We start from the raw sequence: 57,671 nt of genomic DNA on the forward strand, positions 1-57,671 counted from the left end.
TTATCAACGAAGTTGATGGCATTTCTCGTGTTGTTTACGACATTTCAGGTAAGCCACCAGCGACTATCGAGTGGGAATAATTTTCCTCTAGACAGTTGAGTTTATAAGAACCAGCCTTCGGGCTGGTTTTTTTGTACTTCAAGTTTGTGAAGAGGTGGTTCAACTTTTTTGTGAGAGATATATACATGCGGTTAAATTAAATATATATTCATTTTAGTTGTTTAATTATCATAAATGGTATTGCTATGGAACAGGCTGACGTTACCTCTCTCATTCCCATCCTTATTACTCTTTTCCTCGCGCTGACCACAAGAAATGTCGTTGTTGGTTTATTCGCGGGTGTGGTGAGTGGTGTCGCTATGCTTGAAGGGACATTTGTCGAAAAAGGGCCACTAGACTCGTTTAGTGCATTGATGAAAAGCTATCTACTGCCGCAATTAACTGACAGCTACAATGCGGGCGTCATTTTGCTCTTGGTCTTTATTGGTGGCTTTGTTGCCTTGATGGAGAAATCTGGCGGTGGTGTGGCGTTTGCTAAAAAGGTTACTCAATGGGTTGCGAGTAAATGCCAAGCTCAACTGTCCGCATGGTTCGGTGGTGTGGTTATTTTCTTCTCAGACCTTGGTACACCACTGATTGTTGGCCCTGTTTTTCGCCCTTTATTTGATAAGTTAAAAGTATCACGCCAAAAATTAGCTTTTATTATCGACTCTACTTCCTCTCCCGTCGCAATCTTGATCCCTTTTATCGGATGGGGCGTTTACATCATGGGATTGATTCAAAAAGAGTTTACTGCCCTGAATGTCAGTATGAGTGATTGGGATGCTTTCATTGGTGCGATCCCGTATCAGTTTTACGCCTTTCTTGCGATCGCGATTGTGCCGATTGTCTCTTTCTTCAAATTAGATTTCGGACCGATGGCGAAGGCTGAACAACTAGCAGAGCAGGGCTCCGACTTTGGGAAAGTGCAGGAGTCCATGAATGTGTTTACGCATAAAAATGCAAAATCTAGTTTTGTATGGGCACCTTTGCTCGTTATGCTGGTGGTTCTATGTACCATCCTCGTGCCACACGGTTTTCCATTTCAAAAAGTGGCAGGATCAACGTTTAGGGCTGCACTTTCTTCTGCATATTTCTTCGCGGCCTTCACTTTAATTGCGCTGATGGCGTTTTATGGCGTAAGAAAGCTTTCGGATGGTATTCAGGTTTATCTGAAAGGGATGTCAAACATGATGTCAGTGGCGGTGATTCTGGTATTGGCTTGGGCGCTTAGCTCGGTTGGGAAAGAATTAGGTGCAGCTGCATACATTGCTGAACAAGCTCAAGCCGGTTTCCCTTACTGGTTATTGCCAGCGGTTGCGTTTTTACTGGCCGGTATTATCTCGTTCGCTACGGGATCATCTTGGGGGACGTTTGCCATCATGATGCCATTAGTGATCCCAACTGCCGTCGCGATTGATGCACCACTGTTGGTTTGTATTGGTGCGGTATTATCTGGTGGCTTGTTTGGCGATCACTGTTCTCCCATCTCTGAAACTACGATTTTGTCGTCGACAGGAGCGGGGTGTGAACAGTATGAGCACTTCCGTACACAATTGCCTTACGCATTACTCAATGGAATGATCGCATTAGGGTGTTTTCTTTTAGCTGGAATCAACGCCTCACCAGTGATTGTGCTTGCCGCAATTATTTCTCAGTGTGTGGTTTATTTTGTGCTGTCTAAACAAAAGTCAACCGCGAAGCTAGAGGTGGTTTCGGCAGAACAATAAAGAGAGAAACATCACAAAGCGGAGGCTCACAGGGTCTCCGCTTTTCTTTTGAGTCAAGGTAACATTTTTCTTGTGACAAAATGTGTGTGAGGACCTATTTATTCATTTTGTCTCGCAGAATCAACGTACTTGGCTCGGTGTTTCGTATATATGATCCACTATATGTCTAGTTATTCCTCGTATATTGTATTGTTGAAATCCGGAGACTAGACATGTTTGCACTCAAACATCTTCCTCTTGCATTGAGTTGTGTCTTAGCAGCACAAGTGAATGCGAGTATGAATATTCAGCCCGATCCGCAAAATCCGAATGGTTATGTTATTGCTCGTGGTGACGTTCAAGCCGTAGAGCAAAGCAAAACTTCTAATCCTATGTATGCCATTTGGTCACAAGCATTAGAGACACGCCCGAACTCAGTGGTTGAAGCGATTGTTCCAGGGGCGACAACCAACCCAGAAAACGTGAAGCGTGTAGAGCGTGTATTCCCCGAAAGTGAGTGGGACTTCCTGACTCAAATGGCGGCACCTGAATACACTTACACGCGTTTCCTACGTGCAATTGGTAAGTTCCCTGCGTTCTGTGGTGAGTACACAGACGGTCGTGATTCGGATGCAATTTGTAAAAAATCGATCGTGACAGCGTTTGCTCACTTTGCACAAGAAACCGGTGGCCATATTTCGATTGATAACGTATCGGATAATCCGCTAGGGTTGGAAGAGTGGCAGCAAGCTTTGGTTCATGTGCGAGAAATGGGATGGTCTGAAGGGCAAGAAGGTTACACAACAGGTTGTGGTCAAAATGACTGGCAAAATAAGCGTTGGCCATGTGAACCAGGACAAGGTTATTTTGGACGTGGTGCTAAACAGCTTTCTTACCATTTTAACTATGGCGCGTTCTCTGAAGTGATGTTTGATGGCGATGCATCTGTATTGCTGAAAAATCCAGGCTTGGTTGCGGATTCATGGCTGAACTTGGCATCGGCTATCTGGTTCTTCCTAACCCCACAAGCACCGAAACCTGCAATGCTACATGTGATTGACCGTACTTGGGTGCCTTCACAGCGTGAGCTTGATGCTGGCATTGGTTACGGCTTTGGTACCACCATCAACGTGATCAATGGTGGTATTGAGTGTGGAGAGCAAAACAAAGATAAAGGTCAACCTGTTAACCGTATTCGCTATTGGGAAGGACTTGCCGCTCATTATCAAATTCCAATTGAAGCCGATGAGACCAATACCTGTTGGCAGCAGACGCCTTACGGCAGCTTAAATCTGAATGGTGCGACAGACGTGTTGTACACCAACTGGGATGGGAACTGGAAATACTACTCAGATCGTCCGGGAGGCCACTCTTTTGAATGTGAACTTGTTGGTTTCCAAACGGCTTACTCTGCGCTAGTTGCGGGTGACTATGAGAAATGTGTAACTAACTTCTACCAATCTCATGCGGGTTGGCCAGAAGTTCGTGTAGTTGACAAGTTAGACCCAGTGGATCCGGTCGATCCGCCTGTAGGTGGTGTGGCAGCTTGGGATTCTGGCAAAGTATATAACACGGGTGATCAAGTTTCTTACCAAGGTGCTGTTTACGAAGCGAAATGGTGGTCACAAGGTAATGAGCCAACGAAAGGAGACCCTTGGAAGCTGGTTTCAGGCACTCCTACGGAGCCGCCTACAACGGAACCTGAACCACCGGTGACTGAGCCAGAGCCGCCCGTCACAGAACCTGAGCCGCCAGTAACCGAGCCAGAACCACCAGTTACAGGCAATTTTATTCAGTGGGAGCCGGGTGTAACGCAAGTCGCTAACGGCGATAAAGTGACGTACCAAAACAAATGTTTTGTCGCAAAAAATGGCCCTGGAGTATGGGAAAGCCCAACGCAAAGCAACTGGTTCTGGGACGAGATTTCTTGTCAGTGATTGAGTGAAAAACAACCTAACTATCTATAAAGACTCTGCTTTTTTGCAGGGTCTTTTTTTATATATGTAGTGGTTTATTTATGGAATCTAAGTTTTCAATAACAGCTTTTCTCTTTTGTTCTGGAGCCCATTAAAATTCGCGCGCATTTTTTATCAACATTTTTGAAAAAAGGTATTTGTACATGTCGACAAAACTGGCTAACCCAGCACCGCTAGGTCTAATGGGTTTCGGTATGACCACTATTCTGCTCAATATTCATAATGCAGGATTTTTCCCAATTGACTCTATGATCCTAGCGATGGGCATCTTTTACGGTGGCCTTAGCCAAGTAATCGTTGGCATCATGTGCTTTAAACGCGGTGATACATTCGGCACAACTGCGTTTACTTCTTACGGTCTATTTTGGCTAACATTGGTTGGTCTAATCGTAATGCCTCACATGGGTCTTCCTGCAAGCCCTGCAAGCTTTATGGGTTGGTACCTAGCGCTTTGGGGCATCTTCACTGGTTTCATGTTCATTGGTTCTCTATGTTACCCAACAGCGAAGCAAGTGGTATTTGGTTCTCTAACTATCCTGTTCTTCTTGCTTGCTGCTCGTGATTTCACTGGTAGCGAAGTGATCGGTGCTATCGCTGGCTTCGAGGGTATCTTCTGTGGCGCAAGTGCAATTTACTTCGCAATGGCGCAAGTGCTGAACAACGAATTTGGTCGTGAAGTGTTACCTGTCGGTAAAGCAAAAATCGCTCGTAAAGTTGAAGCGGTTATCGCCTAAGCTGTTACTCATAATGAAGAAAGGGGGATTAACCATTGGTTAATCCCCCTTTTTTATGTCCTCAATCGGACCACTGCTTTTTCTTATTTATGTGATAACGCTATGTTGATGGTTGCTCAACAGTTTCTGCGCTATTACTGTCTGCTGTTGGTGCTTTACCCGTTTTACGTCGGTACTTATCTTCCCAGTAATCTGCGCCTTTAATGCCCAGTGCAACAGGGTTAAATGTAAAATCGGTCACACCACGTTTTTGTTGCTCTTCGTAGTCGTTCAGTGCTTTGAGTGCAGGCTTCGACATAAAGAAGATGATCAAAATACCGATGATGTTTAGCCACGCCATCAGTCCTACACCTACATCACCCATCGCCCATGCTAAGTTGGCGGTTTTCACGGTTCCGTAGAACACGGATGAAATAATGATGACTTTCAGAATAAACATCAGTCCATTTACTTTGAACGTACGACGAATGTAAGCAATGTTCGTTTCTGCAATGTAGTAGTAAGCCAGAATGGTCGTAAACGCGAAGAAGAATAGAGCGATTGCGATGAATGGTTTACCCACGCCAGGTAGTGCGCTTTCGATCGCCATCTGTGTAAACACTGGGCCATTTGCACCAATATCCGCTGGTAGGTTTTGAACCAGGAATGTACCTTCAATCGCACCATTTACGTTGTACGCGCCAGTGATAAGAATCATGAACGCGGTTGCTGAACACACAAGTAGTGTATCGATGTAAATAGAGAAAGATTGAACAAGACCTTGCTGAGCAGGGTGATCAACACTCGCTGCTGCTGCTGCGTGAGGACCAGTACCTTGACCTGCTTCGTTGGAGTAGACCCCACGTTTTACACCCCAGCCGATTGCTGCACCAACGCCTGCCATTGGTGTGAACGCGTCACCAATGATCATGCCGAAAATGCGTGGAACCTCACCAATGTTTAGAAGGATGATGACAAACGCAGTAATGATGTAAGCTAACGCCATAAATGGCACAACGACTTGGGTAAAGTTCGCGATACGCTTTACGCCACCAAAAATGATGAAAGCCAAAATGACACAAACAACCGTACCAGTGAAAATTTTAGCAAAACTGAAGGTACCAATAGCGGTTTCAATCATGTCACCTGAGCCAAATGCGGCTTCTACTGCGTTACCGATACTGTTCGATTGAACGCCAGGAAGTAGAACACCACAAGCAAAGATGGTCGCGATAGCAAAGATCCAAGCGTACCATTTTTGTCCCATTGCTTTCTCAATATAGTAAGCAGGGCCACCACGGAACTCGCCTTCGTCTTCTTCTTTATAAATTTGTGCAAGTGTTGATTCTGCGTATGCGGTTGCAGCGCCAAAGAAGGCTACGACCCACATCCAGAATACGGCGCCTGGGCCACCGAAACCGATAGCAGCAGCAACACCAGCAATGTTACCTGTACCTACACGGCCAGACAGTGAAACGGCAAGTGCCTGAAATGATGATATCCCTTTTGTTGAACTCTTCCCAGAAAGTAATAAGCGCCACATCTCAAAGAAGTGACGAATTTGTACAAAACGCGTCATGATTGAATAGAACAAACCTGCGCCAAGGCACAAATAGATCAGTACCGGGCTCCAAATAATTCCATTCAGAAAATCAACTAATGACTGCATGAGTATTTTCCCTGTTAGTTGTGTTTGTGGTTGTTTTTCACACAATACATTACCCTTTATGTAATGCAATTGTTAACTTTTTTGGCTACAAATCCTTTGTAGCGTGATGATGAACACAGAATGGAGAGCAGTTGTTAAAATTTGGTTCTTATTGCTTATTTGCTCCTTTTAGGTAGAAGATTTGCCTGATGATTAATTATGCAGCACATTGTCATTTAAATGTGCTGCGATTTTGATGAGTTAAAAATGCCAGTGGTTATGCATTTTGTGGAGTAAGTGCCTGCCTATTTTTTGTTCAGTCATGTCCTCAGGCGTAACGACAAAGGTTAAGCTCCGCATTATCCATTACTTTTGTTTTTTCACCTTTCATTACACTTGCTAGCAATTGACCTGAACCACAAGCCATCGTCCAACCCAGAGTTCCGTGTCCGGTGTTAGTAAAAAGGTTATCGTATTTAGTCGCGCCGATAATTGGTGTGCCATCAGGCGTCATTGGCCTAAAGCCGCTCCAAAACTCAGCTTGGCTGAAGTCACCACAACGAGGAAAAAGATCACGGATGACCATTTCGATGGTGTTTTTGCGCTTTTGTGGAAGGGAAGCATCAAACCCTGCTAATTCTGCGGTGCCAGCTACGCGAATTCTGTCATCAAATCGAGTCATAGCGACTTTATAGGTTTCATCCATCACAGTAGATCGAGGTGAGAAGTGTTCATCTTCCATCGGTATGGTGAGTGAATAGCCTTTGACAGGGTAGACCGGAATATCAATATCGAGTTGCTTGAGTAGCGCTGTAGAGTAGCTGCCAGAGGCCACCACATATTGGTCTGCTTTAAATTGTCCTCGGTTCGTTTGGACACCTATGATCTTTTTGCCTACTGTAACCCAATTGCTTACTTCAGTATCGAACTCAAATCGGACACCGTGTGCCTTAGCAAGCTCCGTTAGTTGTTGGCAAAATTGATGGCAATCGCCCGTTTCGTCATCAGGTAGATGCAAGCCACCAACCAGTTTGTCTTTCACAAGTGCAAGCCCTGGCTCTTGTTCAATACATTGTTCGACGTCCATTAGCTTAAATCGGGTTCCGCTTTGTTCAAGGAGCTGCATGTCCTTTTCAATGGCTTGCAGCTGTTGATGTGTTCGGAATACTTGCAAGGTCCCAAACTGACGTCCTTGATACTCAATGGCGTGTTCTTGGCGTAACTGTTCTAAGCAAATACGGCTGTGGTTAGCGATCGAAAGCATGCGAGCCTTGTTAACTTGATAGCGAGGTAGGGTGCAGTTCGCGACCATTTTACTCGCCCAGCGGATCATGTCGGCATTCAGAGTGGGTTTGATTTTAAGTGGAGCATGCTCCTCCATTAACCACTTAATGGCTTTAACAGGAACACCAGGCGCAGCCCAAGGCGAAGAATAGCCATATGAGATCTGCCCGGCATTGGCGAAGCTCGTTTCCATGGCACTGCTTGGTTGGCGGTCAATGACGGTAACTTGATAGCCTGCTTGAGATAAATACCAAGCAGAGGTTAAGCCAATAACGCCGCTGCCTAATACGATGACTTCCATTGATGCACTCCACACATTTATCAGAGTGCTCAGTTTCTTTTCTTTACCTTTTGTTAACAATCGATATAAATTACACACAGCGTTTAGAAAAACTATAGGCTCAAGGATGAAAAGTAATCTGATAAGTGGCTTGTGTCTATTTAGCCAAGTCGCGGAGTACAACAGCTTTACTGGTGCTGCAAGACATTTACACCTCACCACTGGTGCCATAAGCCAACAAATTATTCATTTGGAAGCGTTATTAGGTTTTACTTTATTTGAACGCCACTCTCGCGGTATTCGTTTAACCGTAAAAGGCACTCAGTTACACCAAGCGACGCAGTTTCACTTTTCGGAACTGAGCAAATTGCTTGATGAGCTCAAAGTAGAAAAGCAAACCAATGAAATTCGTTTGAAGTTGACGCCTTCTTTTGCTTTCAAATGGTTAGTCCCAAAGCTCGAAAGCTTCCATCATGATAATCCGGATATCCAAGTACAAATCTTTGCGGAAGGTGCGCTGGTAAATAGTGAGATAAAAGACTATGACGTCGCAATTGACTATGGTCTTCATCCTTATAGAAATGCTAACGCGGAGCTGATTTTGGATGAGCATCTGCTACCGGTGATGAGTCCAAAATACCTTGAGGATCATGGCTGGCTAAAAACGTTGTTTGGTGAGCAAAAAAACTCAATGCCAGTGAAGCAATGGCAAGAGGCGACGCTACTACACGATGCGATGCCATGGGAAAACGCGACGCGTGACTATGAGTGGCTATATTGGGCGTCAGCGATGGGGTTGGATTTTAAAACCGATATCGGACACTTTTTTAATCGAACGGATATGGCGATGTCTGCAGCCGAAGCAGGCGTTGGGATTGCGATGGCACGAATGGCACTGATTGAGGATGAATTGACGACAGAGCGTTTGGTTTCTCCATTCAAACCGATTCCTGCCAATGCAGGGTATTACTTGATCATGAACACACGTACGAATGCGACAGAAACGTTTCGTCACTGGTTACTTGGACAGTTGAATTAGCGTTTTATCTCTGTGATTCATCCCTACGTTATTTGTTGAAAAATTGGGCAATATAAGTTTTAAGCAAGGTAAGTGCTTTGCTTGCCGCTATTTGAGTGATGAAAGACAGGGAAGAACATGAAAGACGAAACGCTATCCATCCATTTTGGTTACGAAACTGACCCTACCACTAAATCTGTCGCGACGCCGATTTATCAAACAGTCGCGTACGAGTTTGACAACGCGCAGCACGGCGCTGATCTGTTTAACTTGGAAGTGCCGGGGAATATCTACACTCGCATCATGAATCCGACTAACGATGTTCTGGAAAAACGCATGGCGGCGTTAGAAGGCGGCATTGCTGGATTGGTCGTGAGTGCGGGGAGTGCAGCGATTAACTATGCAATTCTGACCTTAGCGCAAGCGGGCGATAACATCGTTTCTACGCCGCAACTTTATGGCGGTACTTATACCTTGTTTGCGCACATGCTCCCAAATCAAGGTATTCAGGTGAAGTTTGCTAAAGATGACAAGCCAGAAAGTTTGGCCGAATTAATTGATGAAAATACCAAAGCGGTGTACTGCGAGAGCATTGGTAACCCTGCGGGTAATATCATCGATTTAGAACGTGTGGCGGAGCTTGCTCATGCACAAGGCGTACCTGTGATTGTGGATAACACCGTTGCGACGCCAGTGCTTTGCAAACCCATCGAATTTGGTGCGGATATCGTAGTTCACTCTCTCACTAAATACGTTGGTGGGCATGGCACCACATTAGGTGGCGTGATTGTGGATTCAGGTAAATTCCCTTGGGCGCAGCACAAAGACCGCTTTCCTGTTTTCAACCAACCAGAACCTTCTTACCACGGCGTGGTGTATACCGAAGCGTTTGGCGAAGCGGCATTTATCGGGCGTGCGCGTACCGTACCACTGCGTAATACCGGAGCCGCATTATCACCGATGAATGCATTTATGCTTATGCAAGGGCTAGAAACGTTACCGCTGCGCATGGAGCGCCATACCGAGAACACACTCAAAGTGGCTGAATTCTTGGAACAGAATGACAAAGTCAGTTGGGTAAGTTATGCCGGATTGCCAAGTTCTGAACACTTCCATCTCGCCGAAAAATACATGAAAGGTAAGCCTTCTGCGATTTTGTCGTTTGGTTTAAAAGATGGTTATGACGCTGGTGTGCGTTTTTATGATGCTTTGAAAATCTTTAAGCGTTTGGTGAACATTGGCGATGCAAAATCATTGGCTTGCCATCCTGCATCGACGACTCATCGTCAATTGAGCGAAGCAGAACAAAAACAAGCTGGTGTGTCTCCAGAGATGATTCGTTTATCGGTGGGTATTGAACATATTGACGATATTCTAGCCGATTTAGAACAGGCACTAAACGCGTAAAACGATTCTGTTTTTAGCTTTGGGTTACCCATAGGCCAGCCTTTAAAAAAGCTGGCCTATTTTTATTTTATTGTTTAAATATCAAGGGTTTTAGTGTTTTTGGGTTGTGGTATTCCAAAAGCTCATGGTGGGTGAAATTTATTCCCTTGTCGCATTTGGGGTTGTTCCTGATGATGTGTGCAAATCTTACACATTGGAAGGGACTCAAATGTCTTACGTATTTCACCGTCATTGCCATGCCACGTTGCCAATCATCGATAAAGGTGAAGGTGTTTATCTATTCGATAAACAAGGGAAACAGTATCTCGATGCTTGTGGCGGCGCTGCGGTATCAAACCTTGGCCACAGTCATCAAGCCGTTAAAAAAGCTATGTTGGAACAGCTCGAGCGAGTGCCGTTTGCTCATACTGGATTTTTTACTAGTGACAGCAGTGAGCGACTAGCGGAATTGATTTGTCAGCATATGCCTGAGCAGTTCAACCATGTGTATTTAGTCAGTGGCGGATCAGAAGCGGTGGAGTCGGCACTAAAAATGGCGCGGCAGTATTTTGTGGAATCAGGTAAGCCAGAGAAGAAGCAATTCATTGCGCGTCAGCAAAGTTATCACGGCAATACGTTGGGAGCTCTGGCGGTCGGTGGTAATGAATGGCGACGTGAACCGTTCAAACCTATCTTGCATCCGAGTCATCACATTGCCCCTTGCTATGCTTATCGTTGTCAGCAGAGTCATGAGTCGGAATTGGATTACTCATTGCGAGCGGCGAATGAACTAGAGGCAAAAATTCTTGAGTTGGGGGCTGAGAATGTCATGGCTTTTGTCGCTGAGCCCATTGTGGGAGCCACCGCTGGAGCTGTGCCTGCGACTCAAGGTTACTTCAAACGTATTCGCGAAATATGCGACCAATACGATGTGTTATTGATCTTGGATGAAGTCATGTGTGGCGTTGGACGCAGTGGTAGTTTTTTTGCATTTGAGCAAGAAGAGGCAGAACCCGATCTGGTGTGTATGGCTAAAGGGCTTGGTGCGGGTTATCAACCTATTGGCGCGGTGGTTGCGAATGATCGAGTCTACCAAGCTATTGCCGGTGGAAGCGGTTTTTTCCAACATGGCCATACCTTTATGGCGCACCCTGTGGCGTGCGCTGCTGCCGTGGCAACCATTCAAACCATCTTCCAAGATGATTTATTAACGGCGGTGAATCAGCAAAGTGCTTTGCTGCGTAATGAGCTTACTTCTGAATTGGCCCATTTACCGTACATTGGCGACATTCGTGGTAAAGGCTTATTTTTTGGCATTGAGCTGGTGGCGGATAAAGAAAGCAAGGCGCCTCTGAGTAAAGCCACATTGGCAGACAAACGCATCAAACAGCAAGCAATGGAAAATGGCTTAATGTGCTACCCAATGGGCGGAACGATTGATGGCGTTAATGGGCACCATATCTTGCTTGCACCGCCATTCATTATTCAGCCTCACCATATTGATGAGCTAGTTGGCAAACTCTCATTAACGCTAAAAGAGGTAGCGAAGGAATGGAATTAGAAAATCGATGTATACGAGAGCCTATCGCTATTATCGTGGCCCCAAACGGTGCAAGAAAAACTAAGCACGATCACGCCAGCTTACCCATGACAAAAGACGAACTGGTTGCAGAGGCTATCGCTTGTCAAACGGCAGGGGCTGCCATGATCCATTTACATGCTAGAGACGCCAACGGACGTCATTCATTAGACATCGACGACAACATGGCAATTTACTATGCCGTGAAAGAAGCGGTGGGACAAAACATGATGGTACAGCTCACCACAGAGGCGGTGGGCTTGTATTCTCCGCCACAACAGATGGCGTTAGTTAAAGCTGTGAAACCAGAAGCGGCTTCTTTCGCATTGAGGGAGTTAATCCCTGATCGAGCAAGTGAGAAAGAAGGGTATGCCTTTTTCCATTGGGTGGCAGAAAACAACATCGTGAGCCAAATTATTCTCTACGATGCAACCGACATTGAACGTTATTTCCAACTGCGTGATGCGGGCGTGTTACCTAAAACGTATCAGCATGCATTAGTGGTGTTAGGGCGTTATCACCAAGCTCAACAGTCTTCGCCATGGGATTTACGAGGTTTGAATTTGGCGCATTTTGTCGAGGAAGAAATTCGATGTGCCATTTGTGCTTTTGGCGCGCGAGAGCAAGACTGTTTAGCGAGTGCGATGTTACTTGGATTCGATGTGAGAGTGGGGTTTGAGAATAACCACGTCGATGTGGCAGGCGAATTAGCAATCAGTAACGCGGCTCAGGTGGAAGCTCTACGCGATGTGGCGCATCGCTTTGCGATTCCTTTACACAGTGCGCAAAGTTTGCGTTCAGCTTTGAAGTAAATCTGCTCGCGGAAAAGAAAAAAAGAAGAAAGGAAAGTAAAAAGGCTCCATCGGAGCCTTTTCGGTATTTGTCGTTAGTTCTCAGTTTGCGCTACAGGTTGACGAGCGGGATGTTTGATAAACACCGCGACAATAGCCGCTATCGCTAATGCAAAACAGTAGTAAGAATTGGCAACTACTTCAAGTGGCGAGAGGTTGAACACGGAACCTAGCAGCAGTACTTGAGCACCGTAAGGCAACACGCCTTGCACCACGCATGAGAAAATGTCTAACAAGCTTGCTGAGCGGCGAGGAGAGACATTATTCTCTTCCGCCAGTTGGCGAGCAACGCTGCCCGATACAATGATGGCTACGGTGTTGTTTGCCGTACAGCCATTGACCATTGAAACCAAACCTGCAATACCTAGCTCGCTTGCACGACTGTTCGCATGCTTAGAGTGGCTAGAGCCAAACGCGTGGATAAGGCTACTAACGAAATTTGTTAGAAAAGCAAGACCACCTTGGCGACGCATTAGTTCACTCAAACCACCAATCAGCATGGATAACAAGAAGATCTCTTGCATGTTACCAAAGCCTTTGTAAGCGTCTTGGGCTAGATTAGTCAGTCCGTAATTGTCAATCGATGCCAAGCTCACGCCGCCAGCCAAAAGAATGCCAATCGACAGAACCACAAACACATTTACACCAGATACCGCTAGGATCAAAATAGTGATGTACGGCAAGACTTTTAGCCACTCAATATCGCCAGTTGCAGGCAATTGAGTCGCGGTACTGTTGAAAGCGAACACTGCAATCGCGATCAACGCCGCAGGTAAAGCAATACGAATGTTCTCTTTAAACTTGTCTTTCATCTCACAACCTTGAGAGCGTGTCGCCGCGATGGTGGTGTCAGAGATGATAGAAAGGTTATCACCAAACATAGCGCCGCTCAGCACAACGCCTGCGGTTAACGGTAAGCTCATTCCTGCTGATTCAGCAATACCCAACGCTACGGGGGCAACGGCTGCGATGGTACCCATCGAAGTCCCCATTGCTGTTGCGATAAAAGCAGAAATCAGAAAAATGCCCGGTAAAATCATGCTGGTTGGAATAGCGGATAAACCAAGGTTCACTGTTGCATCAACACCGCCAGAGGCTTTTGCTACCGCAGCAAAGGCACCTGCAAGCAGATAGATCATACACATTGCGATGATGTCTGGGTGGCCAACACCACGCATGAAGTGTTCGATTGAGCGGTTAAGTTTCTCTTTACTTAAAAGAAACGCAATGATGATGGCTGGTAATACCGCGATGGGTGCAGGCAGCTGGTAGAAGGCAAATTCCACGCCTTGCAAAGATAAGTAAGTGCCTACGCCAATAAATAGCGCAAGGAATACAATTAATGGGATCAGTGCGACCGCAGACGGTGCAACTGTTTTAGTAGTTTGTTGGGAACCGGACATGTAAACGACAATGTTAATGATAAGAGAGAAGAGCAGACTAATATCACATTTCTACATTGTCAACGTCTAGACGTCTAAATGGCTGTTTAAATTTTACACGTAAAGAAAAAGATAAAAGCTCGTGTTGCGTATCTCACTGATACCACGAGCTTTAGTTATGCGCTAATGAAGAGACTGTTGTTATTGCATTGATTTGGCTTTTTTGCGTTTAACAATACCTAAAACCATCCACGTAAATAAGACAGCAGCAAATGCCCATACCAGATATTTGTATTCGGTGTACAGGTTGCTCAACACGCTTAAATGCTCAAATGCAAAGTGAGTTAACAAGCTGAATACCAATACCCAAACCGTCGCCGCGAGGGCGTTACCGAGCAAAAACTCTCTACGTGGCATTTTCGCGATACCGCATGCAAGAGGCATAAATTGCTTCATTCCTTCAATAAAGCGGCTGACGACCAAGCAAGTAGGGCCGTATTTCTGGATAGTCAATTGAAGCGTTTGCATCTTCGGGCCGGAAATGTAGCCTTTTTTATCCAACCAGCCTTCAAAGTAATAGCCGATTAGGTAACCACAGGTATTACCCAAAAAGCAGCTCAGCCACGATACCATCATTACCATACTTAGGTTCATGACTTGTTCTGACGAGAGCAAAGATGCCGTGATCATCAGTGATTGACCAGGCATCGGGATACCTATCCCTTCTAGAAATATACTGACAATCAGCGCAACGTAGCCGTATTGCTCAAGCAAAGGCTTCATTGACACGAGAAGTTCGTTAATATGTTCCAAAAGCTTTCCCCTAATAAAAGCGGAACGAAGTTGGAGTGATACTCCGAATGTCCTATTGGGTCAATTCTTGTTTCTCACCGTTGAGAAAAACTGACATGCCTCTGATAATTGCGCAGAATCAACCTGCAGCTGGCTTTACTCGCCGCCACGCTCTTTGGTAGCGGCGAACTAGGGAGATCCTTATGACTCTTTGGCTTTGGTGAATGCACCATACAAATCAAGGCGGCGATGACGTAAGTTGGTGACAGAGCCTTCGGTATTAAGCTGTTTCAACTTAGTCAAATCAACATCAGCGAAGATTATCATTTCGGTGTTGGCGCTTGCTTCTGTCAAGGTCGCATCGTGTGGAAAATAGATATCCGACGGTGAAAATACGGCAGATTGTGCGTACTGGATATCGACATTATCAACACGAGGTAAGTTGCCGACACTGCCCCCAATTGCAACGTAGCATTCGTTTTCGATGGCTCGTGATTGGGAACAGATTCGTACTCGTTGGTAGCCATTTTTTGTGTCTGTCCAGAAAGGAACGAACACAATTTGTGCGCCTTGCTCGGCGAGCATTCTTCCCAACTCTGGGAACTCGCTGTCATAACAAATCAGTATGCCGACTTTGCCTGCATCGGTTTCGAACACTTGAACATTGTCACCACCGTCGATCACCCAGTCTTTTTGCTCATGGGGCGTGATGTGGATCTTATATTGAGCGTTTATTTCACCATCTCGTTGCAGCAAGTAGGCCACATTATACAACTTGCCATCCTCGATGACGGGCATACTGCCTGCAATAATGTTGATGTTGTAGGTGACGGCCATCTGCGAGAAGCGGTTTTTGATCTCTTCTGTAAAGCTAGCCAAAAAGCGAATTGCTTCGACGGAATTTTGGTCGTTTTGCAATCCCATCAGCGGCGCGTTAAAGAATTCAGGGAATAGGGCGAAATCGGCTTTGTAGTTCGCAAGAGAAGAGATGAAGAACTCAGCCTGATCGAGCAAGTCCTCTAAGTCATTCATAGCACGCATTTGCCATTGCACAACACCAATCCGAATCAGCGTTTTTTCTACATCGTGTACGGATTGAATATCCTCTTCGTAGAAGAAGTTATCCCACTCCAGTAGAGTTGCGTAGCCTTTAGAAGCACTATCCTCTGGCAAGTAACCACGCATAATACGCTTTACATCGAAGTCATTTGCAAGCTGAAAAGACAAAATAGGATCGTGAAGCTCACGGCGTTTTATCTTGTCGATGTATTCAGCCACGCTCAGTTCGTCAGCATATTTGTGGTAATTCGGGATGCGACCACCGGCTAAAATTGCTTTGAAATTCTTACTCCGGCAAAGTTCTTTACGCGCATCATACAGACGGCGACCTAAACGCAGCCCACGGTAGTCCGGGTGAACAAATACATCGAGACCATACATGGCGTCACCGGTCACTTGGTTTTGGATGACGTTGTTCTCGGTGATGATGTCGGTGTACAGGTGAGGAAGTGAAAATCGGTTGTAGTCCACTTTGATTGTTAGCGCTGCGCCGACAATTTTTCCGTTATCCTCAATACAGATTTGTCCATCAGGAAACTGATGAATAAGATCCATGATGGTCAGGCGTGGCCATGAGCCACCAACATCAGGAAAAACAAGGTCCATTAATTCCGCGAGCTCTGGGTAATCGGTCGGCTCAATGGTGCGTAAAGAGAGTCTTGGCGTGTTGCTGTCCATATCCTACTATCCATTTATCCTTTTTAAATAGTATGGATGAGAATGCCATAAATTTGAGCAGACAGATACCGAAGTCTTTGAGTTGTTTTGGTTTACCTAAACGAGTTTAAAGAAACAACATTAACTTAGCTTGCTCTTCAGCCATTCGTGAAATGCCACTACTTTTTTAGCTGAAAGTCGATAATTTGGAATCATCACGTAATAACCATAACCGCTCTGTAAAGAGAGGTTGAGAACATGCTGAATGTCCCCTCTTAAAATCGAATTCTGCGCCATAAAATCAGGAAGCAAGGCGAGCCCTTTTCCCATTCTGACAGCTTCGCAAGCTAGGTAAAAATGTTCGACGCCTACAGGTTGATAGGTAACGGGAGATTCTACAGTGTAGACAGTTTTAAATTGCTCCCATAGCTGAGGGCGAGTGATTTGAGGTATAAACGGATAATTACTAACAGCGTGCACACTCTCAATTGCAGGAGCATTTGTGCAACCGACTAATAACAATGTTTCTTCGCACAGTAAGTGGCTGTATTCATAATGTGTGGATAATGGAAGGCAGCGAATATGTAAGTCACTTTCGTTGCTCGAATCTTTGACGTTCCCATCCCCGGTACAGACTCTTACTCGGATGTTAGGATGTTGCTGGTGGAAGTCATCAATATTAGGTATCAACCAAAGGCTGGCAAAAGAAGGGGTTACGTCCACGGTGAGTAATTCTTGCTTTGAATCTGACTGGATTAAGTTGGCAGTTGCATGCTGAATAAGCTCCAAAGCTTCTGTGACTTGCGGCAGATAACGCTTGCCTTCTTCGGTTAACTCAATACCACTCGCCCTTCTTTGTATTAAAGGTAAACCCACCAATTGCTCCAGCGATGCGATTTGTTTGCTTACTGCGCTTTGCGTAATACATAGGGCATCCGCTGCTTTAGAGAAACTGAGGTAATTAGAGACCGCGACAAACGTCCTTAATGCTCGAATAGAAGGGTATTCACTGCCTTTTAACATACTTCAGTTCCATTAAACTCTGCTTAGGCAAAGAGTAGAGTATTCACGGCTTGAAGCAAAGTAAGATGCAACGTATGTGTGATTAGCTTCCTTTCTTATAAAAACTAGCTAAGCGTTTTTTGACTGATTAATCTACAAGAGTATTTTAGATGTTTATTTAATTTCTTTGAAAAATCTACAAATTAACAAGAATCTTTTTCACATCATCGATTAACCTCAATTTAGTATTGTTTATATAAAGTAAACAGACAGATCGTTTTTTCTGTTTTTGTTCGGCGTTCTTTAGAGGATTGTCAGTATTCTATAAAATTAAATATATTTTTCATTAATTTAAAGTTGGCATTGCATTTGCTCTTTACTATTCGAACCTTCAATGGAACTTATATTAGGAGAACGAAATGAAAAGCAATGTTGTTACTTTGATTAGCCTTTTTTCTTTAGCAACGTTTAGTACTTTATCACATGCTGCGGACTCCAACGATCATGGTGTATATGTTGGCGCCAACTACGGTTACTTAAAAGTTGATGGACAAGATGACTTTGATGATGACAGCGATGTTATTCAAGGTTTAGTTGGTTACCGTTTTAATCCTTACTTAGCGTTGGAAGGTGGTTACATTGATTTCGGTAGCTATGGTAATAACCTAGCAAATGCCGAAACGGACGGCTATACAGCGGCTCTAAAAGTTACCGCTCCCATTGCTGATCGTGTCGACCTTTACGCAAAAGGCGGTCAAATGTGGTACTCGACGGATTACAACGTTGCGGGCTTCCAAGGCAACAAAGATGATGAAGGTGTATTCGCTGGTGCCGGTGTGGGTTTTAAAGTTACTGATAACTTCTTAGTTAACGCAGAATATATGTGGTACGACGTAGAACTCAATGCGGAGAATGTCGCGAACGGTGCAAACACGGAAACAGACTTTAACCAAGCATCACTAGGTGTAGAGTATCGCTTCTAATATAGTTAGCCGTGCTGGACTCAATAAAAGTGCGAAGCAAAATAGCTTCGCACTTTTATTATTTATCATTCAAATAATTTAAGACCGATGAAGCGTATATATAAAACGATGGCTAATTTATTTTATTGTTACTCCAGGGTATTTAATACGTTACTAGCATGACTGTCTAGCCTTTTTACTAACCTTGAAAAACAAAGCTTTATTGCTCTACAAGTAATATTAGATAGGTTAATTTCCGCATTGCCTGACATTACATTTATGTGGCCTATAATACCGCGTACGTGTTCGTTACGTTCATTTTTTAGCTCTGAAATTAGCTAATTGAACCCAAGTAGCAAGGCCTACGGTCGCATCTGTTGTATTATATGACCCAGACCTGAAATTCTTAGTAAAGTCAAAGTTGAAGAGACTATTTTACTTACCCAACCATCAGTCATCCGAGCGTTATATCTATTGTTGAAGTCAAGAAATACGTTGCGTTCTAGATAAGTTTAAGGCTTAGATTGTAGTGCCGATCACTCATTACTTGTAGCGTTATTGACATAACCCGGAACAGATTTTTTTTCTAGTCCATGAGCGTGGAAGTCGATACCAGAACCTCCTTCTAACCGATACTCAATGCCCCCGTGAATGAATGGCCAAAGAGGAGACATAGGAACTGGAGTTGCATCATGAGTGCATTATTTAATTTCCATACAAGTCAGAGTCTATATAACCAAATAAGTTACATTGGCTGTTCACGTAGTAGTCATCGTTTTCTTCATCATCAATTGAAAAAGCAAAGTACTTAAGAGGGTTCTCAGTGTCACAAGCAAGGTTAGCCATGTTATTTTTTACGTAATCCTCTATTTTATAACCATCAAAGCTTCCTTCCCAAATAATAGTACTTTCATCATTGCTGAGTTCTGCGACTAAAACAATAGTTACATAGCGATCAATGAGAGGAGTGCTTATGACGTCTTTATTTTCATAGACTGGAGAAAACTCAAAGCGACCAGTACTGTCTGTGAATGTTGATAAGTCTATTGATTTCCCTGACATGCTTAAACCAATACTAAGGCTAACCTTTAGGCTACTAAGTGGTTTTCCTTTCTTTGTTAACACACCATTGATTTGCGGTGTGTATTGATTAACGTGTTCGTCATTCAATTTACTTTCTTCAAAATTCATTACAATGCTCACTAATATGACTGTAATAATTCCAGCAACTTAATTTTTCACAACAATATTTTCATTTTGAAATTTAAAAATCTATATATGTTGTGTTTCTGTTCAATATCTAAGGTTAACTTTGTGATTAGAATTACATTATTTTTTGTAACTACTGTTTGTAGTCATTACATCTATAGAGTTGTAATGAAACAAGCGAGTAGGGACTAACAATGAATACATCAATCAATTCATCGAGGGAGATGAGTATAGACTTTAGACTTAGATCTAGTTATCTCTTAGAAAGGATAGGTAAGCAGAAGACTTTTAAGTTGCAGGGCTTTTAGTACCATGCTTTCTGCCTTTTTGATTAGTACTTATGAACTTCTTGTTTACTGATTAATACTCAACGAGTTTGTAAACCTACATGGGCCAAAGGTATGCGGTAATCCATGTAGTAAGATTTCAGAAAGCATGAATGTTTGAAAAAAGAGACTATTTTAGTTGATACAAAAAAGGCCACCCGAAGGTGGCCTTTTCCAAACGTTTGGTGGAGCTGGCGGGAGTTGAACCCGCGTCCGAAAACCGTTCATCATTGGTACTACATGCTTAGTCGATCTTTAATTTCGCCATCCACCTGCGAACCGACACGCTAATGAATGACTAGCCTGAATTAAAATTCGCCGTTCATCTCTCAGGCGGGAGAATCCGGGCTAGCGCGTTTGGGTTTGATCCCTCGTTATTCCCCGTCTTACGTGCGGAAGCTAGGGCGAGAGAGCTCTTAGCAGGTTATTAAGCTGCTAGTGCGTAGTTTTCGTCGTTTGCGACTATTTTTTTGCGGTTTGTTAACGAGGCCTACCGCACCTCGGCATGCACCTCAGACTTCTGAATTCCCGTCGAATCCTAAATCAGCCCCAGGTAATATTCGCATAGTAACAGAAAAGCATTGGCTGTCCAGTACTATGCGTTTAAGTGGTCAAGATTAACGCAGCGCGCTCTTCATTACGCGTGCTTTTTCTCTTGCCCAGTCTTTTTCTTTTAGATCCGTACGTTTATCGTGCAGCTTTTTACCTTTTGCTACGCCAATTTTTAGTTTCACCCAAGAGCGAGACCAGTACAGTGAGAGGGCCGTTAATGTCATACCTTCACGGTTTACACGTCCGAATAGGTTATCCAGCTCACGACGACTCATTAGTAGTTTACGCACACGTGTAGGGTTCGCCACAACGTGTGTCGATGCCTGATTTAAAGGAGTGATTGTCATGCCACTCACAAAGGCTTCACCGTCACGCATAAATACGTAACTTTCAGAAATATTGGCTTTACCTTGGCGAAGGGCTTTCACTTCCCAACCTTGGAGCTCCAAGCCAGCTTCGATTTCATCATCGATGAAATACTCGTGGCGAGCTTTTTTATTCAGCGCGATAGTATTGCTACCCGCTTTTTGTTTCGTTTTTTTCTTTGCCATAATAGCGTCATTATACGGGTTGGATATCGGATAGGAAATCCTTTTATTTGCGCAATCGTGGAATAAAAGTAAAATTGGCGAGTAGCTTTAAATCTGTACATGTATCGATAGGAGTATGTATGAAGCAAGTCAGCCGTTCTGCGCTTGTGTCTTTTAGCGCCGAACAGATGTTCAATCTGGTTAATGATGTTGCTAAATACCCTGAATTTCTGCCTGGTTGCTCGGGCTCTAGAATCATTGAGTCTTCGGGGAATGGTATGGTGGCTTCTGTCGATGTGGCGAAGGCTGGAATCAGCAAAACGTTTACGACTTCAAATGAGTTGATCCCCGGTCAGGCAATTATGATGAACTTGGTGGATGGCCCGTTTAAGACGTTGCGTGGTGGTTGGATTTTTACCGCGCTAGATGAACAAGCTTGCAAGGTTGAACTAAAGCTTGAGTTTGAATTCTCAAGTAAAATGATTGAGATGGCCTTCGGTAAGATTTTTAACGAGCTTACTAGTAATATGGTAAATGCATTTACTAAACGCGCAAAACAGGTCTACGAGTGTTATGAGTATTGAGTCAGATATGATTCACGTTGAGGTTGTCTATGCTCTTCCTCATGAACAGCGTGTATTTAACTTAGTGGTAAATAATCACGCAACGGTAGAAGAGATCATTCGACAATCCGGTGTATTGGAGTTGTACCCTGAAATTGATTTGTACAAGAACAAAGTGGGTGTGTTTAGTCGTAACGTGAAGTTAGATGCGACCGTTCGAGATCGAGATCGAATAGAGATTTATCGTCCGTTACTCGCCGATCCGAAAGAGATTCGCCGTAAACGGGCGGAGCAGGCTAAAGTCGAGGGGAGTGCAGACCCAGTCACCGGTGGCAAGCCTAGTTCTGTACGTAAAAATAAGCAGGATTAATATAAACCCAATAGCTCATGTGAGTTACTCAAAGTTTGACTAACGTGATTTCTATATAATAAAAAACCTCCCAAACGGGAGGTTTTTTTGCAAAAGTCAGTTTACTGAATTTGCTCGTAAAATGCGTCACTTTTTGGAAAGTCACCACTGATGTCTGCGAGTGTGCCTTGGTCATTAAAGTTTACAATCAGATCTTTCTGTACTGGTTCGCCATGGCCAGGAGTATGATGATAGATGTAATACCAAGTGTTTGGATAGCCGTTTTCAATAAGCATTGGCGACCCTAATACGAAGCGAACCTGTGCTTTAGTCATCCCAAACTTTAATTTATCAACCGCACTTTGTTCTACATAGTTGCCTTGGTTGATATCAATACGATAAACCAGTCTTTCCAATACCGAACATCCTGTCAGCAATGTCATTGCTAATGGTACGGCAACTAACCACTTCTTTAATTGCATAATAATTTCTTAGTAACCTTTAAAATACTGCGCTGATAATAAACAAGCTCGACGCAGATGTAAAAAGCTATGCGTCGTATGGTAGACAATCTGACAACGAATTTTGAGTTGAGTTGCATTTATTCACCGATATTAGGCGGTAAATGTCACCACATGACGTATTAGTTAGGTGACGAAGAGCAAATTTCAATCGGAAGTAGGGTGATGGACGCTTTCAGCGGTGAGCAAAGCCTAGTGACTCGTTAGTCGGTTTTGGCGAATTCGCGTAATGCATCACCTGAAAAACGATAATACTCTTTTTCATGAATTAGTGTTGCACCAATTGAGCGGTAAAACTGACCTGCGGTAGGGTTACTACTTTCAGCTGTCCAGTCCAACCTTTGGCATCCACACTTGATCGCCAAAGATGCCAGATACTTCATTAACTTGAGACCAACCCCTTTTCCTCGAACCTTCGAAGATACGAACAGATCTTTTAAGTACATCTGCCCTGAGAGTTTTGGGGCAGGGAACATGACGGTATAAGATGCAAAGCCTACGACGTCATCATTATCGTAAACCGCAATGATATTAACACCAGAATGTTCAGAGAAGACTTGGCTCTTTAGATAATGGACCAGATCGTGTTTTGATGAAGCTTTTTCTTTGAAGTAGTAATGTTCTAACTCAATAAAAATAGGGATGAGATCTAAGCAGTTGGTTTTGTGTATTGCTCTGATATCCATATCTCATCCCTTGTCGATTTATTAAGCGGCGATAAGCAGTTCTTTTGCGTTTGCCAACGTTGAGTCGGTTATTTGACTACCACCAAGTAAGCGAGCTAATTCTGCCACACGTTGTTGTTCATCTAATGCGTGCATTTGGGTTTCGGTTTGGCCTGCTTTGGTTTGCTTAGCAACAAACATTTGTTGATGGCCGCATCCGGCAACTTGAGGGAGGTGAGTGACACACAATACTTGAGTAGATTCGCCAAGCTTGCGTAGCATTTTGCCCACTACGGCAGCTGTTGGGCCACTAATACCTACGTCCACTTCATCGAAGATTAAACTTGGTGTATCTACTTTCTGAGCGGTGATCACTTGGATAGCTAGAGAGATACGTGATAGCTCACCGCCTGACGCAACTTTTGCTATAGGTTGCAATGGTTGTCCCGGGTTGGTCGATACTAAGAAGCACACGCTGTCCATGCCAAGCGGCGATGGGTGCGTGTTGTCATTGCTAACTTCGATACTGAATACTGCTTTCTCCATGCTCAATTCGTGCATGCTTTGTGTGATCAGTTTGTTCAGTTCTTTTGCGTAACGGCTGCGTGATTTGTGCAGTTTTTCTGCTTGTGTTAGAAAGCTTTGGTACTTGTGTTCTACTTCTTGAGCAAGTTCATCTAAACGTTCATCGGAGCAATCTAACGCTTCTACTTGGGCCAGAAGATCTTGATGATGCTGGTAGAGTTCTTCTGGCATTACGTGGTGTTTACGAGCTACAGACATCACTTTAGAAAAACGTTCTTCTACATAAGCCATACGAGCTGGATCAACATCGATGCCATCTAAGTAGCTGCGTAATTCATTCTTCGTTTCTTCAAGTTGAATCATCGCTTCTGACAGCATGTTAGGTAGCTCAGATAGCTTTTCATCTAATTCGGCTAATTGAATTAGGGAGTGATTGGCCGATTGCAAAATACCAAGCGCATTGACTTCTTCACCTTCGTAAATAAGTTCGATGGCTTGCTGACAGGTAGTGGCGAGTTCACCACTGTTGGATAGTCGTTTATGCTCTTGCTCGAGCTCTGCAAATTCTTCTTCACCTAGCGATAACTCATTCAGTTCTTTGATTTGGTATTCAAGCAACTGTTTTTGCGCCTGGTTTTGCTGGCTATTTTCTTTTAGCTGCTTGAGGTTATTATCCGCCTGACGCCAATGCTGGTAAGCACTTCGTGTGCTTTTTAGTAGGTTTAAATGCCCAGCATATTGGTCGAGCATGGCCATTTGGTGCTCACTTTTCATCAATTGATGATGAGCGTGCTGCCCATGGATATTGATAAGTAGCTGCCCTAGAGATTTGAGTTGTGATAGTGGAACAGGGCTGCCATTAATGAAGGCTCTTGAGCGGCCTTCTTTTGTGATAATACGACGCAAAATACACTCACTGCCATCTAGCAGATCGTTATCTTCTAACCAACGTGTTGCATGTAAGTTGTTGTCCAATAAAAAAGCGGCGCTAACTTCGGTTTTCTCTTCACCTTGTCGCACCATGCCGGCATCGGCTCGTCCGCCTAAGCAGAGCCCTAAAGCATCGATAGCAATGGATTTACCCGCGCCTGTTTCACCTGTAATGGTGGTCATGCCCTTAGAAAGCTCGAGTTGTAAAGACTTAACAATCGCAAAATTATTAACACTTAGATGAGCCAGCATTTTATTTACCTGTATAACTGAACAATACTGTATAAGAGAACAGTATATACTGTTTCTTTATACAGTAAAGTCAGGTAAGGAAAATTTTCTTTGTAGGCTGTTTTTTGTGATGAAGTGGGAAAAATGAGCCGATGTGATTACAACGACTCATTAAAATTGAACAGGTTACGGACGAGTTGGGTTAATCGTTAGTGGTTCTAGTGTGACGACTGCATTCACACCTGCACCTGGGTGATCTACGTATGAAGTATCTTGCATTAGAGTGTAGTAAACGTCGACGAAGTCATCATCATTCGTGAGTACACCATCGGGGATAGTGTCGATGATCTTGTTCGTGATTTGCGGAATAATCGCGTAAGCCTGAACTTCTGGATCTGGAATCGCTTTCAATACTTCTTCGGCAACTTGAACAAGGAGTTTTGCCAATTGTTTATAGTCTGTGCCGTCATCTTGCTCCATGAGCACAATGTCTGCCGCACCCCAGCGGTAACGAGACCAGTGAATAATGATCTGATTCGGATAGTAATCTTGGTTATCGTAGTCTAAGTATGGAAGCTCCACCAAATCGAGAGTAGGTTCATCACGACTTGGATTGACGCCCGTTACGATAGCGTAGATTTCTGCCTTGCCAGAGATCCAAGGTTCTTTGTCATCGGCTAGACGGATCTTTTTCAACTGCGTGGTTTGAATTGGAGCCGCTTCGCTATTTGACAATAGCGGTGTATTTTGGCGTTGTTCATCAGCAATATATGGTTGAACTAAAGCTGGTTGACCGAGTTTTTTCATCTCAGCTTGCATAGCTTGCAAGCCTGCTTTTAGCTCTGCAGAGCTATTGTTATCAACGACAAGCACAGGTACCTCAGGGAGCTGGTAAACATCGAGTTGATGGATGTTGCCATAAACATCAAATGCTTCGATGTATTGCCAATTCTCATCATCACCACTTGGTTCAAATGCAAATAATGGCTCGACCTCGCCACTTTGCCATGCTGTTATCATGGCTTCATTTGCCAAGCGAACTTCTAACAACTGATCTGAGTATTCAGAAATACCTTTCCAGCTACGAATTTGAGTGTCAGCTTGTACAAGCTGGCGGCTGAACTCTGAGTTAGGGTTTTGCTTAACAAATGCTGATACAGAAACGTTAGTCTGTTGCGGAGTAATATCTCTTCTCAGCATGGGTTCAATGGCAGCATAATTCTCACTCAATTGTTGAGCTAGGGCCCGTTTCGTCTTAGTGATATCTTCCGCTTTTGCGTTGGACACACTGTTGACTTGCGTTTCCTCTGATTGGCAGCCAATAAGTGCTAATGTACTGAGAACAGACAGAATGATGGTTTTCTTCATAATATGTCCTTTATTGATTGTATGAAATAGAGTTAATACTCTATTCATGGTGAGAATATCACCGGACATAGATCATTGAATTTGCTTTTCTATCTTTTGTGTAAAGTTTGCCCACAGGATCAAAATTTATAAGCTTCTCTTTAATGATGACAAATATCGTGTCGCCTCACTACTTTGTGTCTATTTCTTGTCTAAGAAAGCCAAAAGCCAGTAGCAATTGAGCTGCTGGCTTTTTTATTGAAGTTATTACCCTGAGTAACAAGTGTTAGAACAATTTACTAGACCAGCCAAGCTTATTCCGTAAGACGTGATAGTAGCTGTAGTCTTTTGGATGGATGAGCTTTAGTACATTTGGACTTTGATAGATGTGAATTTCGTCGCCAGGGGTAACTGGAAGTGAGACTTGTCCATCACAGCTAACTTCTTGTGTTCCACGGTTTTCTGGTGATATCACCAATTTAATTCGACGTTTTCCATCAACCACCAAAGGTCGACTCGACAATGTATGAGGGAACATTGGCACGAGTGAAATGGCATTCAAGCTAGGAGAAAGAATTGGGCCGCCGCCAGAAAGTGAATATGCCGTCGAGCCAGTCGGAGTGGAGACAATCAAACCGTCGGCCCGTAAAGAGAAGGCGAAGCTTTCATCAATATACACTTCAAATTCAATCATATGAGCAATTTGCCCTGGGTGAAGTACGGCTTCGTTTAGCGCAGCGTTATGGCTCTTTATTTGTCCGTGGCGGTGTACTTCCGCCTCTAAAAGAAAACGCTCCTCTTCAATATACTCACCGTCGAGTACCGCTTGCAGAGACGCTTGGAAGTCGTCTGGGTTCAAGTCAGTTAAGAAGCCCAAATTTCCGCGGTTCACGCCTATAACTGGTACATCAAATCGGGATAAAATTCTTGCTGCACCTAGCATGTTGCCATCGCCACCAACCACAATGGCTAGATCGGCATTTTTTCCTAGTTCAACTAAGCTAGCAAACTGACTCTGTGGGATATCATCCAGTATTGCGGCAAGGCGATCGTCAATGAATACTTTATAGCCCTCAGAGGTCAACCATTGGTACAACTCTTTATGAGTTTGAATTGCTTGTTGATCTCTTGGTTTTCCGATAATCGCGATCACGTTACATGGATTTTTCATAGCATTTCCGCATTAAAGAGGCTTGAATCAGGAATCTTCATCCCCATAATAATGGCAAGTCACCTAAATATGCGAATTTTTATGTGGTTAAAGCCCGCAAAAACGCGCATGGCTTTAAGGGCATTATGTTGAATTCTGGAGATATCATGAGCAACGAAGAAAACAAAGTTACAGAAGAAGAGCTTGATCAAATCATCGAAGAGGCTGAAAAAGTAGAAGCTGAAGCACAAGAAGTTGAAGCTGAGCTTGAAGAGCTTGGTGATGAGACAGACGCTAAGATTGCTCAACTAGAAGCGGCACTATTGTCTAGCGAGGCAAAAGTAAAAGAGCAACAAGATGCGGTGTTGCGTTCTAAAGCTGAAGTAGAAAACATGCGTCGTCGCACTGAGCAAGAGATCGATAAAGCACGTAAGTTTGCGTTGAACAAGTTTGCAGAAGAGCTGCTTCCTGTTATTGATAACCTAGAGCGTGCAATTCAAGCGGCAGATACAGAGAATGAAACTGTGAAGCCGTTCCTAGAAGGCGTTGAACTAACACATAAAACGTTTGTAGACGTTGTCGCGAAATTTGGCTTGAAAGCAATCAACCCTGAAGGTGAAGCATTCAATCCAGAGTTCCATCAAGCGATGTCGATTCAGGAGAGCCCTGATCATGAATCAAACACTGTTATGTTTGTTATGCAAAAAGGTTACGAACTAAACGGTCGTGTGATTCGTCCGGCAATGGTAATGGTTGCTAAGTAACTTTAACTCCCTGTTTTTTAAATATAAAAGCGCCCATCATTTTTGATGGGCGCTTTTTTGTTTTAAACATAAATGACTGCATCGAACTTCGTTGTATATCGATAAATGAAAATTTGATCCCCTTCATATTTTTTCCTATTGGTTAATTATTTTCCTATAGGAGATTTTCTCTCATCTCGCTGCGTGTTTATTAACGGAAAGGGCTATAAGTGATTGTAATCATTCGCTGTGTGAATGTTTGTTCTGCATGGGAATGTAAATATAGTCATTTTTTCTAAAACAATTTCGTTAACAAAAATGTAAATTATCACTTTATTTTGTAACTTCGGTGTGTATGATTTGCGACTAATGCTTTAAAAGTAAGCATATATAACTACAAAAATGTAAATAGTAAACACAACATATCGGAGATTTATAATGGATAAATCGCTTTCTAGTAAGATTTTTATAGGCTTGTTTGCCGGCCTTGTGCTGGGGACAGCAATTCAGTACTTATTTAGCGGTATTGCGATTTTTGATACATACCTACTTGGAGCAGCAGAAGGTGTTGGCGGCATGTTCGTCTCACTGATCAAATTGCTTGTTGTTCCTTTAGTTTACGTTTCAATCGTATGCGGCATTGTTGACTTGAAAGATATCAGTGCATTTGGTCGTCTTGGTGGAAAAACTTTTACCCTTTACATTCTTAACACCATCATTGCGATTACGGCGGCTTTGACTGTCGGCTTGATCTTCCAGCCAGGAGCGGGCGCTAATCTAGCAGGAACGGTATCTGAGGCTGTACAGCTGACAACGACAGAGACGCCGGACATTTTCTCTTTAGTTGTTAACATTGTTCCTAGCAATCCTGTACAAGCGTTTGCTAGCGGCGACATGCTGCAAATCATCTTTATGGCAATTTTGACGGGGCTTGCAATTCAAGCTTTGGATTCTCGTGGTGGCCCAGCTATTCGCACATTCAAAATGGCAAATGAAATCATGATGAAATTGGTTGGATTAGTGATGAGTCTTGCACCATATGGTGTGTTCGCACTAATGATTCAACTAGGTGCAACGCTAAACGCCAACACATTAATGTCCGTTGCCGGTTACGTGGCTTTGGTGGTTGCGATGTTGGTGTTCTGGATCTTCTTCTTCTACCCAATGGCAGTGAGTATTGCGACAGGAACTTCTCCAAAGACTTTCCTACGTGCAACTCGTGAGCAGATTCTTTTCTCTCTATCTACCGCAAGCTCAAACGCGACTATCCCGGTAACGATGCGCACACTGACAGAAAAGCTTCAGGTCTCTAAATCGGTTGCTGGCTTCGGTGTACCACTGGGCGCAACGATGAATATGTCTGGTGTGTCTATCTATATTGCTCTAGCAACGATGTTTGTTGCGAACGCTTTTGGCCAGCCAATTAACACCGCAGACATCTTCACACTTGGCTTAACTATTCTTCTGTTATCTATTGGTGCTGGCGGCGTTCCTGGGGGCGGCGTGGTAATGGTAGGTGTTTTGCTTCACCAGCTAGGCTTACCACCTGAAGGTTTGGCAATCATTGCAGCGGTCGACCGTATTAATGATATGTTCTGTACATCATCTAACGTTGTCGGCGACACGGCAGTGAACACCATTGTTGCAAAAACAGAAGGTGAGATAGGTAAAGAAGAGGGTGTTGATGCTGAGCCTGCTCAAGCGAACGCCTAATACCTTGAATAATTTATTTTAACCCTAATATTGAAGCGAGCTCTTATGAGCTCGTTTTTTATTTAGGAAGAGTCGGGCATAAATAAATTTATCTGGGAAATGACGTTTTGTTGCGCTACAGCAGTGTGACGAGTTCCCAACTAATCAGAAAGAAACACATAAATTTCGAAAAAAGACGCTTTTTTTTAATTCTGCCCTTGAAAAGCATTTTGCCGCCCTTATCTATGTGGCATAGAGAAGCAAACATTGATTATTTTTGTTTGTGAGCAAGGGTTGAAACCCGATTCTCCTCCCCCCACATTGGGGTTATAACCAAACGAAAATAGAATTTATTCGGAGATAGCCAGATGGGTAAAATCATTGGTATTGACTTAGGTACTACTAACTCATGTGTTGCTGTATTAGACGGCGACAAACCACGTGTAATTGAAAACGCAGAGGGCGAACGTACTACTGCATCGGTTATTGCTTACACTGACGGTGAGACGCTAGTAGGTCAACCAGCGAAACGTCAAGCAGTAACTAACCCAGAAAACACGCTATTTGCAATTAAGCGTCTAATCGGTCGTCGTTTTGAAGACGAAGAAGTTCAGCGTGACATCGAAATCATGCCTTACAAAATCGTTAAGGCTGACAACGGTGATGCTTGGGTAGAAGCGAAAGGCCAAAAAATGGCAGCTCCTCAGGTTTCTGCTGAAGTTCTTAAGAAAATGAAGAAAACTGCTGAAGACTTCCTTGGTGAGGAAGTAACTGGCGCAGTTATCACAGTACCTGCTTACTTTAACGATGCTCAGCGTCAAGCGACAAAAGATGCTGGCCGTATCGCAGGTCTAGAAGTTAAACGTATCATCAACGAACCAACAGCAGCTGCGCTAGCTTACGGTCTTGATAAGAAAGGCGGCGATCGCACTATCGCGGTATACGACCTTGGTGGTGGTACATTCGATATTTCAATCATCGAAATCGATGAAGTTGAAGGCGAGAAAACATTCGAAGTTCTAGCAACTAACGGTGATACTCACCTAGGTGGTGAAGACTTTGATAACCGTCTAATCAACTACTTGGTTGATGAGTTCAACAAAGAGCAAGGCATCAACCTTAAAAACGACCCACTAGCAATGCAGCGTGTTAAAGAAGCAGCAGAGAAAGCGAAAATCGAGCTTTCTTCTACTTCTCAAACAGACGTAAACCTACCTTACGTTACTGCAGATGCAACTGGTCCTAAGCACATGAACATTAAAGTGACTCGTGCAAAACTAGAATCTCTAGTTGAAGACCTAGTACAACGCTCTCTTGAACCATTAAAAGTAGCTCTAGCTGACGCTGACCTATCAGTAAACGACATCACTGACGTAATCCTAGTTGGTGGTCAGACTCGTATGCCAATGGTTCAAGCGAAAGTTGCTGAGTTCTTTGGTAAAGAAGCGCGCCGTGACGTAAACCCTGACGAAGCAGTAGCAATGGGTGCTGCAGTTCAAGGTGGTGTACTTGCTGGTGACGTTAAAGACGTACTACTACTAGACGTAACTCCACTGTCTCTAGGTATCGAGACAATGGGTGGCGTGATGACTAAGTTAGTTGAGAAGAACACAACTATCCCAACTAAAGCGAACCAAGTTTTCTCTACAGCGGAAGACAACCAGAGCGCGGTAACTATCCACGTTCTACAAGGTGAGCGTAAGCAAGCGATGTACAACAAGTCTCTAGGCCAATTTAACCTAGAAGGCATCCAGCCTGCACCACGTGGTATGCCACAAATCGAGGTTACGTTTGACCTTGATGCGGACGGTATCCTACACGTATCTGCGAAAGACAAGCAGACTGGTAAAGAGCAGAAGATCACTATCCAAGCTTCTGGCGGTCTAAGCGATGAAGACATCGAGAAAATGGTTCAAGAAGCAGAAGCTAACAAAGAAGCGGACAAGAAGTTCGAAGAGCTAGCAACTGCACGTAACCAAGCTGACCAAATGATTCACGGTACTCGTAAGCAAGTAGAAGAAGCTGGTGAAGCGCTACCTGCAGAAGAGAAAGAGAAGATTGAAGCAGCAATTTCTGAGCTAGAAACAGCACGTAAAGGCGAAGACAAAGAAGCTATCGATGCTAAAGTTCAAGCACTAATGACTGCTTCTCAAAAGCTGATGGAAATCGCTCAACAACAAGCTCAAGCGCAGCAAGCACAAGGTGCTGACGCAGGTGCACAGTCTAAAGAAGACGACGTTGTAGATGCTGAGTTCGAAGAAGTTAAAGACGACAAGAAATAATATTTCTTAACCAGATGGCTGCATAGCCATCTGGGGTCGATAAGACTTCGTGTGCGGGCGTTTGGGGCAACTCTTACGCCCGTCTGTTTGTAAACGCTGTCTTTCTAGTTAAGTATGTTGCAGACAAGTGCACTTACCTAGAACGATACAAACACCAAGCGGTGAATCGATGCCGTTTGTAGTAATTAACTGGTGACGAAGAACATGTCAAAACGTGATTTTTACGAAGTATTAGGCGTAAGCCGTGATGCCTCAGAGCGCGATATCAAAAAGGCGTATAAGCGTCTAGCGATGAAATTCCACCCAGACCGAAACCAGGGTGATGATTCTGCGGCGGACAAGTTTAAAGAAGTAAAAGAAGCGTACGAAGTTCTGACCGACCCTCAAAAGAAAGCGGCGTACGACCAATACGGTCATGCAGCTTTTGAACAAGGCGGCGGTGGTTTCGGTGGCGGCGGCTTTGGCGGCGGCGGTGCTGATTTCGGCGACATCTTTGGCGATGTATTCGGTGACATCTTTGGTGGTGGTCGTCGTGGCGGTGGTGGCCACCGTGCCCAGCGAGGTGCTGACCTACGTTACAACATGGAATTGACGCTAGAAGAAGCGGTTCGTGGTGTAACGAAAGAGATCGAAGTACCGACACTAGTACACTGTGATACCTGTGATGGTAGTGGCGCGAAGAAAGGTTCATCTGCTGAAACATGTGGTACCTGTCATGGTCATGGTCAAGTACAGATGCGCCAGGGCTTCTTCGCAGTGCAACAAACCTGTCCTACCTGTCACGGCAAAGGTAAAATCATTAAAGACCCTTGTAATGAGTGTCATGGTCAAGGTCGTAAGCAGAAAACAAAAACACTTAACGTTAAGATCCCAGCAGGTGTTGATACTGGCGACCGTATTCGTCTATCTGGCGAAGGTGAAGCGGGAGAAATGGGAGCACCAGCGGGTGACTTGTATGTACAAGTGCACGTGAAAGAGCACCATATCTTCGAGCGTGATGGCAACAACCTATACTGTGAAGTGCCAGTAAGCTTTGCGATGGCAGCTCTAGGTGGTGAAGTTGAAGTACCAACCCTAGATGGTCGCGTAAGCCTAAAAGTGCCTTCAGAAACGCAAACAGGTCGTATGTTCCGTATGCGTGGTAAAGGTGTGAAAGGCGTTCGCGGTGGCGGTGTTGGTGATCTTATTGTTAAGTTGGTTGTTGAAACACCAGTAAACCTAAGCTCACGCCAAAAAGAACTGCTCAAAGAGTTTGAAGAGTCTTGTGGTGGTGAAGCGGCGACAAAGCACAAGCCTAAATCAGAAGGCTTTTTCAACGGTGTGAAAAAGTTCTTTGATGATTTAACCAGCTAAGACGTTAGTGAAAAGCACAAATACAAAGGCCTGCTAAAATGCAGGCCTTTTTGCATCTCGGTGTTCTTCCTAATTCCAGCAATCACTTGGTTCTTCGACATTTGTTGACGTTAAAGTAATCGTTTTAGAACCAGTCAAGCACTCGTCGTCGTCTTGTCCCAGAGCCGATTTTGCTGTTGCTGTAATGGTATAGGCCGTACTTGCAGAGCTCGCAATATCGAAAGAAAATCTATTTGTGTCTGAGTCACATAGAGTGCATGTGCCTCCAGAGAGAATATGACTCCAGTCGTACCCACCATCATAAGATGTCTCTAGCTCTAGCTGAATTCGACTAAGATCGCTCAAGGCAACCGTCCTATGAGACTTGATTACATGATTAGTGTAAGAGGGGTATGCGACTGCAGCAATGATCCCGACAATCACTACAGCTACCAGTAATTCGATCAATGTCATCCCTCTCAATCCTTTTTTGTAGCCGTTACAACGAGAAATTCGAATCATCACGAGTAGTTTCCTTTTCACTTTTCCGCCTATTTTGGGCAGGTGATAGCATCTGTGCAAGATGAATTACGGCCCTTTTGCCGTTTACATAGGAATTTGGGAAATGCCTCGCGGGTTTACGTTGTTGGAGCTTCTTATTACTGTTGCTGTACTGAGTATTATATTGGCGTTTGCAGCTCCAAGCTTTAGCCGTGTTTCACAAACTGTGCAAATGCAGCGATTAGCAACTGAATTAGCTGGTTTTCTAAGCCAAAGTAAGTCCGAGGCGGTAATGAGAAATCAAAAGTTATATATTCATTTCTCTATGGCTAAAAACGTCGTTGTCAGTCAAGGTGCATGGTCTCTACAGTTAACTAACTCATCTAGCGGCTCAGGGGGAGTAATCTTAAACCTTTCCGGCTCCGCATACTCTGAATTATCTTTGAAGCACAGTTACGATAATCAAAAAATAAGCTTCGATGAGGTCCGTGGACGGCCCCAAGGAGGAAATATAGAGTTTTTCCCAACCAATGCTCAAAACATAAAACTACAAGCAAAGATCTCAAACCCTCCTGGGAGGATTAAGATTTGTAGTAACTCTGGAACTAAGTTATATGATTACCGTCAGTGCTAACAAACGCTATCAAATAGGTAGCTCTTTAATTGAATTAATGATTAGTTCTTTAATTGGGTTAATTGTTCTTAGTGTAGTGGGCTCTATATTCTTGAGTTTACAAAAAACAGCAAAAGAAAAAAGCTTAGAGCTAAATTTATTGCAAAGTCTTAATATCACTTTATCTGTTATGAAAGAAGATATTCAAAGGGCTGGTTATGATGGTGGTCATGGTATGTCTCTTAAATTATCCGGAGCCTTGGAAACAATTACAATCAGTGGTGCATCTTCTATTGGTTTTGTTTATTTTAGAGATGACTCTCCGCTAAATAAAAACTATAGAAATATTAAGTATGAGAAGCGAGATAGCAAACTTGTAATCTGTGAAAATGGCGTAGTATCCCAAGCCAAAATACTGTCTTTTGATGGTGTGGATTTTTGTCGTTCTTTATTTGATGAAGATATTTTTCAAGTGACGAGTTTTACAGTAAATTCTGATGTCGTAACGAATGGCACAAATATTAGCGCTGTAACGGATGTTACTTTGGCTTTACAAACTGTAGATGGCGTAATTAATCAAGTTGCAGAATTTTCAATTAAGCAAAGGAATTGGCAATGAGATCTAAATTTGGATGTTCTGGGTACACGACGTTGTTAGTAACATCCATACTATTATTGTTTGCTTTGATTACATCTCTCGCATCATCAAAGGGAGTATTTTTTCAATTAAAAGTGGCTCAGAATGAACTAAAAGCTCGACAAGAACATTGGAAGGCTGAAGGAGGACTGGAATGTGCTTTTGCACAAATAAAGGAGAAGATGTTAGTTCTTCCTCCTTCCGGAACAATTACTTTACTAGGCTGTACAGTATCTACTACGATAAAAAAGCTCAGCGATTATGAATATTTGGTTACATCTAAAGAGGGAAATACAAATTTAAGTAAAGTGATAATTTCGACAGGGAACGGCCTTGGTGCTGTACTAAAAACGAGTGCGTCGGTAGAGCTTACTGGCTCAATGCACTTTGTCCCTAAAGCAAAAGGTTTGTCGTCTGACAGTGAGTGTACATCTATTATTGCTGGTGGAACCGTGAGTTATGTAGCAAGTGTAAGTGGTTCTGATGAGCACTTTCTGACGGTGGACAGTTCAGTCAGTAGTCATGCTACTGGGATTTTAGGGGCTCCTAGCTTTACTTGTAAGAATTCGCACAAATCCAATTTATTTGAAGAAACCAAACGTCCAACCTACCTAGCTACTACTAGCACTTCGAATAAAAATGAAGATATCAAAGAAAATGTTGCAAATATTTCGGTTTTCAAAGACTTATTCACTATGGATTTCAACGCAGTTAACGTAGCAAAACTCAAAAACGAGATTAAAGCGGATCCTGTTGGCGTTGTAATTGCTAGCGGTAAGACACCTAAAGGTTGGGTTAAGTCATGCCATACTAAGTTAGCTAATGCTTACGCTGCTGGAAAACGAAGGTTTTGGGTCGATGGCAGTTGCGCAATATCAGGAAATATTTTTGGTTCTACTACTCAGCCTGTAGATAATGCTATTCAGCTTATTATTTATGATGGTGTTCTCTACAGTCAAAGTATGAGTTATTTTGATGGACTTCTTTACCAATACCTTTCAAAGCCAACTGTGTTGGATGTTAAAGAAATATGGATTGATCTTTTTGATTCAAAAAATGATATAGGTGTAACCCCTACTTCTTTTCACAAGCATGATATTAATAATGACTTTAATAAATATGCTTTTTTGCTAGATGGTTCATTGAAGCTTGATGGCGGGATAGGGTTAGATGCAGAAGATAGAACTATAAAATTAAATGGATCTTTGATACCTGCCTACAATGGTGGAAAGAGCGGCAAGTACATTGAGAAACTAAAGTGGCAGCGAGGCTCCTGGAATGATCTCTAAACAAAAAGGTTTTAACCTTCTTGAAGTTCTAATTTCTTTTCTGCTTATCGGTGTTGGGGCTCTAGGTTTAACTAAGCTAAACGTGTATCTAGAACGCGAATCCGAATATGCCATAAAAAGTATTGAAGCACTGCGTCTAACAGAGAACCAGCTTGAATGGTTCCGAACGCGTGGTGCTTCGGATGCGCTTTCTACGATTTCTACTGCCAGTTTTGCCTCTATCGTGACAGGATCTTCCGCCACTGGAGCGTACACGGTGGAGTGGGATGTGCCACCTGCTACTGTATCAGGTTCACTAAAGACGATCATCATCACAACAAGTTGGGAAGATAGAATGGGGCAGACGCAATCCGTTCAGCTTAAAACGATGATCTCACAATACAGTGAATTCGAAAACTAAGTTCAATTGCATACATGGGCTGGGACAAATGCGGGTGTAATTCCTGTTTAATACCGGATTTGTCACGGTTAATAAATAGTTTTTGAACTGTTAATTGAGTTGATGTGCTACTGTTTTTATTATGTTTAATTGAAGTGGTGTTTTTGCAAAATATGTCTCCAATTATGAAAAAAAATCTAGAACCTTGTGCTTTCCCCATTAGTGTTTACTAGAATACTCGTTGGATAGTAGGTCGTTATAATTATTCAAATAGGCCTTGGCACCAACATCATTCACTATGGAGTTACCATGAGTAACCAAGCTGTAAATAAGGCACCATCATCGAAGCCGAGCGGGATGGAGCGCTTTTTAAACTTTATCGAGAGGACAGGTAACAAAATTCCTGATCCTGCGATTTTGTTCTTCTGGGCATTGAGCATTACTTGGGCGGCGTCAGCACTTTTGTCGAATGTATCATTCGATCTTCCAAACCCTCGAACGGGCGAAGCTCTTACTATCACCAACTTACTTACGGGCGAAGCGCTAGCAAGTTTCCTTGCTAACATGGTGACGACGTTTACTGGTTTTGCGCCACTGGGTATCGTACTTGTCGCAATGCTAGGTGTGGGTGTTGCAGATTCTTCGGGCTTTATTACGACGGGTCTTAAGAAGATGCTGAACTTCACGCCAGCTAAGCTTCTTACTCCAATGCTTATTTTGGTTGCCATTGTATCGCATACTGCGGCAGATGCAGGCTATGTTCTGGTTATTCCTCTTGGCGGTATTATCTTCCATGCGGCAGGTCGTCACCCTTTAGCAGGTATTGCGGCAGCATTTGCAGGTGTATCTGGTGGCTTCTCTGCAAACTTTATCCCTTCAGGTATCGATCCACTACTAGCAGGCTTTACGCAAACTGCGGCGCAGGTTCTTGATCCTGAATACGTGGTTAACCCATTAGCGAACATCTTCTTTACTGGCCTATCTTCCATCATTATTGTAGCGATTGGTTGGTACGTGACAGAAAAAATCATTGAGCCTCGTTTGTCAAAAATGCCAATTGATGACGATGCGGAAACTGCGCCAAACCTAGGTTCATTTACTGAACTGGAATCAAAAGCATTCCGTTATGCAGGTTGGGCAATGATGGCGGGTATTGCTTTACTTGTTGCAGCGTTAATTCCAGAAACATCAGCACTACGCTCGCCTGAAGGTGAAATTACGGCCTTCTCAGCACCGATAATGAAGTCTATCGTGCCGTTGATCTTTATTCTGTTTATCATTCCCGGTTACGTTTACGGTAAAGTGTCTGGAACGTTCAAGACCAGCAACGACATTATCAAAGCGATGGCTGACACCATGTCAACCATGGGCGCATACATTGTAATGTCGTTCTTCTGTGCTCAGTTCTTATCTGCATTTGCTCAGTCAAACATCGGTACGATGCTAGCGTTGTATGGCGCAGAAGGCTTAAAAGCGATGAACCTACCAGGTGAAGTGACCATCATCGGTATGATCCTTCTAACCGCGTCTGTAAACCTACTTATTGGTTCGGCATCGGCAAAATGGGCTTTAATTGGTCCAATCTTAGTGCCAATGCTAATGGCGGTTGGTATCTCGCCTGAGCTGTCTCAGGCGGCTTACCGTGTGGGTGACTCTGTATCGAACATCATTTCGCCTCTAATGGTATTTTTCCCTCTTGTTGTGGTTTACTGTCAGCGTTATGTGAAGTCGGCTGGTATCGGTACGCTTGCGTCACTAATGATGCCATTCTCGATCGCAATGCTGATCGGTTGGTCTATCTTCCTAGTTGCTTATTGGATGGTAGGTATCCCGCTAGGCATTCAAGCTCCTTACACTTACACAATGTAAAAACGTGTAGGGTGTGAAAGCCGCTAATTGGCAGCCAAAAAGCGCAGGTCTTCGATCTGCGTTTTTTTGTTCTCGTAAAACGAACATCGATAGGTCTTGTAACTAGTTTTTTGGAGTTGCAGACTTTGTCCCGTGATGTGTTGCTGTAGTGAAACCGAAGTTGGTGATAAAATTCCTGACTTCAATCGTTTTTTGTTTCTTTGGAGCCTCCTTTGTCTAACCATCCGTTTTCCCCTCAAGATGAATTGTTTATGCGCAGAGCGATGGAGCTTGCTGAGCAAGCAGAAGCTGAGGGGGAAGTACCTGTTGGCGCAGTGCTTGTCAAAGATGGTGAAATTATCGCTGAGGGGTGGAATCGCTCTATTGGTACTAATGACGCTACCGCACATGCTGAGATCCAAACGCTGCGTAAAGCAGGCCAAAAGCTAGAAAATTACCGCCTTCTGGATACGACGTTATATGTAACACTTGAGCCATGCCCAATGTGTGCCGGAGCCTTATTGCATAGCCGCGTTAAGCGGGTTGTTTTTGGAGCGCCAGATTTAAAAGCTGGAGCAGCAGGAACAGTGCTTAATTTGTTTGAAAGTCAAGCCGCTTACCATTACGCCTTAATTGAAAAGGGGCTGCTAGAAGATGAGTGCCGTACTCAGCTACAAGCGTTTTTTAAGCGCCGCCGAAAGGAAATTAAAGCGAAGAAGCAAGCACAAAAAGCATTAGAAAATGGAGAGAGCGAACAAGGTAGTAGGAGTAGTGAGGGCTAGCAAACACCTACAACGTGGTAGATGTTTGCTTGGACGCACTAGTGATTGACTAAATGTACAAAAACACGATTACGTGAACTTACTTTCTTTTTCATACATGTCAGTTTACGTTTACGTCGGATAGCAGCTACTGTGTTATTTAAACGCTTTGACTGCACTCTACGTCTTCTCATATTCAAAACCTCCTGCAGACAAGACTTATACCAGTAAAGCGCGGCTCATCGATGCTTGGCAATAGGCTCGATAATCGCACTAAACATTGTATGGTTTAAACGTTCTTCATTTGACTTCTGCATTGCACAGAGCCAGCAAACAATTTCAATACGATGCTTAATAATAGGAGTGACGTTATTTCGGCAGAGTGTAGCCGAAAGCGCCGCTTCATCAAGTGAGCTAAACCATGTGGTTGTAAAGTAACCTGTTACAAAGCAATCAGTTTTACTAACGATGAAGAAAAGGCGACCAACCAAAGGAATGGTTGAGTGTGGTTGGTGTCACTCAGAATATTGGAGTCTAGATAAGTTTTCGTTAGGACTCAACAAAAATGACGAGCTTCATAGGCTCGTCATTTTTTAGTTTACCGCGGGTTTATTCTTCAATGCTTTCTTGTTCGGTGTCTTCTTCAACCGTGACGTCAGAAGCGCCAGAGACTTGTTCTACGACGGTCTCTACTGCGCCCGATATCAAAATGTCGGGGTTGAGCGGCGGAATCACTTGCAAGTCATCGCTATTCTCATCAATCGCTGGCTGTTGGCTGACATGACCAATGATGGATTGGTAGTAACGTCGAATATTTTCTACGTAATTACGCGCTTCATCGCCTCTGGCGTACCCATAGCGAGTTTGGCTGTAATAGCGCTTCTGACGCAGTAAAGGCAGCCTATCTTTTACATCGGCCCAAGCGTTCGGATCGCCACCTTGTGCTTTGGTGAGTCGTCGTGCGTCCATCATGTGGCCGTAACCAATATTGTATGAAGCTAACGCAAACCATATTTTTTCATGCTCGTTGATGCTATCAGGCACGCGACCTACAATGCGACGTAAGTACTCGACACCACCACGAACAGATTGCTCAGGGTCTAAACGGTTTGTTACCCCGACGCTTTTCGCTGTTGGCAGAGTAAGCATCATCATCCCCCTAACACCCGTTGGCGATTTTGCTGTTGGTTTCCAATGTGACTCTTGATAAGCCAATGCTGCAATTAAGCGCCAGTCGAACTCTTCGCTGTATTTTTGGAATAAAGGTGCCCATTTAGGCAATTTGTCATCCAGAGCTCGAATGAATGCGCGAGTATCAACGTAGTCAAATGCTTCAATATGACCAATGTACTTTTCTTCGAGGGTGGACAGTTCTCCTGATTGTTTGATGTTACCGAAAAACTCTATCAGCATCGCATACAAACTTTCGTCTTCAGAGCGTCGAGTAAACCAAGATACTGGTTGATCTTCTGTAAGTTCAAACGCGAGCGCAAGATCGGGGTAAAGGCGTTGAGCAAGGGAAAGTTCCACCGAATCAGTCACAGTAAAACGTAACTCACCCGTCGATACGTATTTGAGTAAGTCTCTCGTGTCAGCATCACCAACAATTTCAAACTGAAGTTCTGGATACTGCTTCTTTAACGCTGTTAGGGTCGGAACATATTGCGATTGTTCAACGATCTTTAATGTTTGAGCGCCTGCATTTGTATCTTCGTCGGACTCGTCGTCTTTCGAGGCTTGGTATTCAATGAGTTGTTCGATATCACGTGGTCGAAGTTGCCCTTTTTTATATACCACTTGTTGGCTTACATAATAATAGGCAGGGCCTGGTCTAAATCGTTTGACTGCTTGTGACGTTTGATTTAAACCCGTAGCGATGATATCGATATCTCCTTTCTTAAGAGCAGGAAAAAGCTCAGCCTGGCGAAAGGCTGGTTTAATCTCGAGTTTGACGCCGAGCTGTTCCGCAAACTGACGCGCCAATTCGTAATCCAACCCTGCGGGACCATCGGGACCTATGTAGTAGGAAAGCTGATTGTTTAGCGTGCCAACACGAAGCACACCACGTTCTTGAATTTTTTCAAATTCACTTTTGGGCTCCGACTCAATCTGGCAAGCTGAGAGCAAAAGAACAGAAACTAAAATTAGAGCACTGCGCTTGAGCCGGTTGAAGTGACTTATTTGCATTAATAGGTACATCTTGGAAAATTTCTATTTGCCTTTATATCAAAGCGAGCTCATGGGGCAAAGTGAATCACACACTTATAACGTGACATTGTGTGTTTTATCGACATTTTAGTTGTAATTCAAATTTGACAAAAAAAATGACGCAAACGGTTGCTTTTGGTGTTACATCACAAAAACAATTACTATATAATGCGCTCGCAATGACGAGGTGGAATCGGCATAGGTTCGACAGGGCTTATTTTAAGTGTCTGAATTTATTCCAATATCACCTTAATCAATTGCATAAGAGACCTAAGCACATGAGAATTTTGCGTGGCTCCCCAGCTCTTTCTGAGTTTCGTGTTAATAAACTACTGGAACTTTGTCGTGAACAAGATCTGCCTGTAACTGGCATTTATGCCGAGTTTATGCACTTTGCCGATCTAAAGTCAGACCTTGATGACCAAGAGTTAGAAAAACTTGAAAAGTTACTAACTTACGGCCCAACCATCGAAGAGCATGAGCCAGAAGGTCTTCTACTTCTTGTTACGCCTCGTCCAGGCACTATCTCGCCTTGGTCTTCTAAATCTACCGATATCGCTGTTAACTGTGGTCTGGATAAAGTGAAACGTCTAGAGCGTGGTACGGCTTATTATGTCGAATCTTCAGTTGTTCTCTCAGAAGCTCAAGCTGACGCTGTTAAAGCGTTAATTCACGACCGCATGATGGAAACAGTATTCACAGAATTTGAAGCCGCATCAGCATTATTTACTGTTGCAGAGCCTAAGCCTGTCGCACATGTTGATATCTTAGCTGGCGGTCGTCTTGCGCTTGAAGAGGCAAACGTTTCCCTTGGCTTGGCACTCGCAGAAGATGAAATTGATTACTTGGTCGAGAACTTTACCAAGCTTGGGCGTAACCCAAACGACATTGAATTGATGATGTTTGCTCAGGCGAACTCAGAGCATTGTCGCCACAAAATTTTTAACGCAGATTGGACTATCGACGGGGTAGATCAACCTAAGTCTTTGTTCAAAATGATCAAAAACACTTTTGAAACGACACCTGACTATGTGCTGTCTGCATACAAAGACAACGCAGCCGTTATGACAGGTTCTAAAGCGGGGCGTTTTTTCCCTGACCCTAAATCTCGTCAATACACGTACCACCATGAAGATACGCACATCTTGATGAAGGTAGAAACGCACAACCACCCAACGGCAATCTCTCCATGGCCGGGCGCATCGACTGGCTCAGGCGGTGAAATCCGTGACGAAGGCGCGACGGGTATCGGCGGTAAGCCAAAAGCGGGTCTGGTTGGTTTTACAACCTCTAACTTACGTATTCCTGGTTTTGAACAGCCATGGGAAACCGACTTCGGCAAGCCGGGTCGTATTGTAAATGCGTTAGACATCATGCTTGAAGGTCCTCTAGGAGGCGCGGCATTCAACAACGAATTTGGTCGTCCAAATCTATTGGGTTACTTCCGTACTTACGAAGAAAAAGTCACTTCTCATGCGGGTGAAGAAATTCGTGGTTACCACAAACCAATCATGATTGCTGGTGGTATGGGTAACATCCGCGATGAACACGTGCAGAAGAAAGAGATTCCAGTGGGTGCGAGCCTAATCGTACTTGGTGGTCCGGCAATGAACATCGGTCTTGGTGGTGGTGCGGCATCTTCCATGGCATCTGGTCAGTCAGCAGAAGATCTGGACTTCGCTTCAGTACAGCGTGAAAACCCAGAGATGGAACGTCGCTGTCAGGAAGTGATCGACCGTTGTTGGCAGTTAGGCGACGACAACCCAATCGCATTTATCCACGATGTGGGTGCAGGCGGTATCTCTAACGCATTGCCTGAACTCGTCGACGACGGTGAGCGTGGCGGTAAGTTCCAATTACGCGATGTACCAAACGATGAGCCGGGCATGAGCCCACTGGAAATTTGGTGTAACGAATCACAGGAACGTTACGTTCTAGCGGTAGCGCCAGAAAACATGGAAGCATTCGACGCAATCTGTAAGCGTGAACGCGCACCGTATGCAGTGGTGGGTGTGGCGACAGAAGAGCGTCATCTAACGCTAGAAGATTCTCACTTCGACAATACGCCGATCGATATGCCAATGGATATCCTGCTTGGTAAGCCACCGAAGATGCACCGCGACGCAACCACACTAAAAGTGGAAAGCCCTGCCATTGTTCGTGATGGTATTGAGCTTAATGAAGCGGTGGATCGCGTACTTCGTCTTCCTGCTGTTGCAGAAAAAACATTCCTAATTACTATCGGTGACCGAACAGTAACGGGCCTGGTTGCTCGTGATCAAATGGTTGGCCCTTGGCAGGTACCAGTAGCAAACTGCGCAGTAACAGCGGCAAGCTACGACACTTACCATGGCGAAGCAATGTCGATGGGTGAGCGCACGCCAGTTGCATTACTAGACTTTGGTGCATCGGCTCGCCTAGCCGTTGGTGAGTCACTAACGAACATTGCGGCAACAGACATCGGTGATATTAAACATATTAAACTGTCTGCGAACTGGATGTCTCCAGCGGGTCACCCAGGTGAAGATGCGGGTCTTTACGAAGCAGTGAAAGCGGTTGGTGAAGAATTGTGTCCTGCGTTAGGTTTGACTATCCCAGTTGGTAAAGACTCCATGTCGATGAAAACCAAGTGGGAAGAAAACGGCGAGAGCAAAGAAGTTACTTCTCCACTGTCGCTAGTTATCACGGCATTTGGTCGTGTGGAAGACGTACGTAAGACCGTGACTCCACAACTACGCACTGACAAAGGAAATACTTCTCTAGTTCTTGTTGACTTGGGTAACGGAAAAAACCGCTTAGGTGCGACAGCATTGGCACAAGTATACAAACAGCTGGGTGACAAACCTGCTGACGTAGATAATGCAGAGCAGCTAAAAGGCTTCTTTGATGCAATGCAAGCGTTAGTACGTGATGACAAGTTAGTGGCCTACCACGATAAAGGCGACGGCGGTCTGTTTGTTACACTGGCTGAGATGGCGTTCGCGGGTCACTGTGGCGTAAAAGCGAACATCGCAGAGCTGGGTGATGATGCGCTAGCCGTTCTATTTAACGAAGAGTTAGGTGCGGTTGTTCAAGTTAAGAATGATGATTTAGATTCAGTTCTATCTACTCTGGCGGCAAACGGCTTAGAGGCATGCTCACATGTGATTGGTTCTGTTGAAGCTTCAGACGACTTTGTTATCACTTCTGGTGATGCAGTTGTGCTTGAACGTTCACGTACCGAACTACGCGTTATCTGGGCTGAAACAACGCATAAGATGCAAGGTCTACGTGATAACCCAGCGTGTGCAGACCAAGAGCACGAAGCTAAGAAAGACAACTCTGACCCTGGTCTAAACGTTAAGCTCAGCTTCGACGTAAATGAAGACGTTGCAGCACCGTACATTGCGAAAGGTGCTAAACCTAAGATGGCAATCCTACGTGAGCAGGGCGTTAACTCCCACGTCGAAATGGCAGCAGCGTTTGACCGAGCTGGTTTTGAAGCAACCGACATCCATATGAGCGATATCCTAACGGGCCAAGCGGTACTGGATGAATACCATGGCCTAGTAGCTTGTGGTGGCTTTTCTTACGGCGACGTACTAGGTGCGGGTGAAGGTTGGGCTAAGTCTATCCTGTTTAACGCACAAGCTCGTGAACAGTTCCAAGCCTTCTTCAACCGTGAAGAGACGTTCTCTTTAGGTGTATGTAACGGTTGTCAGATGCTATCAAACCTGAAAGAGCTGATCCCAGGTGCAGACTTGTGGCCACGTTTTGTGCGCAACGAATCTGAGCGTTTTGAAGCGCGCTTTAGTCTAGTTGAAGTTCAGAAATCTGACTCTGTATTCTTCGACGGAATGGCTGGTTCGCGCATGCCAATCGCGGTTTCCCACGGTGAAGGGTGTGTAGAAGTACGTGATGCAGAGCACCTAGCAGCGATTGAGGCATCAGGTACGGTTGCGGTTCGTTACGTGGATAACCTCGGTAACCCAACACAACAATACCCGAACAACCCGAATGGTTCGCCAAACGCGATTACCGGTTTAACAACAGCAGACGGTCGCGTAACTATCATGATGCCTCACCCAGAGCGCGTATTCCGCACAGTTGCAAATTCTTGGGCTCCGGAAGGTTGGGGTGAAAATGGCGCTTGGATGCGTATGTTCCAAAATGCCCGTAAGAATATCGGTTAATTAACCAAAGGTTAATGTAGCTTAAGTAAAGCGTTGGTTGAGAGACCAGCGCTTTCTTTTTTCTTATCACTCTTTTTTCTTCGTCGCTCTTTCTAGTGACTTGGCGAAACGTTGCTTTGTTCTGCCTCTTCTTTGTCATCTATTATCTAGCGTAAAAAACTTGCAGCGTTTAGATTACTTTTATGCTCTAATACCGCGCTTACCAAGGGATGGTGTTAAACAGCTCAGCTTAGATGGAGTTATCAAGTTGACCGAATCCCTGATTGATCCCTAAATCCCTTAGGAAATGAAAGAAATGTCTAAGAATCCAAAATTTGCTATCCGCGTCACTGAAAAACGTAACGGCTGGAGCGCAGAAATCACTCGCCAAGTGACATCTCGTAAGACTGTAGTATCAAAGCGTGAAACAGGCTTTGACAGCGAAGAGAAAGCACAAGCTTGGGCTAAACAAGAACTGGCTGGATTTATCCAAAACCAAGTGGTTCGTAACGAGCGTAAAGCAGCGCAACGTCAAGAGCGTGAAGCAGAACAACTAGCGGCAAAAGTTCGTAAAGAAGAAGCCCGCAAAGCACGTGAAACCGAAGTAGACACTGACGAAGAATAAGTTTAAATCGGTGAGATGGTGACGTTACCCATCAAACAAATAGTGAAAATGCCCTGAGTTTTGTCTCAGGGCATTTTTTATTTATATCGGCTAAAAACAATCCGATGATACGGACAGGCTAAACGTGCCGTCTTCAGGGGCTGCAAATTGTTTATTGCCAGGAAGAAGGTGAGGGTTATTAGCATAAGTGCGATGTGTCGATTTGACCTTTGCAGAATGTCTTTCCGGTAAATCAAAGTGTTGTAAGCCGTCAGATAGATCGTTTGCTTCACCGTAGTCGAAATGTGTTGCGACGTCTTTGGGCTGCTTGGCGTAACGACAGTGATCCGGCTTACCATCTTCGTGCCAAGTTAAAGAGTTAGTTTTTGCATCTAGATTCAGGTTATTTGCTGTTGGCTGTGCGTAAAAATCTTCTGAAACTTGGTGCTTGCTTTGTTCTTGTATGTAGTCTGCAATGTTCTCAGAAGCTTGCGCTAGGCTACCTACAGGGAAGAAGCAAATCAGAAGAAGCCGTGTTTTTAGATTGTTCATAATGTGTCTGCAAGCAAAAGGAAATGATAATACTGATAAATAAAACGGCGTGCAATTATGGCCATTGGATACGATATAACAGGGCAGTTAATGTCTGCCCTGCATCTTTTAGGTATGGTTAGTATTGATAAGTGAGGTGCAGTTTGACTTCGCGACCAGGCGAAGGCACGCCATTAGATAGGTATGCTTCGTAGTAACGATCGGTTAAGTTTTTCACAACCGCGCCAACGCTCAAGCCTTCGACTTGTTGTATTTCCCAAACCACGTAAGCGTTTTGTAGCGTGTATTGCTCACTTGGCGATTTCACTTTTAAATTGTTACCGCTTGCCTTGGTTTTGGTTTGCGCATCATACCAACGGACTTCCCAGCCCGTACGTAAACCAGGAATCCATTCGTAACCTAAACCCAGATTAATGTTTAATGGCGGTACATCAGGATGATCATCATCTGAACCTGTAGAGTCAGATAGGCTACCTTTGTTTTTGCCGCGAATGTAACTTGCTGAGAAATTACTGTAGAAATCTTCAATCCGGTATTGTGAAATTAGCTCAAAGCCATAGTTTTTAAAGCCATCTAGGTTTGTATTCCAGCTTTGTAACTCAATAGTATTTTTGTCGAGGTTTTCGCCCGTTCGTATATCAACTGTGTAGCTAACATCGTTATAGAACATAGTTAACTCTGTTGCGAGGTTATCGCGAGCGTTCACCAGCCCTTCCGTTAAGTTGATAACGCCTGCTTGATAAGCATGGATACGAGACACGTCCAGATTCAAAGCAGTAGCCGTAGCGGTAGCTCGCGCATATTGCACTGAGTAGATGTTATCAACGGTTGGTGCTTTTAAAGCGTAGGCGTAGGAGGCGTTTAAACGCGTATTATTGCTCGCATCAAAGTCGATATCCAAACGTGGGCTAAAGCCTTTATGCGTCGTTTCACCGTAGTTATGTCCGGCAGCTGGATCATTATAATCCGGCGCAGCGTTCCCTTTTCCTTCACTCTTGATGTATTCGTAACGCAGAGAAGGTGTGATTGTTAGGCGGTCTGTTGCTTGATAGTGATCAGCAATGTAAGCGGCATAAATTGACTGCGTGCCAGATGGTTCGTAGTAAGGGGTGTACCAACCGTAGTTTTTCGCTTCATTACTGTCGTATGATGCGTTGAATACTAACGAGTCTCTATCGGTTTTTTGATATTGAAGCCCAGTGACTAGAGTGTGATCTCCGAATTGCGCTTGGTTAAACACATCAACGTAATCACGCTCGTAACTCAGCCATGACTCATGACCGTAACTGCCAACAGAAACGAACATTTTCTCGAATGCTACGTCAGGGCGAACCCAATGACGATCGTTTTCGGAACGTGCCATTTTGATATTGAAATCAATATACGGGTTAGTCGGCATGTAGTGGTAAGAGATGGTCGTGGTGTTGTCCGTGTATTTGTTATCGACGGTGTAAGCGTATTGGGCTTTTTCTAATGAGCCGTATTTCTTGATATTGTATTCGGTGATGTTAGGCATTTTTCCGCGGCGGTTAGCCCAAGGTTTACGACCTTCATCTTTGTAGCGAGTGTGGCTAATTTCAAACTCGTGATCGTTGTTTTCATAACCGACCTTTACGAGCATGTTTTCTTGCTCATAACCTGAGTAATCCAGCGTTTCACCACCTCCGACTTTAATGTCATCAGAATCTTTTACCGAGCCATTCGCTAGAAAATAAAAACCAGTATCGTTTTTACCATAGAGTGTTAGCGTGTAGGCGTTCTCATCGCCGTTGGTGTTGTATGCACTTGAGATGCGAGCACCAAAGTTTCTTTCGCCGTACAGGAGATCATCGACACTTTTGGTTTTAATGCGAATGGAGCCACCAAACTTCCCGTTGAGTGCTCGATAGTCGTGCGCGCCCTTGATAATTTCTGCTTCGCCAATTAAGAACGGATCAAAAAAGAAGGTACCGTAGCGGTATTGTTGAAAGCCAATTGGAGCGCCATCGACAAACACGGCGATATCGCTTGGATCATCAAAACCACGAATGTTAATACGTTCGCCACCAGAACGACCGCCACCATCTATTGATGCACCGGGAACGGCATCGATCATTGAGGCAAAATTAGAGTACTGTTGCTCTTCAATCTCTGACCAATTAATGGTGGTTTGCGCAGGCTCAGCAATGGTAATAGGTTTGGCATAACGAACGCCTATGACTTCAAGCTCTTCATTTGGCGCTGTCTCGGCATATGAATAAAGAGGGAAGAGCAAAGCCAGTGAAATGAGATTTACTTTGAGTGGATGACTTTTTAATCGTTTCATATTGATGATTTATAGTGTTTTTATGAAGCTCGGATTATAAGAACATTATTACGATTAATAAATGATAATGAGATTAATTATCAAATGTGTTTTTGCGACGGATTGTAAAGTTTTTTATCCATTCGTGGAAACTACGATAAGTATCGTTAGCGTACATAAAACAAAAAGCCCAGCATCATGGACGCTGAGCTTATTGGCTTTAAACAAGATAGTGCGAGCACTGTTGCTCCTTTTGAGCTAATCAGGCGCCTACTTGGTAGGAATTACTGAGTTTCTAACGGGATCTGTCCGGTAGTCAGTGGCTCGACATCGAACTCGGTCAGTCCTTCAATGTAACTTTCAACGGCTTGTTCTACCGAATCATCACCTTGGTTGAAGTAAGCGAGGTGGAAGATCGCATCGCCTTCATTAACCAGTGGCAAAGTTTGTTGACCGATCACCAAGCCACGCTTTGGCGCTTTGAGCTCTACCTCATCATGTCCAAGAGGAGAGCTGATATAGGCGAGAGTTTCACCCTGTTCCACTTTGTCTCCCAGATTAACGACAGTACGCAAAATACCGTTACCTGACGCACGAACCCAGCTGGTGGACTTCGCTATGATAGGCTCAGGCAGCTTTTTTCGGCTAGCGCGCAGCATGCCAATGGCTTGCATTACACGCCGAACCCCGAGTACACCAGCGCTGATTGACAGTGGATCAAAACGCAATGCTTCGCCAGCCTCGTAGGTTAGCACGGGGATATCACATTTTTCTGCTTCACTGCGTAAAGAGCCATCACGCAATGCTGAATCAACAATCACTGGCGTCGCAAACGCCTGAGCAATACGCAGAGTTTCTGGGTTGCTTAAGTTTGCGCGAATCTGTGGCAAGTTCGTGCGGTGAATGGCCCCAGTGTGCAGATCCAAAATGTAGTCACAACGTTTGGCTATGTTGTTAAAGAAGCCGTGTGCCATTCGAGATGCAAGCGCGCCTTTTTCACTGCCAGGAAAACAACGGTTGAGATCTCGTCGATCGGGCAAGTACCGTGATTTATGGATGAAACCAAAAACGTTAACGATAGGTACTGCAATGACAGTGCCTTTCAGTTTTTGTGGATCCAGTTGGTTAATGATCTGACGAACGATTTCTACGCCATTAAGCTCATCACCATGGATAGCAGCATTCACCATTAACACAGGCCCTTCTTGTTTCCCATGGATGATTTCCACGGGAATAGATAAAGGCGAATGTGTGTATAGCTTCGCTGCTTCAAATTCGATCTCTAATCGTTGTCCTGGTTGTATTTGATGCCCTAAGAGCTCAAACACTTTGCTTTTTTTACTTCTGGCCATAAACCATCTCTGTCAAATGCGTTATCAGCAATGTAACAATTGCTGCAAAATCGCACTAATCATTCTCATTAAGGACACGACAAATTACTTTAATCGTCATGCGCGAAACCTCAGCATGTGTGAAGTTTTTGTTTTCAATATGATCTTTTCTATCAGTTTAATACATAACGAGAGGTACAGAAGGAAGAGCAATCATAGGCTTAAAAAATGTGACTGTATTAAAAATAATACTGATAATGAGGGACAAAAAAACGGACTTTTAACCCTACTTTTTATCCGATAATATCCGCGCCGAATTTGAGGTCTAACATTTCTAACTAGAGGTTTTGATGAAAAAGGCAATTGCTAAAATTGGTGCATTGACTGCTGTAGCAGTTTCACTTTCAGGTTGCGTTGGCAGTAATGCCGTGACAGGTTATGTCATGGGGTTTAACTTGAAAGCTGTAGATAACCGTTACGCTCGAGGTGGTCTAAACATGCTTTTAGCACCTGTTTATGGTGTCGCAATCGCAGCGGACTACATCGTGTTTAACTCTCTAGAGTTTTGGACGGGTAAGAACCCTTTAAATGGTAAGCCACATATCTTCGATACAAAGATGGATACTTACATTGATGTAAACCACCAGTTAGATAAATCGTTAACGACGGCGCCAATTGCACCGTTAGCGAATAACCGTGTTATTGAGCAGGGCCATATGCAGCAAATCGATGAGAATACTGTTCAAATGGATATTACTTACAATAACGGCGAGAAGGCGACACTCATGGGTGTGCGCGATGGTGAGTTTGTCACTTACTACATTGATGGCGAGGTCGTTGCACAAACCTCAATGGATGAGCTAGCTGCTTATACGCAAAATCGCGTGTAAATTGGTCCAGCCAAACAAAAAAGGGTGCCGTAAAGCACCCTTTGTTGTATTTCGTGATTGAATTACGCTTTCTCTGGAATTGCCTCTAGAAGCGCTACCATCTGATCCCAGTACAACTGAACAGTATCAATCTTCACTTTCTCATCTGGTGAGTGAGGGAATTTTATTGTTGGACCGAAAGAAACCATATCCATGTGTGGGTATGGTTCTTTAAATAGGCCACACTCAAGACCAGCATGGATGACCATGATGTTCGGCTTATGACCGTAAATGCCTTCATACATATCACGGAAAATTGCCATGATCTCGGAATCTGCATCTGGCTTCCAGCCAGGGTAAGCACCTGAGAACTGAATTTGTGCGCCTGCTAATTCAGCAATTGAACGTAGCATACTCTCAACTTGGCTGCGGCCAGAGTCAATCAAAGAGCGAATCAGACACAAAACTGTCACTTTATTTTCTTCAGTAGTGATCACGCCAACGTTCAGTGACGTTTCGACCACACCTTCAATTTCGTCGCTCATGCGCATGACACCATTTGGACAAGCGTTAAGTGCGGCAATGAAGCGTTGCTGATCGGCGATTGAAAATACTTGTGCGTCACTAGCAAGCAATTCATTAAAGGTTACGATACCTGTTTCGATTTTACCCAGCTCAGTTTTAAGCAGATCAGTGTAGTGATCGAACAACTCTGAAAGTTTGTCTTGGTTTTCAGCAGGAAGAGCGACAGTGACAAACGCTTCGCGAGGGATTGCATTACGTAAGCTACCACCACGGAATTCTACCAAACGTAAATCAAGCTCTTGCGCATGACCGGCGAGGAAACGACCAAGTAATTTGTTGGCATTACCGCGACCTGTGTGAATGTCACAACCTGAGTGACCACCTTTTAGGCCTTTCAGCGTCAGTTGGCGTGTTACGAAACCTGCAGGTGTTGCTTCTCGAGAAATATCGAAAGTCATGGTGCCATCAACACCACCGGCGCAACCCATGTAGACTTCGCCTTCTTGTTCAGAGTCTGTGTTTAGAAGGATCTCACCTTCTAACCAACCAGCCTCAAGACCAAATGCGCCAGTCATGCCTGCTTCTTCATCAATCGTCAGCAGAACTTCGATTGGGCCGTGCTTAATGTCTTTAGATGCCAATACAGCAAGGCAAGAAGCCATACCAATCCCGTTATCTGCACCAAGCGTCGTGCCTTTCGCCGTTACCCATTCGCCATCGATGTAAGGTTGGATTGGATCTTTGGTGAAGTCGTGTTCGGTGTCTTCGTTTTTCTGCGGCACCATGTCGATGTGTGCTTGAAGTACAACAGCTTTCTTATTTTCCATTCCAGGTGTCGCGGGCTTTTTGATGAACACGTTACCGGTTGGATCACGGCGAACGTCAAAGCCTTGCTCTGTTGCCCAGTTGATAATGTACTGTGCTAATGCTTCTTCATGTTTAGATGGGTGAGGGATAGAACAAATCTTATCGAAAAACTGCCAAAGTGGAGCAGGTGATAAGGTACTGATCTCAGAATGGAACTCAGACACGGAGGACTCCTTTTGATGTGCTTTGCCAAATATATACCGTAAAAATATTGTCGAGATAGCATTAAATGCTAGACGATTTGGCCTTCAAATTGCCGTTTAGCATACCACCAGATAAGGAGTACGAGTAGTCGCGTGCACAAGGATTTCTCTCAGAACTGTCACAGTTTGTGAACACAATAACAGGCACTATGTGTTCTTTATCATACATTCTGAAAGTGGCTTTATTTTTTAATTCACAAAACTGTAATTTAATTACATTTAAACTTTGATGAAGGTCAATTTATATATTTTTTGTGATTCTAGTCACTAAAATACTTGTAATTAAATTTCTTGGTGGTATATTTGTAACCAGCTTCTGAGAGAAGAATGAAATGCTCAAAGGATGAGTCCGTTTTATCGCCTCCAAGGAACCGAGAAATCAACGAATGTTTAATTGATTTAAAAGGTGATAGTTATGAAAGGTTTACCAAGTACAATGTTCTGGAATAGCAAGTCTGTTTACACCGGCAACTTTGTATACCCAACAAGCTTTGGCTACTAAGTGAAGTCAACGCATGTGACTCGAACAGTTTGTTCACCCCTATAAATTGGAATTTTTTTTCAGTGATAGTGCTGACATGATTCGCCGCCACCCAAATTGGGTGGCGTTTTTTTATCTCCACTTTTTCTTTCTGACACATTTCTGCCATCAAGGCTGGGTTCTATTCTCTGTTCTTCAGTTTTATCGACTTCCCCGTCAAATCCACCTAGATATGACGCTTAAAACGCCCAGTTTCTATTTGAAAGTTTAGTACATTGTTCAGTTTTTATTCTGTTGTTGGGTTCTGAGCAATAATTATTAGTTGTTGTTTTATAAGAATATATTTTCTGTTTTGCTTTTAAGAATTAGCGAATGGGTTTCATATCCAAAGAAAAAAATCGCATTAGAGTGAAGATTCTATCTAGAATTTGCTATTTGATAACTTTATAATTCCCGCCAATCGATTACGCAACCGTTTACTTTTTACCTTTACAGGATTCGATCATGCTCGAGAGGCTTTTTAAGCTCAGTGACAATGGCACAAATGTGCGCACTGAGATCATTGCAGGTGTTACCACCTTCCTAACCATGGCTTACATTATTTTTGTAAACCCAGCGATCCTGTCGGATACCGGTATGGACCGTGGTGCCATTTTTGTTGCAACTTGTCTTGCGGCCGCTATCGGCTGTTTCATCATGGGATTTGTTGCCAACTACCCAATTGCACAAGCACCAGGAATGGGGCTGAACGCATTTTTCACTTACTCTGTTGTGTTGGGAATGGGCTATACGTGGCAAGTTGCGTTAGCGGCGGTGTTTGTTTCAGGCCTGCTGTTTATTCTTTTGAGTATATTTAAGATCCGTGAGTGGATTATTAACTCGATCCCGCATTCTCTTCGAACTGGTATTTCAGCCGGTATCGGTCTTTTCTTAGCATTTATCGCATTAAAAAATGCAGGCATCGTCGTTGATAACCCCGCGACATTAGTTTCTATGGGAGACATCACATCATTGCCATCTGTATTGGCTGCGATTGGTTTCTTCCTTACTATCGCGCTTGTTCACCGTGGTGTGAAAGGTGCGGTGATGATCGCCATTCTTGGTGTTACAGCGCTTGGCCTTCTATTTGGTGATGTGCAGTGGAGCGGCATTATGTCAACGCCACCAAGCATTGCACCCACTTTCATGCAACTGGATTTCTCTGGTTTGTTTGAAGTTGGCATGATTTCCGTTGTGTTTGCTTTCCTATTTGTCGATTTGTTTGATACCGCAGGTACGCTAGTTGGCGTTTCTCAAAAAGCAGGCCTCACGGATGAGAATGGCAACATCCCGCGTTTAAACAAAGCGTTACTTGCAGACTCAACGGCAACGTCAGTAGGTGCACTACTTGGTACCTCAAACACCACATCTTACATTGAGAGTGTTTCTGGTGTGGCGGCTGGTGGTCGTACTGGTCTAACAGCAGTGGTTGTTGGTGTGCTCTTCCTACTTGCTCTATTGTTTTCACCACTAGCAGGAATGATCCCTGCTTATGCAACATCCGGCGCTCTGTTCTATGTCGCGATTTTGATGTTGTCTGGGCTGGTAAGCATTGATTGGCGTGACCTAACGGAAGCATCACCAGTTGTTGTGACTTGTTTGGTGATGCCGTTAACGTTCTCGATTGCAGAGGGTATTACGTTAGGCTTTATCGCGTACTCGGCGATCAAATTATTCAGCGGCAAGGGCCGTGAAGTGTCGATGAGTGTGTGGGTGATGTCTGCCATCTTCATCGTCAAATACCTCGTCGGTTAATTTCTCGAGCAAAAAGCCAGTGTGGATTTATTCACGCTGGCTTTTTCTTTTTTCACGTTGTTCACTTAAGACGGTTTTTCTGCGGAATAGGCAGAGAATTTTGATATCACCGTTGGTATTAGCGGTGTGTTTCGGTAGAATAATCGTTTGCGCAGCTTGAAATCCTCATCTCCATACGTTTTTGGAGAGGTCAGTGAGCATTCCGCTTTTGAGTGAGTTCACTAGATTTTGAGGATGCATATTTTCAAATTATTAGGTTATTACAATGAGTAAAAAATTCATTATCACTTGGGATGCAATGCAGACTTACTGCCGTGAACTGGCTGAAAAACAAATGCCAGCTGAGCAATGGAAAGGGATTTGGGCGGTAAGCCGCGGTGGTTTGGTTCCTGGCGCTATCTTGGCTCGTGAACTGGGTATTCGTTACGTTGATACAATCTGTATTTCAAGCTACGACCATGATCATCAGCGCGATATGACGGTACTAAAAGCACCTGAAGGCGATGGTGAAGGTTACCTAATCGTTGAAGACCTAGTAGACAGTGGTGATACGGCGCGCAAACTACGTGAGATGTATCCAAAAGCGAAGATGATCGCTGTGTGTGCAAAACCTTCAGGCAAAGCGTTGCTAGATGATTATGTGGTAGATATCGCGCAAGACACTTGGATTGAACAACCTTGGGATATGTCAATCCAGTACGCTGAGCCTGTAAACCGCAAGCAAAAATAAACGCTATTAAAGAATATTGAGAAATGCCCCTGTATAGGGGCATTTTTTTTATTATCATAACAACTCATGCTAATAGCCTAAGGTTCTTCCTATGTCTGAAGACGTCAGTAAAAATCTTTCCGAAACTTTGTTCGTGAAACATAAGCAAGCAAAAGAAACCTCTGCGCTTACCCAGTACATGCCGACCAGTCAAAAAATACTTGATGAGCGAGAGGCGCAGGGTGATCGTGCTTGGTATCGTCATTTGCGCCGCTTGCAATGGGCTTGGCAAGGGTTGTCTCCGATAGAGATGGAAGGTGTGCTTTCTAAAATCGCTTCTTCTTCCCACTCTCGAACCAATGATGATTGGTTAGACACCGTAATGGGATACCACAACGGCAACTGGACATTTGAGTGGATTAAGCTCGGCATGGAGCATCAGAAGCGTTCAAATGAAATGCAAGGTGAGGAGGCCGCCGATGAACTCTTCACTGCTTCTTTGTGTTTTAGTATCGCAGGCTACCCACATCTGAAGAATGATAATTTGGCCTTGCAGGCTCAAGTGCTGGCAAACAAAGCGTACTCTGACGGCGCAGAGAAGACCAAGTACACCATCAAGCAAATTGAAGTGCCTTACCAAAATCGCAAAATCATCGCGAACCTTCATTTGCCAAGAACCGACAAGCAACTGCCTGTGGTGATGGTGAGCGCTGGTCTCGATACGTTACAAACCGACATGTGGCGTTTGTTCCGCAATCATCTTGCACCGCGAGATATTGCAATGTTGACGGTCGACATGCCTTCGGTGGGGCACAGTTCTCACTGGCCTTTGACTGAGAACTCAAGCTGTCTGCACCAAGCGGTACTAAATGAGCTGTATTCATTGCCTTGGGTGGATCATCACAAAGTGGGGTTAGTTGGATTTCGTTTTGGTGGTAATGCCATGATCCGACTCTCTTTTGTTGAGCAAGAGAAGATCAAAGCTTGTGTAGCCCTCGGCGCACCCGTACATGATATTTTTACTTCCCCTGAGAAGCTGCAAAAAATGCCGAAGATGTATCTGGATCTGTTGGCTTCTCGCTTAGGGAAAAGCGCGGTTGATATTAATAGCATGGCGGGCCAGATGATGGCCTGGTCATTGAAGGTTCAGGGCTTCTTGAGCAGTAGAAAAACTAAAGTACCTATTTTAGCTTTGAGCCTTGAAGGCGATCCGGTGTCTCCACACAGTGATAACCAACTCGTCGCGCTGTTTAGCCAGTATGGCAGAGCGAAAAAAATCAGTTCCAAAACGATTACAAAAGGATATGAGCAATCCCTCGATTTAGCCATAAAGTGGCTAGAAGATGAATTATTAGGGTGACAATTCTCCTAAATTAGTTAAAAGTGATATATCTGAGCAAAAAATAAGCTCATGATAATTAAAAATAATAATCATTCTTGGGTGTTTACTTTTAACTATGAAAACGGAGATTCATATGTCAGAGACGACTCAGGGCCCGACTCACTTTCGCTTGATGTCAAAGTTGAAGGCGATAGGGCCTTACCTGCGCGAACCACAATCGCAAGAAGGGCGCTATTATTTTGATTGTCTATCTGTTTGTGTAGACGACAAAAAATCGCCTGAGAAGCGTGAATTTTGGGGCTGGTGGATGGATTTAGAATCCATCGAAGGAGGCTTTACTGCCAAATATCATATCGGCAAGTACAACAAAGAAGGGCAATGGGTATCTGAAGCCCTGCCTAAAAAAGCGGTAGAGGAAGTGTATCTGACGCAGAGCACA

General features: G+C 44.0%; 47 protein-coding genes and 1 other RNA gene (2 of these 48 cut by a window edge). 28 read left to right on the forward strand and 20 right to left on the reverse strand.

Going from position 1 to position 57,671, the window contains the following annotated elements; all coding sequences use genetic code 11:
* From guaA to R7035_RS14340, 4 genes are all read left to right on the forward strand, one after another.
* Positions 1 to 80: the end of a glutamine-hydrolyzing GMP synthase gene (gene guaA, locus R7035_RS14325; RefSeq protein ID WP_005381685.1), read on the forward strand. 1,474 nt of this gene lie to the left of the window's left edge; the window shows 80 of its 1,554 coding nt (coding positions 1,475–1,554); its start codon lies off the left edge, out of view; the stop codon is at positions 78 to 80.
* Positions 81 to 245: 165 nt separating this feature from the next.
* Positions 246 to 1,769: a Na+/H+ antiporter NhaC family protein gene (locus R7035_RS14330; RefSeq protein WP_005381684.1), complete on the forward strand. Its 1,524-nt coding sequence runs from the start codon at positions 246 to 248 to the stop codon at positions 1,767 to 1,769.
* A gap of 212 nt (positions 1,770 to 1,981) precedes the next feature.
* Complete coding sequence (locus R7035_RS14335; protein ID WP_136976153.1) at positions 1,982 to 3,685, forward strand: chitinase; 1,704 nt, start codon at positions 1,982 to 1,984, stop codon at positions 3,683 to 3,685.
* A 182-nt stretch (positions 3,686 to 3,867) separates the two neighbouring features.
* The gene (locus R7035_RS14340) at positions 3,868 to 4,458 is read left to right on the forward strand and encodes an acetate uptake transporter (RefSeq protein WP_005381682.1); all 591 of its coding nucleotides are present in this window, start codon (positions 3,868 to 3,870) and stop codon (positions 4,456 to 4,458) included.
* A gap of 100 nt (positions 4,459 to 4,558) precedes the next feature.
* Here the strand turns inward: R7035_RS14340 and R7035_RS14345 are convergent, their stop codons facing one another.
* A complete protein-coding gene (locus R7035_RS14345) occupies positions 4,559 to 6,106 on the reverse strand; it encodes an alanine/glycine:cation symporter family protein (protein WP_005381681.1) in 1,548 nt (515 codons plus the stop codon).
* Between the two features lie 307 nt (positions 6,107 to 6,413).
* A complete protein-coding gene (locus R7035_RS14350; protein ID WP_017820572.1) occupies positions 6,414 to 7,670 on the reverse strand; it encodes a D-amino acid dehydrogenase in 1,257 nt (418 codons plus the stop codon).
* Between the two features lie 106 nt (positions 7,671 to 7,776).
* On the opposite strand from R7035_RS14350, the gene R7035_RS14355 reads away from it, so the two are divergent.
* From R7035_RS14355 to R7035_RS14370, 4 genes are all read left to right on the forward strand, one after another.
* Positions 7,777 to 8,688 carry a LysR substrate-binding domain-containing protein gene (locus tag R7035_RS14355; RefSeq protein WP_132937057.1) on the forward strand — a complete coding sequence of 304 codons (912 nt, stop codon included), beginning with the start codon at positions 7,777 to 7,779 and terminating at the stop codon, positions 8,686 to 8,688.
* 117 nt (positions 8,689 to 8,805) lie between these two features.
* Positions 8,806 to 10,074, forward strand: a complete 1,269-nt coding sequence (locus R7035_RS14360) for an O-acetylhomoserine aminocarboxypropyltransferase/cysteine synthase family protein (RefSeq protein ID WP_005381677.1) — start codon at positions 8,806 to 8,808, stop codon at positions 10,072 to 10,074.
* 208 nt (positions 10,075 to 10,282) lie between these two features.
* The gene (locus R7035_RS14365) at positions 10,283 to 11,614 is read left to right on the forward strand and encodes an aspartate aminotransferase family protein (RefSeq protein WP_042521241.1); all 1,332 of its coding nucleotides are present in this window, start codon (positions 10,283 to 10,285) and stop codon (positions 11,612 to 11,614) included.
* Complete coding sequence (locus tag R7035_RS14370) at positions 11,605 to 12,444, forward strand: 3-keto-5-aminohexanoate cleavage protein (RefSeq protein WP_053302975.1); 840 nt, start codon at positions 11,605 to 11,607, stop codon at positions 12,442 to 12,444. The genes R7035_RS14365 and R7035_RS14370 overlap by 10 nt, the downstream gene beginning before the upstream one ends.
* Before the next feature lie 74 nt (positions 12,445 to 12,518).
* Here R7035_RS14370 and R7035_RS14375 read toward each other — a convergent pair whose 3' ends face one another.
* The 4 genes from R7035_RS14375 to R7035_RS14390 all read right to left on the reverse strand — a co-directional run bounded on the left by R7035_RS14375 (position 12,519) and on the right by R7035_RS14390 (position 17,396).
* Positions 12,519 to 13,886 (reverse strand): Na+/H+ antiporter NhaC family protein, encoded by a 1,368-nt coding sequence (locus R7035_RS14375; RefSeq protein WP_318146169.1) that lies wholly within the window; start codon positions 13,884 to 13,886, stop codon positions 12,519 to 12,521.
* A 180-nt stretch (positions 13,887 to 14,066) separates the two neighbouring features.
* Entirely contained in the window at positions 14,067 to 14,654 is a 588-nt protein-coding gene (locus R7035_RS14380) for a DedA family protein (RefSeq protein WP_165935381.1), read from the reverse strand.
* Positions 14,655 to 14,858: 204 nt separating this feature from the next.
* On the reverse strand, positions 14,859 to 16,394 hold the full coding sequence (locus R7035_RS14385) for a bifunctional GNAT family N-acetyltransferase/carbon-nitrogen hydrolase family protein (RefSeq protein WP_005381670.1): 1,536 nt from the start codon (positions 16,392 to 16,394) through the stop codon (positions 14,859 to 14,861).
* A 120-nt stretch (positions 16,395 to 16,514) separates the two neighbouring features.
* The gene (locus R7035_RS14390; protein WP_262651976.1) at positions 16,515 to 17,396 is read right to left on the reverse strand and encodes a LysR family transcriptional regulator; all 882 of its coding nucleotides are present in this window, start codon (positions 17,394 to 17,396) and stop codon (positions 16,515 to 16,517) included.
* Positions 17,397 to 17,794: 398 nt separating this feature from the next.
* Between R7035_RS14390 and R7035_RS14395 the strand changes: the two genes are divergently transcribed.
* Complete coding sequence (locus tag R7035_RS14395) at positions 17,795 to 18,358, forward strand: porin family protein (RefSeq protein WP_005381668.1); 564 nt, start codon at positions 17,795 to 17,797, stop codon at positions 18,356 to 18,358.
* Between the two features lie 684 nt (positions 18,359 to 19,042).
* Here the strand turns inward: R7035_RS14395 and R7035_RS14400 are convergent.
* From R7035_RS14400 to smpB, 3 genes are all read right to left on the reverse strand, one after another.
* Positions 19,043 to 19,528, reverse strand: coding sequence for a DUF6795 domain-containing protein (locus R7035_RS14400; protein ID WP_053302978.1), 486 nt, complete (start codon positions 19,526 to 19,528; stop codon positions 19,043 to 19,045).
* Positions 19,529 to 20,055: 527 nt separating this feature from the next.
* Positions 20,056 to 20,423, reverse strand: a transfer-messenger RNA (tmRNA) gene (gene ssrA, locus R7035_RS14405).
* Positions 20,424 to 20,489: 66 nt separating this feature from the next.
* Positions 20,490 to 20,975 (reverse strand): SsrA-binding protein SmpB, encoded by a 486-nt coding sequence (gene smpB, locus R7035_RS14410; RefSeq protein WP_005381642.1) that lies wholly within the window; start codon positions 20,973 to 20,975, stop codon positions 20,490 to 20,492.
* A gap of 119 nt (positions 20,976 to 21,094) precedes the next feature.
* Here smpB and R7035_RS14415 point away from each other — a divergent pair, with 119 nt between their 5' ends.
* Both R7035_RS14415 and R7035_RS14420 read left to right on the forward strand, forming a co-directional pair.
* A complete protein-coding gene (locus tag R7035_RS14415) occupies positions 21,095 to 21,538 on the forward strand; it encodes an SRPBCC family protein (RefSeq protein WP_005381641.1) in 444 nt (147 codons plus the stop codon).
* A complete protein-coding gene (locus R7035_RS14420; RefSeq protein WP_262651975.1) occupies positions 21,528 to 21,887 on the forward strand; it encodes an RnfH family protein in 360 nt (119 codons plus the stop codon). Before R7035_RS14415 ends, R7035_RS14420 begins: the two co-directional genes overlap by 11 nt.
* 101 nt (positions 21,888 to 21,988) lie before the next feature.
* On the opposite strand, the gene bamE is transcribed toward R7035_RS14420, so the two are convergent.
* From bamE to nadK, 5 genes are all read right to left on the reverse strand, one after another.
* Entirely contained in the window at positions 21,989 to 22,348 is a 360-nt protein-coding gene (gene bamE / locus R7035_RS14425) for an outer membrane protein assembly factor BamE (protein ID WP_017820585.1), read from the reverse strand.
* 242 nt (positions 22,349 to 22,590) lie between these two features.
* On the reverse strand, positions 22,591 to 23,073 hold the full coding sequence (locus R7035_RS14430) for a GNAT family N-acetyltransferase (RefSeq protein WP_005381636.1): 483 nt from the start codon (positions 23,071 to 23,073) through the stop codon (positions 22,591 to 22,593).
* Positions 23,074 to 23,094: 21 nt separating this feature from the next.
* On the reverse strand, positions 23,095 to 24,759 hold the full coding sequence (gene recN / locus R7035_RS14435; RefSeq protein ID WP_005383750.1) for a DNA repair protein RecN: 1,665 nt from the start codon (positions 24,757 to 24,759) through the stop codon (positions 23,095 to 23,097).
* Between the two features lie 165 nt (positions 24,760 to 24,924).
* Entirely contained in the window at positions 24,925 to 26,106 is a 1,182-nt protein-coding gene (locus tag R7035_RS14440) for a DUF3103 domain-containing protein (protein ID WP_017820586.1), read from the reverse strand.
* Between the two features lie 265 nt (positions 26,107 to 26,371).
* A complete protein-coding gene (nadK, locus tag R7035_RS14445; protein ID WP_318146170.1) occupies positions 26,372 to 27,256 on the reverse strand; it encodes an NAD(+) kinase in 885 nt (294 codons plus the stop codon).
* A gap of 146 nt (positions 27,257 to 27,402) precedes the next feature.
* Here nadK and grpE point away from each other — a divergent pair, with 146 nt between their 5' ends.
* From grpE to dnaJ, 4 genes are all read left to right on the forward strand, one after another.
* Positions 27,403 to 27,999 carry a nucleotide exchange factor GrpE gene (gene grpE, locus R7035_RS14450; protein ID WP_021034134.1) on the forward strand — a complete coding sequence of 199 codons (597 nt, stop codon included), beginning with the start codon at positions 27,403 to 27,405 and terminating at the stop codon, positions 27,997 to 27,999.
* 417 nt (positions 28,000 to 28,416) lie between these two features.
* Complete coding sequence (locus R7035_RS14455; protein ID WP_005381625.1) at positions 28,417 to 29,691, forward strand: dicarboxylate/amino acid:cation symporter; 1,275 nt, start codon at positions 28,417 to 28,419, stop codon at positions 29,689 to 29,691.
* Between the two features lie 347 nt (positions 29,692 to 30,038).
* On the forward strand, positions 30,039 to 31,952 hold the full coding sequence (dnaK, locus tag R7035_RS14460) for a molecular chaperone DnaK (RefSeq protein WP_005381623.1): 1,914 nt from the start codon (positions 30,039 to 30,041) through the stop codon (positions 31,950 to 31,952).
* 204 nt (positions 31,953 to 32,156) lie between these two features.
* Positions 32,157 to 33,305 (forward strand): molecular chaperone DnaJ, encoded by a 1,149-nt coding sequence (gene dnaJ, locus R7035_RS14465; RefSeq protein WP_005381620.1) that lies wholly within the window; start codon positions 32,157 to 32,159, stop codon positions 33,303 to 33,305.
* Between the two features lie 69 nt (positions 33,306 to 33,374).
* On the opposite strand, the gene R7035_RS14470 is transcribed toward dnaJ, so the two are convergent.
* On the reverse strand, positions 33,375 to 33,806 hold the full coding sequence (locus tag R7035_RS14470; protein ID WP_017820588.1) for a type IV pilin protein: 432 nt from the start codon (positions 33,804 to 33,806) through the stop codon (positions 33,375 to 33,377).
* A gap of 103 nt (positions 33,807 to 33,909) precedes the next feature.
* Here R7035_RS14470 and R7035_RS14475 point away from each other — a divergent pair, with 103 nt between their 5' ends.
* The 6 genes from R7035_RS14475 to tadA all read left to right on the forward strand — a co-directional run bounded on the left by R7035_RS14475 (position 33,910) and on the right by tadA (position 39,333).
* Positions 33,910 to 34,419, forward strand: coding sequence for a GspH/FimT family pseudopilin (locus tag R7035_RS14475; RefSeq protein ID WP_064369022.1), 510 nt, complete (start codon positions 33,910 to 33,912; stop codon positions 34,417 to 34,419).
* Positions 34,400 to 35,017 carry a PilW family protein gene (locus R7035_RS14480; protein WP_005383755.1) on the forward strand — a complete coding sequence of 206 codons (618 nt, stop codon included), beginning with the start codon at positions 34,400 to 34,402 and terminating at the stop codon, positions 35,015 to 35,017. The genes R7035_RS14475 and R7035_RS14480 overlap by 20 nt, the downstream gene beginning before the upstream one ends.
* Complete coding sequence (locus R7035_RS14485; RefSeq protein ID WP_064369023.1) at positions 35,014 to 36,324, forward strand: hypothetical protein; 1,311 nt, start codon at positions 35,014 to 35,016, stop codon at positions 36,322 to 36,324. Before R7035_RS14480 ends, R7035_RS14485 begins: the two co-directional genes overlap by 4 nt.
* Entirely contained in the window at positions 36,314 to 36,724 is a 411-nt protein-coding gene (locus R7035_RS14490; RefSeq protein WP_031780848.1) for a prepilin-type N-terminal cleavage/methylation domain-containing protein, read from the forward strand. The genes R7035_RS14485 and R7035_RS14490 overlap by 11 nt, the downstream gene beginning before the upstream one ends.
* A gap of 288 nt (positions 36,725 to 37,012) precedes the next feature.
* Positions 37,013 to 38,572, forward strand: coding sequence for an AbgT family transporter (locus tag R7035_RS14495; protein WP_318146171.1), 1,560 nt, complete (start codon positions 37,013 to 37,015; stop codon positions 38,570 to 38,572).
* Between the two features lie 212 nt (positions 38,573 to 38,784).
* A complete protein-coding gene (gene tadA / locus R7035_RS14500) occupies positions 38,785 to 39,333 on the forward strand; it encodes a tRNA adenosine(34) deaminase TadA (RefSeq protein ID WP_082240141.1) in 549 nt (182 codons plus the stop codon).
* 588 nt (positions 39,334 to 39,921) lie between these two features.
* Here tadA and mltF read toward each other — a convergent pair.
* Positions 39,922 to 41,499 carry a membrane-bound lytic murein transglycosylase MltF gene (gene mltF / locus R7035_RS14505; RefSeq protein ID WP_031777268.1) on the reverse strand — a complete coding sequence of 526 codons (1,578 nt, stop codon included), beginning with the start codon at positions 41,497 to 41,499 and terminating at the stop codon, positions 39,922 to 39,924.
* A gap of 299 nt (positions 41,500 to 41,798) precedes the next feature.
* Between mltF and purL the strand changes: the two genes are divergently transcribed.
* Together purL and R7035_RS14515 are read left to right on the forward strand one after the other, a co-directional pair.
* Positions 41,799 to 45,692, forward strand: coding sequence for a phosphoribosylformylglycinamidine synthase (gene purL / locus R7035_RS14510; protein WP_132937054.1), 3,894 nt, complete (start codon positions 41,799 to 41,801; stop codon positions 45,690 to 45,692).
* Between the two features lie 295 nt (positions 45,693 to 45,987).
* The gene (locus R7035_RS14515; protein ID WP_132937053.1) at positions 45,988 to 46,296 is read left to right on the forward strand and encodes a DUF3622 domain-containing protein; all 309 of its coding nucleotides are present in this window, start codon (positions 45,988 to 45,990) and stop codon (positions 46,294 to 46,296) included.
* A 90-nt stretch (positions 46,297 to 46,386) separates the two neighbouring features.
* On the opposite strand, the gene R7035_RS14520 is transcribed toward R7035_RS14515, so the two are convergent.
* The 3 genes from R7035_RS14520 to R7035_RS14530 form a co-directional block, all read right to left on the reverse strand.
* Entirely contained in the window at positions 46,387 to 46,827 is a 441-nt protein-coding gene (locus R7035_RS14520) for a DNA-directed RNA polymerase subunit beta (protein ID WP_132937052.1), read from the reverse strand.
* 118 nt (positions 46,828 to 46,945) lie between these two features.
* Positions 46,946 to 49,132 carry a TonB-dependent receptor domain-containing protein gene (locus tag R7035_RS14525; RefSeq protein WP_262651973.1) on the reverse strand — a complete coding sequence of 729 codons (2,187 nt, stop codon included), beginning with the start codon at positions 49,130 to 49,132 and terminating at the stop codon, positions 46,946 to 46,948.
* Positions 49,133 to 49,395: 263 nt separating this feature from the next.
* On the reverse strand, positions 49,396 to 50,463 hold the full coding sequence (locus R7035_RS14530; RefSeq protein WP_005391426.1) for a succinylglutamate desuccinylase/aspartoacylase family protein: 1,068 nt from the start codon (positions 50,461 to 50,463) through the stop codon (positions 49,396 to 49,398).
* A 329-nt stretch (positions 50,464 to 50,792) separates the two neighbouring features.
* Here R7035_RS14530 and R7035_RS14535 point away from each other — a divergent pair, with 329 nt between their 5' ends.
* Positions 50,793 to 51,332, forward strand: a complete 540-nt coding sequence (locus R7035_RS14535; RefSeq protein WP_005391424.1) for a DUF3332 domain-containing protein — start codon at positions 50,793 to 50,795, stop codon at positions 51,330 to 51,332.
* A gap of 62 nt (positions 51,333 to 51,394) precedes the next feature.
* Here the strand turns inward: R7035_RS14535 and R7035_RS14540 are convergent, their stop codons facing one another.
* Positions 51,395 to 52,867, reverse strand: coding sequence for an aminoacyl-histidine dipeptidase (locus R7035_RS14540; protein ID WP_145532397.1), 1,473 nt, complete (start codon positions 52,865 to 52,867; stop codon positions 51,395 to 51,397).
* A 1,024-nt stretch (positions 52,868 to 53,891) separates the two neighbouring features.
* Here R7035_RS14540 and R7035_RS14545 point away from each other — a divergent pair.
* The 4 genes from R7035_RS14545 to crl all read left to right on the forward strand — a co-directional run.
* Positions 53,892 to 55,181 carry an NCS2 family permease gene (locus tag R7035_RS14545; protein WP_006741838.1) on the forward strand — a complete coding sequence of 430 codons (1,290 nt, stop codon included), beginning with the start codon at positions 53,892 to 53,894 and terminating at the stop codon, positions 55,179 to 55,181.
* Between the two features lie 265 nt (positions 55,182 to 55,446).
* Positions 55,447 to 55,911: an oxytetracycline resistance phosphoribosyltransferase domain-containing protein Tet(34) gene (tet(34), locus tag R7035_RS14550; RefSeq protein ID WP_005391418.1), complete on the forward strand. Its 465-nt coding sequence runs from the start codon at positions 55,447 to 55,449 to the stop codon at positions 55,909 to 55,911.
* A 91-nt stretch (positions 55,912 to 56,002) separates the two neighbouring features.
* Positions 56,003 to 57,250: an esterase FrsA gene (gene frsA, locus R7035_RS14555; protein ID WP_005391416.1), complete on the forward strand. Its 1,248-nt coding sequence runs from the start codon at positions 56,003 to 56,005 to the stop codon at positions 57,248 to 57,250.
* 115 nt (positions 57,251 to 57,365) lie between these two features.
* Positions 57,366 to 57,671, forward strand: the 5' portion of a protein-coding gene (gene crl / locus R7035_RS14560; RefSeq protein ID WP_005391414.1) for a sigma factor-binding protein Crl. Its footprint extends 84 nt past the window's final position; 306 of the gene's 390 nt are visible here — the first part of the coding sequence; its start codon is at positions 57,366 to 57,368; its stop codon lies off the right edge, out of view.

Origin of the sequence: Vibrio sp. 1731, from assembly GCF_033339955.1 — a bacterium.
Taxonomy (GTDB): domain Bacteria; phylum Pseudomonadota; class Gammaproteobacteria; order Enterobacterales; family Vibrionaceae; genus Vibrio; species Vibrio alginolyticus.

Bases quoted from the DNA above. Each gene is read 5' to 3' on its own strand.
- R7035_RS14330 (WP_005381684.1), top strand. From the start codon at position 246: ATGGAACAGGCTGACGTTACCTCTCTCATTCCCATCCTTATTACTCTT.
- R7035_RS14335 (WP_136976153.1), top strand. From the start codon at position 1,982: ATGTTTGCACTCAAACATCTTCCTCTTGCATTGAGTTGTGTCTTAGCA.
- R7035_RS14340 (WP_005381682.1), top strand. From the start codon at position 3,868: ATGTCGACAAAACTGGCTAACCCAGCACCGCTAGGTCTAATGGGTTTC.
- R7035_RS14345 (WP_005381681.1), bottom strand. From the start codon at position 6,106: ATGCAGTCATTAGTTGATTTTCTGAATGGAATTATTTGGAGCCCGGTA.
- R7035_RS14350 (WP_017820572.1), bottom strand. From the start codon at position 7,670: ATGGAAGTCATCGTATTAGGCAGCGGCGTTATTGGCTTAACCTCTGCT.
- R7035_RS14355 (WP_132937057.1), top strand. From the start codon at position 7,777: ATGAAAAGTAATCTGATAAGTGGCTTGTGTCTATTTAGCCAAGTCGCG.
- R7035_RS14360 (WP_005381677.1), top strand. From the start codon at position 8,806: ATGAAAGACGAAACGCTATCCATCCATTTTGGTTACGAAACTGACCCT.
- R7035_RS14365 (WP_042521241.1), top strand. From the start codon at position 10,283: ATGTCTTACGTATTTCACCGTCATTGCCATGCCACGTTGCCAATCATC.
- R7035_RS14370 (WP_053302975.1), top strand. From the start codon at position 11,605: ATGGAATTAGAAAATCGATGTATACGAGAGCCTATCGCTATTATCGTG.
- R7035_RS14375 (WP_318146169.1), bottom strand. From the start codon at position 13,886: ATGTCCGGTTCCCAACAAACTACTAAAACAGTTGCACCGTCTGCGGTC.
- R7035_RS14385 (WP_005381670.1), bottom strand. From the start codon at position 16,394: ATGGACAGCAACACGCCAAGACTCTCTTTACGCACCATTGAGCCGACC.
- R7035_RS14390 (WP_262651976.1), bottom strand. From the start codon at position 17,396: ATGTTAAAAGGCAGTGAATACCCTTCTATTCGAGCATTAAGGACGTTT.
- R7035_RS14395 (WP_005381668.1), top strand. From the start codon at position 17,795: ATGAAAAGCAATGTTGTTACTTTGATTAGCCTTTTTTCTTTAGCAACG.
- R7035_RS14400 (WP_053302978.1), bottom strand. From the start codon at position 19,528: ATGAATTTTGAAGAAAGTAAATTGAATGACGAACACGTTAATCAATAC.
- smpB (WP_005381642.1), bottom strand. From the start codon at position 20,975: ATGGCAAAGAAAAAAACGAAACAAAAAGCGGGTAGCAATACTATCGCG.
- R7035_RS14415 (WP_005381641.1), top strand. From the start codon at position 21,095: ATGAAGCAAGTCAGCCGTTCTGCGCTTGTGTCTTTTAGCGCCGAACAG.
- R7035_RS14420 (WP_262651975.1), top strand. From the start codon at position 21,528: ATGAGTATTGAGTCAGATATGATTCACGTTGAGGTTGTCTATGCTCTT.
- bamE (WP_017820585.1), bottom strand. From the start codon at position 22,348: ATGCAATTAAAGAAGTGGTTAGTTGCCGTACCATTAGCAATGACATTG.
- R7035_RS14430 (WP_005381636.1), bottom strand. From the start codon at position 23,073: ATGGATATCAGAGCAATACACAAAACCAACTGCTTAGATCTCATCCCT.
- recN (WP_005383750.1), bottom strand. From the start codon at position 24,759: ATGCTGGCTCATCTAAGTGTTAATAATTTTGCGATTGTTAAGTCTTTA.
- R7035_RS14440 (WP_017820586.1), bottom strand. From the start codon at position 26,106: ATGAAGAAAACCATCATTCTGTCTGTTCTCAGTACATTAGCACTTATT.
- nadK (WP_318146170.1), bottom strand. From the start codon at position 27,256: ATGAAAAATCCATGTAACGTGATCGCGATTATCGGAAAACCAAGAGAT.
- grpE (WP_021034134.1), top strand. From the start codon at position 27,403: ATGAGCAACGAAGAAAACAAAGTTACAGAAGAAGAGCTTGATCAAATC.
- R7035_RS14455 (WP_005381625.1), top strand. From the start codon at position 28,417: ATGGATAAATCGCTTTCTAGTAAGATTTTTATAGGCTTGTTTGCCGGC.
- dnaK (WP_005381623.1), top strand. From the start codon at position 30,039: ATGGGTAAAATCATTGGTATTGACTTAGGTACTACTAACTCATGTGTT.
- dnaJ (WP_005381620.1), top strand. From the start codon at position 32,157: ATGTCAAAACGTGATTTTTACGAAGTATTAGGCGTAAGCCGTGATGCC.
- R7035_RS14470 (WP_017820588.1), bottom strand. From the start codon at position 33,806: ATGATTCGAATTTCTCGTTGTAACGGCTACAAAAAAGGATTGAGAGGG.
- R7035_RS14475 (WP_064369022.1), top strand. From the start codon at position 33,910: ATGCCTCGCGGGTTTACGTTGTTGGAGCTTCTTATTACTGTTGCTGTA.
- R7035_RS14480 (WP_005383755.1), top strand. From the start codon at position 34,400: ATGATTACCGTCAGTGCTAACAAACGCTATCAAATAGGTAGCTCTTTA.
- R7035_RS14485 (WP_064369023.1), top strand. From the start codon at position 35,014: ATGAGATCTAAATTTGGATGTTCTGGGTACACGACGTTGTTAGTAACA.
- R7035_RS14490 (WP_031780848.1), top strand. From the start codon at position 36,314: ATGATCTCTAAACAAAAAGGTTTTAACCTTCTTGAAGTTCTAATTTCT.
- R7035_RS14495 (WP_318146171.1), top strand. From the start codon at position 37,013: ATGAGTAACCAAGCTGTAAATAAGGCACCATCATCGAAGCCGAGCGGG.
- mltF (WP_031777268.1), bottom strand. From the start codon at position 41,499: ATGCAAATAAGTCACTTCAACCGGCTCAAGCGCAGTGCTCTAATTTTA.
- purL (WP_132937054.1), top strand. From the start codon at position 41,799: ATGAGAATTTTGCGTGGCTCCCCAGCTCTTTCTGAGTTTCGTGTTAAT.
- R7035_RS14515 (WP_132937053.1), top strand. From the start codon at position 45,988: ATGTCTAAGAATCCAAAATTTGCTATCCGCGTCACTGAAAAACGTAAC.
- R7035_RS14520 (WP_132937052.1), bottom strand. From the start codon at position 46,827: ATGAACAATCTAAAAACACGGCTTCTTCTGATTTGCTTCTTCCCTGTA.
- R7035_RS14525 (WP_262651973.1), bottom strand. From the start codon at position 49,132: ATGAAACGATTAAAAAGTCATCCACTCAAAGTAAATCTCATTTCACTG.
- R7035_RS14530 (WP_005391426.1), bottom strand. From the start codon at position 50,463: ATGGCCAGAAGTAAAAAAAGCAAAGTGTTTGAGCTCTTAGGGCATCAA.
- R7035_RS14535 (WP_005391424.1), top strand. From the start codon at position 50,793: ATGAAAAAGGCAATTGCTAAAATTGGTGCATTGACTGCTGTAGCAGTT.
- R7035_RS14545 (WP_006741838.1), top strand. From the start codon at position 53,892: ATGCTCGAGAGGCTTTTTAAGCTCAGTGACAATGGCACAAATGTGCGC.
- frsA (WP_005391416.1), top strand. From the start codon at position 56,003: ATGTCTGAAGACGTCAGTAAAAATCTTTCCGAAACTTTGTTCGTGAAA.